Below are 55466 nucleotides of genomic sequence, written 5' to 3' on the forward strand. Positions count from 1 at the left end.
CCGGATATCACCTTCAACCCGGCAGATGTCGATCGTGTCGTTCATTCGGTTGAGGCAGCGAAGGAACGTCGACTTGCCGCAGCCCGACGGCCCGATGAAGGCCGTGACCGTTTTGTCCTCGATTTCGACGTTCACGTCCTTGATGGCATGCGTGTCGCCGTAGTGGACATTGACGTCCCGCGCCGAGATCTTGATCGTTTTTTCGCCCACTTCCTGCTCCGCTCGCGCCAGTTTATCCGGTTGCCGCAGGTAAAGACGCACATTGCCGAAAGGGCGTCCCCCGCAACCGGGCCATCGCATGCCGGGCGGTCAAAGGTCAAGCTTTGCCGCTTGTGCGGGGATCGGATCGATCACAGCGGCAGAATGACCGTAAACACCGCGCCCTTGCCCAGATCGCTCTCGACCCGCAGCCGGCCCCGATGCCGGTTGACGATATGTTTCACGATGGCCAGGCCCAGGCCCGTGCCGCCCAGTTGCCGCGACCGGTGGCTGTCGGCGCGATAGAACCGCTCGGTCAGGCGCGGCAGGTGCACCGGGTCGATGCCCGGGCCCTTGTCGATGACCTGAACCCGAACCGCAGCGCCGCGGACCGCCGGATCGCGCTCGGCAACCGCAACCCGCAGTTCGACGCTGCCGCCGCTGCCGCCATACTTGATCGCGTTCTCGACCAGATTCGTGAACACCTGCCGCAACTGGTCGGCGTCTCCGGGCAGGTGCACCGGCGCCTCGGGCGTCGTCAGAGCCAGCGTCACGCCCGCGCTCTCGGCCAGGGGGCGCAGAGTGGCCAAGGTGGACTCCAGCACTTCGGTCAGGTTCAGCCGTTCCGTCGGGCGCACCCTCTCTTCGCTTTCGACCCGGTTCAACGACAGCAAGTCCCCGACCAGCCGGTTCATGCGGCTGGCCTCGTCGGCCATGATCTGCAGGAACCTGTCCCGCGCGGCAGGGTCGTCGCGGGCCGGGCCGCGCAGGGTTTCAATGAACCCCATCAGGGCCGTCAGCGGCGTGCGCAGCTCATGGCTGACATTGGCCACGAAATCCCGGCGCATCTGCCGCGCCTGTTCCAGATGGGTCACGTCCAAGAAACTGGCCAGAACAGCACCGGCCGACACAGCGCCGACACCATCAATGTAACGGCAGTGGACCTGAAAGGTAGTGTCCTGCGCCCCGTCATTGGCCAGGTGCCGCGCGCTGGCCGACCCCTTGGCGCGCAGGCTCTTCTCGATCGCTTCGACGACCGGCGGCTGGCGCAGGATTGTGGCGAAGTGCCGGTTGTCGAGATTGCGCCCCAACAGGGTTCTGGCTTCGGCGTTCGCGGCGATAATCCGCTCGGTCTGGTCGATCACAAGCGCTGGCATCGGCACGGCCGAAACGAATTCGGCAAGGTTGGCGTCGGACATGAATGGCCCCTTGCGTCTAGTCTCCGGCACGCACGGGTTTCAGGCCGTCGCGGAATTTGCGCATGTTGTCCTGATAGTGCAGCGCGCTGAGCGCGATCTGCTGCGCTGCCGCCTCGTCCAGTTCGCGCACCACTTTGCCGGGCGCACCCATGACCAGTGAATTGTCCGGGATTTCCTTGCCTTCGGTGATCAGGGCGCCGGCCCCGATCAGGCAGTTCCGCCCGATCTTAGAGCCGTTCAGCACGATCGCCCCCATCCCGATCAGGCTGTTGTCGCCAATCGTGCAGCCGTGCAGCATGACCTTGTGGCCGATCGTACAATTCTTGCCGATGGTCAGCGGAAACCCGGCATCGATATGCATCACGCAGTTTTCCTGCACGTTGCTGCCCTGCCCCACGCGAATCTCCTCGTGATCGGCGCGGATCGTGCAGCCGAACCAGACCGAGGCGCCCTGTTCCAGCACCACCTTGCCGATCAGGTTGGCATCGGGGGCTACCCAGGTGTCCTCGTGGATTTGCGGGGCGTAATCGCCCAGGGCATAGATCGTCATTTCATGCTCTCGAATTCTTGTTGCAAGGCGCGGACGTGCTCTTGCAGCTTGGGTTGCTGGATCCGCCGCATCCGCTCGGCGCTGACGATGGTTTTCAGCTTGTCCTCGGTCGCATCCAGATCGTCGTTGATCAGCACATAGTCGTAGTAGCCCCAATGGCTGATCTCGTCCCAGCTTTTCATCATGCGCTTGGCGATCACCTCGGGCGCGTCCTGCCCGCGTGTTTCAAGCCTGCGGCGCAGTTCCTTGATCGAGGGCGGCAGGATGAAGATCGACAGCGCGTGCTTGCCCAGTTCCGAGTTGCGGATCTGCACCTCGCCCTGCCAGTCCACGTCGAACAGCACGTCCCGGCCGCTTTGGATCGCTTCGCGAACCGGGTCGGCGGGCGAGCCGTAGAAATTGCCGAAGACATGCGCGTGTTCCAGCATCTGCCCGCTGGCAACCTGCTGACGAAACTCGTCCTCGGACAGAAAGTAGTAGTCCGTCCCGTGAACCTCGCCCGGGCGGGGCTTGCGCGTCGTCGCTGAAACCGAGAACTGAAGATCGGGGTCCCAGTTCATCAGCCGATGGGCCAGCGTCGATTTACCCGCGCCCGAAGGCGACGACAGAATGATGAGAAGGCCCCGGCGATCCGCCATTTGTGATTGTCCTTGTTTATTCAACGTTTTGTACCTGTTCGCGCAACTGGTCTATCACCGCCTTTAACTCCAGGCCAACCGCCGTCAGCTCGGCGTTCTGCGATTTGGAGCATAAAGTGTTGGCCTCGCGGTTGAACTCCTGCGCCAGAAAATCCAGCTTGCGGCCCACCGGGCCGTCCTGCGCCAGCAGCGCCCGTGCCGCGGCGACATGGGCGGTCAGCCGATCGAGCTCTTCGGTGATGTCGGATTTCACGGCGATCAGCGCAAGTTCTTGGGCCACGCGGTCCGCGTCGGCACCCTGGGCGTTGTCCAGAACTCGGGCCAGATTCTGGCGCAGCGCATCGGCCATCGTGTGGGCGCGGGCCTGGGCCAGATCGACGGCTTTCGCGGTCAGCGCCTCGATCCGGTCCAGATGTTCGGCCAGGACCGCAGCAAGGGCCTCGCCTTCGGTACGGCGCATCTCGATGAAATCCGCCAGCAGTTTTCCGAACGCGGCCTTCAGCGCCTCGACTAGTGGCGCGGGGTCATCGTCTTCGGCGCTGGTATCCAGCATCCCTTTCAGCGCTAACAGGTCGCCGGCCCGCGTGGGAGCCAGAGAAACGCCCTGTTGCGCCGCCAGCTCCTCAGCCCGCGCGATCGCCGAAAGCGCCGCGCGCATCGCCGGTTCGTTCAGGCTCAGGTCGGTGGCCGATTCCTGCCGCGTGATGCGCAGGGTCAGCGTTACGTTGCCGCGGCTGATCATGCGCGACAGCTCGGCCCGCAGCGCCGCTTCGAGCCCGGTCAGCCACTCGGGCACCCGCAGCCGCATGTCCAGCCCCTTGCCGTTCACGCTGCGCAGTTCCCAGCTCCAGCCATGCGGCCCGCAGCCCCCCTTGCCCGAAGCAAAACCCGTCATGGATTTGATCATGCCTGCCCTTTCCGACTTTCGCCCTGCGCTGCTGCACCTAATGCCATCGCACCGGTCAGGGCAAGGGTTTGCTGATGGCTGACTTCATCCGGACAAGTTAACCATTCGTTAAAGATTTGCTCCAATTTTAAGTAAACCCGTGTCAATCTGTCAGTCACAAGGACAGGTCGGTTGCAGTTGGCCGCAGCGCCGCAGCAGACCAAAGGACGGCCATTCGACACGAGGTGATGAAATGAAAACCTTCTTCGGGAACGGTTCCGGGCCGAAACTTGGAAAGATCATCGCAATGGACCGCTTTGGCAGTGGGCGCAGTCTGTCGCCGATCCGTCAGGCAGAATCTTACTGGACCGCGCTGCTGGGCGACGACGGGGTTCCCCGGCGGTCGCAGATCGATCCGCGCGGTTTGGAAAACATTCTCGAATACACGTTCATCCTCGAACGCATCGCCCCCGGGCTGGCCCGGTTCCGGCTGGCCGGAAGCCATCTAAGCAAGATCGCCGGCATGGAAGTGCGCGGCATGCCGCTGACCGCGTTTTTAGAGCCCTCGTCGCGCGACCGGATCACCGAGGAGTTGGAGACGGTTTTTTCCGAACCCGCGATCGGAGAGTTCGCCTTGGTTTCGAAAGGCAAGCTGGGTCGGGTCCGGCTCGAGGCGCGGATGATCCTGCTGCCGCTGCGCAGCGACCTGGGCGATGTCAGCCGGATTCTTGGCGTTCTGGTCAGTGATGGCGCAATCGGCGCCACGCCCCGCCGTTTTACGATCGAAGCCAGCCACGTCCGGCCGCTGGTCGCGGTTCGGCGGCGGGCTGAAAAACCCCGGCTCGAGTCCGGGTTTGCCGAGGAACAGACCGAGTTCAAGGGCCCGTCTGGCCATCTGAAGCTTGTCTATTCCCGAGACGATTGATCCCTGCTGGGACGAACGAAAAACGGCGGGCCGAGGCCCGCCGTTCCCGTTTCGGATCAACCGAGATCAGCCTGCTGCGCGATTCTTGCGTTCGCGGCGCAGGTTGGTCAGCTCTTCGGCCACCAAGAACGCCAGCTCGAGCGACTGCGACGCGTTCAGGCGCGGGTCGCAGGCGGTGTGGTAGCGGTCCGACAGGTCCTCTTCGCTGACGGCGCGGACGCCGCCGGTGCATTCGGTCACGTCCAAACCGGTCATCTCGAAATGCACGCCGCCGGGGATCGTGCCCTCGGCCTGATGCACGCCGAAGAAATCCCGCACCTCGCGCAGGACCGATTCGAACGGCCGGGTCTTGTATCCGGTGGCCGACTTGATCGTGTTGCCGTGCATCGGGTCGCAGACCCAGGTCACCTTGGCGCCCTCTTCCTTGACGGCCTTGATCAGACGCGGCAGATGCTCGCCCGCCTTGCCCGCGCCGAAGCGCGCGATCAGGGTCAGACGGCCTTCTTCGTTGTCCGGGTTCAGCTTGGACATCAGAACCTTGAGGTCCTCGGCGGTTGTGGTCGGCCCACATTTCAGACCAATCGGGTTCAGCACGCCGCGGCAGAACTCGACATGCGCGCCGTCGGGCTGACGGGTGCGGTCACCGATCCAGATCATGTGGCCCGAGCCGGCCAGCCACTTGCCCGAGGTCGAGTCCAGTCGCGTCAGCGCTTCTTCGTACTCCAGCAGCAGCCCTTCATGGCTGGTGTAGAATTCGACGGTCGAGAATTCATGGGTGGTGTCGGCGGTGATGCCGGCGGCTTCCATGAAGTCGATCGTGTCCTGAATGCGGTCGGCGATCTCGGAGTATTTCTGCACGTCCTGTTCGTCGGTGAAGCCCAGCGTCCAGGAATGCACGCGGCTCATGTCGGCGAAGCCGCCGGTCGAGAATGCGCGCAGCAGGTTCAGCGTGGCCGCGGCCTGGGTATAGGCCTGCAACATCTTCTCAGGCTTGGGCTCACGCGCCTCGGGCGTGAAGGCCAGCTCGTTAACGATGTCGCCGCGATAGCTGGGCAGCTCGACCCCGTCGATGACTTCGGTCGGGGCGCTGCGGGGCTTGGCGAACTGGCCGGCCATGCGGCCCACCTTGATCACCGGAACTTTGGCGCCATAAGTCAGCACCATCGCCATCTGAAGCATCACCTTGAAGGTGTCGCGGATCGCGTCGGCGCTGAACTGGTCGAAACTTTCGGCGCAATCACCACCCTGCAGCAAAAAGGCCTCGCCGCGACCGGCGGCACCCAAATGTTGCTTGAGGCGCCGCGCCTCGCCTGCAAAGACCAGCGGGGGATACTGCGAAAGCTTGGCCTCGACCTTGGCCAAGGCGGCCTTGTCGGTATAGTCTGGCATCTGAACCCGCGGCTTGCTGCGCCAGTTCGATTTTTGCCACTCGGTCATAGCTTTGATCTCCGCTGATGTATTTCAGGTGGTCTCTATACAAAATCAACGGACCAGAGACCATAACCGATTTGCGCCTCTTGACGTCGGAAACAAGCTTTGAGCATGGTGGCGGTCAAATTCGCCGCAGGCCCCGTGCCTCGGCCCGCCGAATCAAGGACAGTTCGCCATGCAAGAACAACGCCAAGTTGTCACCGTGGACACGGACGCGGCGAAGCCGCGCAATTTCGTTTTTGTTCTGTTGGACAAGTTTTCCTTGCTCTCATTCGCTTCGGCGCTGGACAGTCTGCGCATCGCGAACCGCATGGCGGACCGGCAGATCTATGCCTGGAGCCTCGCCGGCGAAGGCGGCGAGACGGTGCAATGCTCGGCCGGAACCACGTTCCAGCTGGATCGCGATCTGGACGAGTTGCAGCGCGATGACGTTATCATCGTCTGCGGCGGGGTCGATGTGCAGGCCGCCACGACCAAGAAGGTGTTGAACTGGCTGCGCCGCGAGGCCCGTAAGGGGCTGCGGATCGGCGGGCTGTGCACCGCAGCCTATACCCTGGCCAAGGCCGGGTTGCTGGACGGCAAACGCGCCACGATCCACTGGGAAAACGCCGACAGTTTCGCCGAGGAATTCGAAGACGTCGAACTGACCAAATCGGTGTTTGTGCTGGACGGCAACCGGATGACGACGGCGGGCGGTACCTCGTCGATCGATTTGATGCTGAAACTGATCGCCGATGACTTCGGCGAAGAACTGGCCAATGCGGTGGCCGACCAGATGATCTATTCCTCGATCCGCACCGATCAGGACACCCAGCGCTTGTCGACACCCACCCGGATCGGCGTGCGGCACCCCAAGCTGAGCCAGGTCATCTTGATGATGGAAAAGAACATCGAGGAGCCGATCTCGCCCTCGATCCTGGCCAAGGAGGTCGGCATGTCCACCCGCCAGCTCGAGCGGCTGTTCCGGCGGTATCTGAGCCGTTCACCCAAGCGCTATTACATGGAGTTGCGGCTGCACAAGGCGCGCAACCTGCTGATGCAGACCGACATGAGCGTGATCAACGTGGCGCTGGCCTGCGGTTTTGCCAGCCCCAGCCATTTCTCGAAATGCTACCGCGCACATTACAACACCACGCCCTATCGCGAGCGTGGGACGCAGAGCGGACGGCTGTCGGTCTGAGCGCCTAGAACTTGTCCAGAATGAGCTCGTCGGGCGTGTTGATACTGAACTGCAGAACCGTCACGCCGTCGTTGCGTTGATGCAGAAGGGCTTATTGGTAGAGATAGCTGTTCTTGCCGTTCCAATAGATCCGCATTTCCTGCGAAAAACCATTCTCGAGCTCTATCCGCTTGGCCACATCTGCATTCGTCAGGCAATACGGAACAAGGTCACGCAGCTGACCTTGCAGGGTTTGCATCTGCTGCGGCGTGTATGCGTCAGCCCCCCAAATCGGCTGATAACGTTCGAGAATTCGCGGTTTTTTCATCTTGGTGTCGACGAAGGATTCATAATCGGCATAGGTCGCAAAAAAACCTTGTCGGCCGCGGCGGGAAGGGGCGACAGGCAAAAGACTTTGGCTTCGAGAAGGCGGACCATGTCAATCCGCTTTGAAGTGTATCGCTACACCCCTAGGATGATCTCGCTAGCCTGTAAACGGCACCCTGCCCGACCGAGATGAACCAGATCGCCCCGTCTGGGGCCTGCACGATGTCGCGGACCTGTTCGGTTTCGGGGCCTTTGATCTGCTCGACCTCGCGCAGCGGGTTTCCGGTCAGCCGGGCGATATAGTCGAATTTCAGCGAGCCCACGAAAATATCACCGCGCCATTCGGGAAACATGTCGCCCGAATAGACCAACAACCCCGAAGGCGCGATGGACGGATCCCAGTACAGGCGCGGCTGCTCCATGCCGGGTTTGCTGGTGCCCTCGCCGATCTTATTCCCTGAATAATGCGTGCCGTAGGAAATCACCGGCCAGCCGTAGTTGGCGCCGGGTTTGACAAGATTCACCTCGTCTCCACCCTTGGCGCCATGTTCGGAAACCCACAAGCGACCTCGCGCATCGATGTCGGCGCCTTGCGGGTTGCGATGGCCATACGACCAGATCTCGGGGCGTACACCGGCCTGCCCGACGAAGGGGTTGTCGGCCGGGACCGTGCCATCCCGATTGACGCGCACGACCGTCCCCATATGGGTCGCCAGGTCCTGCGCGCTCGGCCGGTCTCCACGGTCGCCCAGTGTCACGAACAAGGTGCCGTCTGGCGATTCGACCACGCGCGATCCGAAATGCCGCCCGCCCGAGCCGCCGGGAACGGCCTCGAAGATCACTCGCAGGTTGGTCAGGCGGCGGCCGTCTTCGGACAGGCGTGCCACGGCAAGCGCGGTTCCGGCCCCGCCAGGTTGCGGTTTGGAAAAGGTCAGAAAGATCTCGCGACTGCTCGCGAAATCACGGGCCACGGTCACGTCCAGCAACCCGCCCTGCCCCCGCGCTGCAACCTTCGGCACGCCCCGCACGCGCTGTGCCTGACCATTGCGGGCCAACAGCAGGTCTCCGTCGCGTTCCGTCACCAGAAAGCTGCCGTCGGGCAGTAGCCCGATGGCCCAGGGCGTGTCCAACCCACCCAGCATCCGGGTTGCAGTCAACGGGCCGAGCGATGTCCGCAAGGTGTCCGCCGCCGCGGCCACAGTCGATGCCATCAGCCAGAGAATCGCGAAAATCCGGATCATGATGAAGCCTCACATGCTGTCTGGGTGGGCGATGGCCCATACCAAGCCCATCAAATCAAATAGTGTTAACGCCACCAAAGGCACATCTTCGTTAGGACTTTTCTTTTTCCGACAGCTTGCCTAGGGTCGGGCCAGAACGACATCGTTCCAAACAGGGAGTAACCTTATGAAAAAGCTGCTTACTGCAACTGCAGCAACCGCATTGCTGGCCGGTGCCGCAATGGCCGACGACGTCAAGCTGGGCATTCTGCTGGGCTTCACCGGACCGATTGAATCGCTGGCCCCGGCCATGGGCGCGGGCGCCGAACTGGCTATCGCCGAAGTGTCCGAATCCGGCAAGCTGCTGGATGGATCCACCGTCACCCCGATGCGCGCCGATACCGGCTGTATCGACAATGGTCTGGCCACCTCGAACGGTGAACGCCTGATTGCGGATGGCGTTGCCGGCATCATCGGCGGCGACTGCTCGGGTGTTACCGGCGCCGTGCTGCAAAACGTCGCCATTCCGAACGGAATGGTCATGATCTCGCCCTCGGCCACCTCGCCGGGCCTGTCGACCATGGAGGACAACGGCCTGTTCTTCCGCACCGCCCCGTCGGATGCACGCGAAGGTCAGGTGATGGCCGACATCCTGAAAGAGCGCGGCATCAACTCCATCGCCCTGACCTATACCAACAACGACTATGGCAAGGGTCTGGCCGACGCGATCCAGTCGTCGTTCGAGGCGGTGGGTGGCGAAGTGACCATCGTCGCCGCGCATGAAGACGGCAAGGCCGACTACTCGGCTGAAGTGGGTGCGCTGGCCTCGGCCGGTGGCGACATCCTGGTGGTTGCCGGGTATCTCGACCAGGGTGGTCTTGGCATCATTCAGTCGGCGCTGGACAGCGGCGCGTTCGACACGTTTGGCCTGCCCGGTGGCATGATCGGTGACTCGCTGCCTGCCAATGTCGGCCCCGACCTGAACGGCTCGTTCGGTCAGATCGCCGGGTCCGGCGGTGAAGGCGCCGAGAAGTATTTCGCCATGGCCGAAGCCGCTGGTTTTGACGGCTCGTCGCCCTACTCGCCCGAAAGCTATGACGCCGCGGCGCTGTTCATGCTGGCAATGCAGGCCGCGGGCTCGACCAATCCGGCCGACTATGCCGGCAAGGTGATGGAGGTTGCCAATGCACCCGGCGAGAAGATCTATCCGGGTGAACTGGCCAAGGGGCTGGAACTGTTGGCCGCCGGTCAGGACATCGACTATGTCGGCGCTTCGGGCGTCGAGCTGATCGGACCGGGCGAAAGCGCCGGCTCGTATCGCGAGATCGAGGTTCAGGACGGCAAGAACGTGACCGTCAAGTTCCGTTGATCGTTCGGTTGACCACATGAGATCAGACAGCCCGGGCCTTGTGTCCGGGCTGTTTCAATGACAAAAAGCGCCACCCTTTCGGGAATGGGGCAACAGGAAGAGCCGCGAAAGCCGCGGACAGGGGAACACATGATCGTCGTCGAGGACGTGCACAAGCATTTCGGCGGTTTCCATGCGGTGGACGGGGCGTCGCTGGAAATCGAAAAAGGCTCGATTACCGGCCTGATCGGCCCGAACGGGGCTGGAAAAACAACTCTTTTCAACGTGATCGCGGGTGTTTTGCCACCGACCAGCGGCAAGGTCTGGATGGATGGCGAGGATATCACCGGTCTGCCCCCGCACGAACTGTTCCACAAAGGCCTGCTGCGCACCTTCCAGATCGCGCACGAGTTCTCTTCGATGACCTGCCGGGAAAACCTGATGATGGTGCCGGGCAACCAGTCGGGGGAATCGCTGTGGAACACCTGGTTCGGCCGCAAGCGGATCGCCGACGAAGAGCGCGCCCTGCGTGCCAAGGCGGACGAGGTGCTGGAATTCCTGACCATCGAACATCTGGCCGATCACAAGGCGGGTCAGGTCTCGGGCGGCCAGAAAAAGCTGCTGGAACTGGGCCGCACGATGATGGTGGACGCCAAGATCGTGTTCCTGGACGAAGTCGGCGCTGGCGTGAACCGCACCCTGCTGATGACCATCGCCGATACGATCCTGCGTCTGAACAAAGAGCGCGGTTATACCTTCGTGGTCATCGAGCATGACATGGATTTCATCGGCAAGATCTGCGATCCGGTGATCTGCATGGCCGAGGGCAAGGTTCTAGCGCAGGGTACGCTGGACGAGATCAAGGCCAACGAGCAAGTCATCGAGGCCTATCTGGGCACCGGCCTGAAGAACAAGGACAAGCTGGAGGCAGGGGCATGAGCGACAACCCCTACCAGGACGACAAGGGCAACAAAGACGCCTCGATCACCAATACCCGCGGCATGGGCACCATGACCCCGGCGCACCGCGTCAGCGGCAAGACTGAATATGTGGGCGGTGGCCCATTCTTGATCGGCGACAGCATGACCGGCGGCTATGGCAAGGGCCCCGACATCCTGCACGATTGCACCATCTCGGTGGACAAGGGCGAGATCGCCGTAATCGTCGGCCCCAACGGCGCCGGCAAATCCACCGCGATGAAGGCAGTGTTCGGGATGCTGGATGTGCGCTCGGGCTCTGTGCGTTTGGATGGCGAGGACATCACCAACCTCAGCCCGCAGGACCGGGTGGTCAAGGGCATGGGCTTCGTGCCGCAGACCTCGAACATCTTCACCTCGATGACGGTTCAGGAGAACCTCGAGATGGGGGCCTTCATCCGCACCGACGACTTCTCGGACACGATGGAGCAGGTTTTCGAGCTGTTCCCGATCCTGCGGGACAAGCGCAACCAACCCGCCGGTGAACTGTCGGGTGGGCAGCGGCAACAGGTGGCCGTGGGCCGGGCACTGATGACAAAGCCCAAGGTGCTGATGTTGGATGAACCCACCGCGGGCGTTTCGCCCATCGTGATGGACGAGTTGTTCGACCGCATCATCGAAGTTTCGCGCACCGGCCTGCCGATCCTGATGGTGGAACAGAACGCCCGCCAGGCACTCGAGATTGCCGACAAGGGCTATGTGCTGGTTCAGGGGCGTAACGCCTATACCGGAACCGGCAAAGAGCTGTTGGCCGACCCCGAGGTGCGCAAATCGTTTTTGGGTGGCTGATCGACCGGACTCGTCTGGGCTGATATCAATGGGCCGAGGCTGGTTGAGCCCGGCCCTTTTTTTGTGGAACTGCAATCTGAAGAAATGATGACCAAAACGGGTCAGCAAACTTGACCTTACTGCGCCTGCAACACAGTGTACTGCGCCATCCACCTGATTCCCTTATTTTTTCCTGACGCCGCGCCCGAGAATGCAAAACGAGCATCTGAATTGAAATGCGTTGCGATTGCTCGATTGACGCCACAGTCGGCAAATATCCATCCCACTGCATTCGCCCGGAAACAGACCGGGCGAGTCCGCTAAACCGAGTTTTCCCCAAGGATGCCAACCGTGAAAACGTTACGAGTTTTCGGCCCGCCCGCTTGTTTTCCGACCGCGCTTCTTGCGCATGATGAAAGCTTCACCTGCAAGTTCATAGCGGGTGGCGCGGAATAAACGTTCAGGCACACTCTGGACCCCGATGAAAGTTCCATTGAAATTGACGGGATATCCACAATGACCAGTTTCCAGACGACCTTCACAACACGACCTATCCGATCGCAAATGACGAGTGGGCCGTCTCGATGATCCTCAACAAGCCCGGCATGACGTTCGGTGTTTCCGAACATCGCCCTGCGATGAGGAAAGATCACGGGCAATGCGCCTTGCTCGGCTCCTGACTCCACCACAACCAGCCCGAAAGAATAACATGAAATCAATATTCGCCTTGGCGACCATCACATTTGCGGCAAGCATGGCTGCCGCGGAAGAACGCCACCTTGTCTGCATTTCCGATCGCGACGGGAGCGAAGTGCGCCTGAACCGCGATCCTATAGGCGACAAGGGAAGCATACAGACAAAGGTCATTGCCGGCGAAGCGATGGTCTTCAAAGGACTCGGAAGCATGACCTTCGTCCATATCGAAGACCAGGACGTCATGACTGTCGTGGTCCATTTCGAGGACATGAGCTATGACCTGAGCGTCAAGGGCCCTCATGCGGAACACGGTCACGGGTCCTGCACGGAAACAAACGCCTGAGTATCCCCTCAGCAGGCAGAGAGACCGCGCCGCCCCCTTCGGCGCGGTCTTTTTCTTTGCGAGGCGCCGAGATACCTGTGCTCGTGCGTTCGAAGTCTATCAAACCGAATGAAAACCTGTACAAAACTTCAAAAATGCCGTTCCGAATTATTGTGTCTTTCGTCGGCGTCGTGCCATAAAGCCGCACCCGGACAGTGAGAAGAAAATAATGGATCTACTGAACGCGTTTGTCGCGCTTGCGAACTTTGTGATCGTGCCCGCGGTTGCCTATGGCAGCCAGTTGGCGCTTGGGGCGCTGGGGGTCACCCTGATCTATGGCATCCTGCGGTTTTCCAACTTCGCCCATGGCGACACGATGGCCTTTGGCGCCATGATCGCCGTGCTGGTCACCTGGGGTTTCCAGGCTGCGGGCATCGGGTTCGGCCCCCTGCCGACTGCGCTGCTGGCCCTACCTTTTGCCATTCTGGGCTGCATCGCGCTGGTGCTGATCACCGACAGGCTGGTCTATCGCTTCTATCGCGATCAAAAGGCCAAACCCGTCATTTTGGTGATCGTATCCATGGGCGTCATGTTCATCATGAATGGCTTGGTGCGGTTCATCATCGGCCCCGATGACCAGCGGTTTTCCGATGGCGCGCGTTTCCTTATCTCCGCGCGGGATTTCAAGGCTCTGACCGGATTGAACGAGGGGCTTGCTATCAAAACCTCGCAAGGCCTTACCGTAATCGTGGCCGTTGTGGCTGTGGCACTGCTGTTCTGGTTCCTGAACAAGACCCGCACGGGCAAGTCGATGCGCGCCTATTCCGACAACGAGGATCTGGCCCTGCTGTCCGGCATCAACCCCGAACGCGTGGTGATGATCACCTGGATCATCGTCGCCGCGCTGGCAACCACGGCGGGCGTGTTGTACGGGCTGGACAAAAGCTTCAAGCCGTTCGTCTATTTCCAACTGCTGCTGCCGATCTTTGCCTCGGCCATCGTCGGCGGGCTGGGAAATCCGATCGGCGCCATCGCCGGTGGATTCATCATCGCCTTTTCCGAGGTGACCATCACCTATGCCTGGAAAAAGGTCCTGACCTATCTTCTGCCCGAAAACCTTGAGCCGTCGGATTTGGTGCAGCTCTTGTCAACGGATTACAAATTCGCGGTCAGCTTCGTCATTCTGCTGATCGTGCTGCTGTTCAAGCCCACGGGCCTGTTCAAGGGGAAAGCGGTATGAGCGAAACGGTCAAGAACACCCTGCTGTTTGCACTGGTCGGCGGGCTGATCCTGCTGACCGGCTTCATGCAAAGCTGGAATACGGCGATCCTGATCGTGAACATGGGCCTGATTTCTGCGATCATGGCGATTGGGGTGAACCTGCAATGGGGCTTTGCCGGCCTGTTCAACGTCGGCATCATGGGCTTTGTCGCTTTGGGCGGGCTGGCGGTGGTTCTGGTCTCGACCCCGCCGACGCCAGGAGCCTGGTCCGCCGGCGGGTACGGGATCGTGCTTGCGCTTCTGCTGGGGGCGGCCACCGTGGTTGCGGCGGTCATGGCGGCCAGAAAACTACCCAAGGGACGCACTCAAATGCTTGCGATCATTGCGATCCTCGTCGTCGGGTTCTTCGTGTATCGCGCCGTGTTCGACCCCAGCGTCGCAGCCGTCGAGGCGATCGACCCCGCAGTGGCCGGCAATATCGGCGGTTTGAACCTTCCGGTGCTTCTGGCCTGGCCCGCCGGTGGCCTTCTGGCCGCCGGAGCCGCATGGCTGATCGGCAAGACGGCCCTTGGGCTGCGGTCGGATTACCTGGCCATTGCCACGCTGGGCATCGCTGAAATCATCATTGCCATTATGAAGAACGAGGACTGGCTGGCGCGCGGCGTCAAGAACGTTTATGGCATCCCGCGCCCCACCCCGTTCGTGGGCTATGAGATCGACCTGCAAAGCGATCCGTCCTTTGTCGAACGTGCCGCGGGTCTAGGCCTGGACCCGGTCACCGCATCGACGCTGTGGGTCAAGACCGGCTATGCCTTCCTGTTCCTCGTCGTGCTGCTGGTCCTGCTGTGGATGGCTCAGATGGCGCTCAAAAGCCCGTGGGGCCGCATGATGCGGGCCATCCGCGACAACGAGGTGGCGGCCGAGGCCATGGGCAAGGATGTCACCCGCCGCCATCTGCAGATCTTCGTGCTGGGCTCGGCCATCTGCGGCATTGCCGGGGCGATGATGACCACGTTGGACGGGCAGTTGACCCCCAGCGCCTATCAGCCGCTGCGGTTCACGTTCCTCGTCTGGGTGATGGTGATCGTCGGTGGATCGGGCAACAATTTCGGCTCGGTCCTTGGGGCGTTTCTGATCTGGTTCCTGTGGGTGCAGGTCGAACCGATCGGTTTGTGGTTGATGGATCTGATCACCGCCGGTATGCCGGACGGCAGCGCGCTCAAGACGCATCTTCTGGACAGTGCGGCCCATATGCGCCTGTTCACGATGGGCCTGATCCTGCTTATTGTTCTCAGATTCAGTCCAAGGGGCCTGATCCCCGAGAAATAGGCGCCAGCGCCTGCAAATTGCACAAGCCGCGCCGGCCTTCTGGCGCGGCTTGTTGATTCCGGGCTTGGAAATGAATAGGAAAATCAGGCGCGTCCGATCGTTCAGCCGCCGCCCGCACCACCAGCGGATACCAACCCAGACCTCTAGAGTATTGGAACACCATGACTTCCACGACCGTCAAATCAACCGTGCTGTTGGCCGGGCTGGCCGTTCTGGCCGGATGCATTCCATCGCCCCGCGACCTCGAAACAACCCCAGTCAAGGTTCAGACACCCAAGGGCGTCGTCACCTGTCAGCTGTACAGGCAGGACCGGGTCGACTGGGATCGTGCGATTGACTTTCCGGCAACCAAGATGAGCGTCCCCGAGGCGGATGCCTATTGCCAGCAGGAAGGCCAGCGCCGTCTGGGGCGCTGACATCACCACCTGGATTCAACGGTTTCGGAACAGGCCGCCCAGAATGCCGCGCACGATGCGGCGGCCTGTGGTTCCCTTCAGCTCCTTGATAACGGCCTCACCCAAGGCACTGGCGAAACTGTCCTGTTTTCGATCCCTTCGCGCGGATGATCGCCCGACACGGCTGCCGCTGTACCGCCGGGCCGAGGCATACTCGCGGTCGGCCGGGCTCTGAGGTTCCACCTCTTCTTCGTCTTCGGCGGCCTCGGCCTCCTTCGCGGCCTGCGCGGCGCGCGCTTTCAGGATCTCGAACGCTGATTTTCGATCCAGCAACGTGTCGTATTTTCCGGCCATGGGCGAGTCCGCCATGACCGCCTGGCGCTCGGCCGGGGTGATCGGCCCCAGCTGCGAACCGGGCGGGCGGATCAGGGTCCGCTGCACCATGCCGGGCACGCCCTTCTTCTCGAGCATCGAGGTCAGCGCCTCGCCCACACCCACTTCGCGGATCGCGGTTTCCGTATCGAACTCCGGGTTCTCGCGATAGGTTTCCGCGGCCAGCCGCAGGTTCTTGCGATCGCGCGCGGTGAAGGCGCGCAGAGCATGCTGAACCCGGTTGCCCAACTGGCCCAGAATGTCCTCGGGGATGTCGGCGGGGTTCTGGGTGATGAAATACACCCCCACGCCCTTGGACCGGATCAGGCGCGCAACCTGCTCGACCTTGTCGATCAACACTTTGGGCGCGTCGTCGAACAGCAGATGCGCCTCGTCAAAGAAGAAGACCAGCTTGGGTTTCTCGGGGTCGCCGACCTCGGGCAGTTCTTCGAACAGTTCGCTCAGCAGCCACAGCAGAAAGGTCGCATACAGGCGTGGCGACCCCATCAGCTTGTCCGAGGCCAGGATGTTGACCATGCCCTGCCCGGTCGCATCGGTCCGCATCAAATCGGCCAGTTCCAGCGCCGGCTCGCCGAACAGGTTCGTGCCGCCCTGGTTCTCCAGCACCAACAACCGGCGCTGGATGGCGCCGATCGAGGCGGTCGACACGTTGCCGTACTGCAAAGACAGCTGCGCGCGGTTTTCCCCGATCCAGACCAGCAGAGCCTGCAGGTCTTTCAGGTCAAGCAGGGGCATCCCCTCTTCGTCGGCGACGCGAAAGGCGATGTTCAGGATGCCCTCCTGCGCCTCGCTCAGTTCCATCAGGCGCGACAGCAGAAGCGGCCCCATCTCGGAAACGGTGGTGCGCACCGGGTGGCCCTGTTCACCGAACAGGTCCCAGAAGGTCACTGGACAGCGGTCATAGGCGTAGTCCGAGAACCCAATCCGCGCCGCACGCTCCATGAAGGCCTGATGCAGCTTGTGATCGGGGCTTCCAGCCTTGGCTAGGCCAGACAGATCGCCCTTGACGTCGGACAAGAACACCGGGACCCCGGCCTTGGAAAAGCCTTCCGCCAGGATCTGAAGGGTCACGGTCTTGCCCGTCCCCGTCGCACCCGCGATCAAGCCGTGCCGGTTGGCATATTTCAGGCGCAGGCCTTGCGGCTGCGTATAGTCCTTGCCACCACCGCCGATGAAAATTTCGTCCGTCATACGTTTCCAAACCCCTGAAACCTACCGATCTGAGGCCACCATACTAACTTAACCTTTGACTGCCATAGTTGATTTGGCATCCCGGATGGGATGCAAACTTCCTCCCTGTCGACTGGCTGTGCCTTCGGGCACAGCCTTTTTTTGTCCGGTGGAGTTTTCTGTCTGATACCACATTAAAAATCTACGATAGCAGTTGACCGCTGCGGCTGCCTCTCGTAACGTTCCCGCATAACTAAGTCGGCCAGTCCGACGGGGAGATACATCGATCGAAGGGAGCCGGACGAGCGGCTCCCTTTTCCTTTGATGACCATACCTGTACCAATCGGCGGAAATCCGTTTGGCGTGCGCCGCTGGGCGAGTTTTCCGCCTGACACCGCCCGTGTTGGATGCTAGACGAAGGCAAACGCTGTTTGAGCACCATGAGGCAGACATGATCAAGAAACTTCTTCCACTGACCCTGTTGGCGGGTGTCGCCCTGACCGGTTCGGCGCTGGCACAGGAAGCATCGAGCGGGTCGGAAACCCCGGCCCCCACCGGCTCGGACCTGGATTTGGGCGAAGCTGGTCCGCGGGTGGGCGAACAGTACATCAAGGAAAAGTCCGGCGATTGGGAGGTGTCCTGCATCAAGACGCAGGAAGGCAATGACCCCTGTGCCATGGTCCAGATCCTGAACGGCCCTCAGGGCGAACCGATTGCCGAGATCACCATCGGCAAGCTGCCCGAAGGCGGTGCCGCAGTCGCCTGGGCGAATGTCATCGTTCCTCTGGAAACCCTTCTGCAGGCGCAATTGGCGATTTCGGTCGATGGCGCGCCGCGCAAACTGTATAATTATCACCACTGCGTTCCGGTCGGCTGCGTGGCGCAGCTGGGGCTGACGCAAGGCGACATCGACGCGATGAAGGCCGGGTCGAAGGCCGTTTTGTCACTGGTTCCGGCCCGCGCGCCGGATCAGATCATCAACATGGACATGTCGCTGTCGGGTTTCACCTCGGGATTCGACGGCCTGCCGATCAACCAGAACTGATCCGGACACGCTTGGATCGGCAAAGCCGCCTTTGGGGCGGCTTTCTCATATCCGTTTGAGGGCCAGCACCGCGTTCAGCCCGCCGAAGGCAAAGGCGTTGCTCAGAACGACGTCGACATTGGCCTCGCGCGCCTCGTTCGGCACCACGTCCAGGGCACATTCGGGGTCGGGCTCTTCATAGCCGATCGTAGGCGCGATGATGCCATCTCGCAGCGCCATGATGCAGGCCAGAAGCTCCACCGCCCCGGTGCCGCCGATCAGGTGCCCGTGCATGGATTTGGTCGACGAAATCATAAGCTCATCGGCATGCGGGCCGAACACATCTGCCACTGCGGCGCATTCGGTCTTGTCATTGGCGGCGGTTCCGGTGCCGTGGGCGTTGATGTAACCGACATCGCTGGCGTTCAGCCCGGCATCCTTCAAGGCACCCGCCATGGCGCGCGCGGCGCCCTGCTTGCTAGGCATCACGATGTCCGAGGCATCCGACGTCATGGCAAAACCCGCGACCTCGCACAGGATTTCGGCGCCACGGGCGCGGGCGTGTTCGTATTCCTCGAACACGAAAACTCCGGCACCTTCGCCCTGAACCATGCCGTTGCGGTTGGCGCTGAACGGGCGGCAGGCGTCCTTGGACATCACCCGCAGCCCTTCCCAGGCCTTGACGCCGCCAAAACACAACATGGATTCCGAGCCGCCGGTAATCATCACCGGCGCCGCGCCGCTGCGCACCATCTGGAAGGCCAGTGCCATCGCATGGTTCGACGACGCACAGGCTGTGGAAACGGTAAAGCTGGGGCCCTTCAGGTTATGTTCCATCGAAACATGGCTTGCGGCCGCGTTGTTCATCAGCTTGGGCACCACGAAGGGATGCACCCGGTTTTTGCCGTCCTCGTAGACCGAGCGATAGTTGTCATCCCAGGTCGAGACGCCGCCCCCGGCCGTTCCCAGCACAACGCCCGACCGCGCCGCCAGGTCGCCATGAAACGTGAGGCCCGCCTGATCGATCGCCTCCTTCGCGGCGGTCAAGGTGAACTGGGTAAAACGATCGTACAGCGACATCTGTTGCCGGTTGAAACGGCCCTCGGCCTCGAACCCGCGCACCTGCCCGCCGATCTTGATCGCCAGGCGTTCGACATCGCGAAATTCAAGCTCGGAAATCCCGCAGCGACCTTCGCGCATGGCCTCGAACGTGTCGGGCACCGAATGGCCCAACGCGTTGATCGTGCCCGCGCCGGTGATGACAACCCGTTTCATGGCCTCGTGTCAGACCTTTTCCGCCACGAGCTTTTCGATGCCAGCAATGATCGCCGCCACGTTCGAGATGTCGAAATCGCTGGCCTCGGGTTCATTGGCGTTGAACGGGATGGAGATGTCGAACTCTTCCTCGATCGCGAAGATGCTTTCAACCAGGCCCAGACTGTCGATCCCCAGATCCTCGAGCGTACTTTCGGGCGTCACGTCCGATGGCTCCAGCACGGCCTGCTCGGCAATGATTGCGATGACGCGGTCGCTGATGCTCATGTCATTCCCCTGATTGTCGCGTTGGCGTTGATTTAGTCGCTCGGCGGCTGTTTGAAAACCGCCTTTTTCAACGCCTCAACGTCACGCGCGATGCGCGGCAGGCGGCGCTGTGCCTTGTAGATATCGGTATGCGTGGACATTTTCACGCCCGGATAGCCCATGATCACACGCCCGGCCGGCACGTTCGACAGGATCTTGGTTCCGCCGCCCGCGATCACCCCGTCTCCGATGAAGATATTGTCGACGACGCCTGTCTGCCCGCCCAGAACCACGTTGTTGCCGATCTCGACCGAGCCGGACACGCCGGTCTGGCCGCACAGCAGGCAGTCGCGCCCGACCCGGGTGTTGTGGCCCACATGCACGAGGTTGTCGAGTTTCGACCCGCTTCCGATCACGGTGTTGCGGATTGTGCCGTTGTCGACGGTGCAGTTGGCGCCGACCTCGACATCGTCGCCGATCTCGACCGCGCCCAGCGAATGGATACGCAGCCAGCTTTGTGCCTTGGCGTCGCCGGCTTCTCCCATCGTCTTACGCACGTTTTCAACGCCCGAGACCTCGGGCGTGACGAAACTGAACCCGTCGCCGCCGATCCGGGCGCCGGGTTGGGCGATGAAGCGGTCTCCGATCACCGCGCGCGCGCCGATGCTGACCATCTCGCGCAGCAGGCAGTTTTCGCCCAGAACCGCATCCATACCCACATGGCATTGCGCACCGATCACGGACCCCGAGCCGATCCGCGCGCGCGGGCCGATGACGCAGAGCGGGCCGATCGAGACGTCCTCGCCGAGCTCGGCGGTCGGATCCACGACGGCCGAGGGATGCACGCCGGGCTCGACACCCTGCCCCCGGTCCAGCATCGTGGTGATGCCCGCCATCGCCATGCGCGGGCGGGTCACGAAGATTGCGCCCTCAAGGCCCATGGCCTTCCAGTCGGCATCTTCCCACACCACGGCACATCGCGCCGCACCCTTTGCCAGAGCCTCGGCATATTTCGGTGCCATCGCCATGGCCAGATCGGTCGGACCGGCGTCGGCCGGTTCGGCCGCCCGCAGGATCGTCAGGCTGGTGTTTCCTTCGGCCGGCGCCCCCAGGGCGTTGGCGATTTGCTGCAAGGTAAACTGCATCGCGGGCTTCCTCGTGACAGGATCTGCCCCGTGATTACCCCTGAACGTCGGGCAGGACCACCCCCGCTTTTTGCAGCGCGTCCCAGATCTTGGCATCCCGGCCATAGACGTCGCGACGATACTGCACATCGCCCTTCGGCGCGATATAAGCAGTGCGGTAGATCAGATGCACCGGAACGGGCTGGTCCAGATCCACCTTTGTTTCCTTGCCGGTATTCAGGATCCGGTGGAAAAACGCCTTGGGGTCCTCTTCCTGCCGCGCCAGCAGCGCATAGGCGAACTCGAACGGTTGAGCCAGACGGATGCATCCGTGGGAAAAGGCCCGGACCTCGCGCGCGAACAGGCTTTTTTGCGGCGTGTCATGCAGGTAGATGTTGTATTTGTTCGGGAACATGAACTTGACCAATCCAAGGGCGTTGCTCTGCCCCGGCGGCTGGCGCATGGCAAAGGGAAAGCTTCTGGCCGAGAACTGGTTGAAATCTACGGCCCCGCGGTCCACCTGTCGCCCCCGCCGGTCGGTGATTTCCAGATGGCGTACGGCATTGGGGTTGGCCCGCAGTTTCGGCAGATACTCCTTGGTGATGATCGACCGTGGCACGTGCCAGCTGGGATTAATCACCATGTGTTCCATCTGATCCGAAAACTCGGGACTGCGGCGATCATGGGTGTTTTTGCCGATTACGGCGCGGGTTTCAAAGGTGACGCGCCCTTCGTCAACGATCTTGGCCGAGAAATCCGCCTGGTTGACCAGAATATGCCGCTCACCGCGATCAGCCGGCAGCCAACGCTCGCGCTCGAGCGCGACGATGACCGATTTCAGGCGGTCGGCGGGGGACCTGTTGATCTCGGCCACCGTGCCCTGCCCGGCGACTCCGTCGGGTTCCAGCCCATGCGCGCGCTGAAAGGCCTGCACCGCCGAAACCATCGCGTCATCGTAGACGGGGCTGGCCGTCGGCTTCATGAAGCCCATCGAAACCAGCCTGTTACGCAGTTTCAAAACCCCGGCCCCGCTTGCGCCGCGTTCGTATTTCCCGTTGGGTACGGTCGGCCCCCAACCTCCATGGCGGATCAACTCCTGCAGAGCCAGCTTCTGCTTCATAAGAGCGCGATATTGGCTGGATCGCGGGGCAAGTTGCGATACGTAAGCTCCTTCGTCATCAGCCAGCATGGCCGACAGGTGCTCGGATGCCGGTCGCACGGCCACGGGACGCACCAAGCCGTCGTCGATCTCGGACGGGCGCAGAACGCCCGATTGCACGTCGCGTGCGTACCGGACAAATGCGAGGCTGAGCGCCGCTTCGACCGCACCAAGTTCGCGAGGCGTCCGCGCGTTTTCCATCAGCGCCAGCAGGCCTTCGACGTCATAGGTTCCGGTTGGCAGGCCGTGTAGAGGCGCCGAGGACAGGGCCTTGATAAGCGCCGTACGCCGCGCGACATACTCGGGCCCGTCACCGACCCAGATCGAAGAAAACCCATTAGACCGATAAAACGCGGCGATTTCGTCCTGGCGAAGCGTGCTTTCCGCAACTGCCATCCGAAATGCGGTCTGTACCGCGTCCTGTGCCGTGGCCGGGGTGTGCCCAACCGCAAGCACGAGACCGGCAACCATCAGCAACCGACGTGTTCTCCCATGGATGAAATTCATTCCGTACCTCAATTCAATCAACAACTTGCGCAACCATTTCCCGAGCCGTCCAAGTATTGGTCAGCGGGTGGCGGATTGTCCATTCACAAAGCCCGGATCGGGCGGATCGGCTTCGGCGTGATGCGCGCTTGCATCTTTGAGGCACCGAAACACGCAAGCGGGTGAATTTTGCATCACGTGCGCAAAAATTTGCCGAAAATTCCCCGTGGCGTACCTGCGACCCAAAGACTTCTTGGCCACCGAATCCCGGTGTGGCATACATTTCGGCATCTGGGATGGAATTAAATTAAGAAAGCGCGCGTAACATCGTGTGCAGGCAGGAACAGTACGGGACGAACACGAAATGACCAAGAGCAGTGCATCGGGAATCACCCGGCGTGCCCTTCTGGGCGCATTTGCGGCAACGGCCGTAACCGCAGCACCGACCTACGCGAATGCAGCAGGATTTCTCCGCGGTGGCGGTGACATCCGTCGCATCCGCATGTATTCCGGGCGCACCGGTGAACGCATCGACATGATCTATTGGGTCGATGGGAAATACATCAAAGACGCCGTGAAAGAGATCAATCATTTCATGCGCGATTGGCGCACAGATCAGTCTACCAACATCGACCTGCGCACCATCGACATCATGGCCGCCGCACACAACCTGTTGGACGTAAATGAGCCTTACATGCTTCTTTCGGGCTATCGGTCGCCGCAGACAAATGCGATGCTGCGCCGCCGCTCGCGTGGTGTCGCGCGCAATTCACTGCATATGAAAGGCCAAGCTGCGGATCTGCGACTGGCATCGCGCTCTGTGTCGCAGATGGCCAAAGCGGCCATGTCCTGCCGTGCCGGCGGTGTTGGTCAGTACTACCGCTCGAATTTCGTGCACATGGATTGTGGTGACGTCCGCACTTGGCGCGGCTGAAGCCACAGCCCGGTGTTCCACCTGCCACCCCGGAGCCCCCGCGCCCGGGGCTTTTTGTTTTGCCCCCCCGCCCATTCGCCATACGAGACGGCAGGGGCACCCCAGCCGCCGCCGGATCGACCGTCATCACTTATGTGAAGTGGCGCACATGAGATGGCTCTCGTGCAAATCCAAGTTCCACGAAATGCCTAATATTGTTGGATAATTTGGCCGCCAGTCGATGCGCAAGTGGAACAAAAGTGGTACCGAAGGTATCAAGGGAAGAAGTGAATACCTGTGGCCAGGTCGTGCAATTCTGAACGCATGGTGAGTAAGATATACACCCAAGGGTTGGGACGAGTTGAATTGCGACAGGTGCAACGTAAGATCGTTGATAAGATGGAAAGGGACAGGTACCTTATTGCCTTTCAGGTAAAACACCTAAATGGTATCATACCATTAATAAAAATATTTTTTTGGTTTATTTCACATGCCGTTCGCAGAGATTGAAAGAGCACTACAACGAACTCATACCGCGCTCGAACAAATGAAATCAGCTCAGAAAAGCGGCGAAGTGCGCGATGCATGGGAGGACTTTCTCGCAGGTTTCTCTCGAACGATGGGAAAAATTATCTCTTTCGGCATGAAGCATCAAGCAACTCGTGCGTGGGCGCATAAGGTTAAGAACGCTTCAAACGGTGACAATGAAGTTTTTTTTCTATCTACGCGAAGCTCGAAATGACGCGGAACACGGACTAGAACCTCAGATAAAAGTCGCTCCCAAAAGGACCTCCCTATTTGGAACTCTCGATTTTGGTGAGAGTTCAGACTTTAGCGTGCACATTGTAGACTGCGATTTTGATGGCTTGAAAGTGAATGACTTGAAAATTGTCGCAAAGGGCGGGCAACTTCGTAGCATTGAGGGAAATGACCCAGTATGGGGGGCTGTAACACCAGCGAAAATTATTCTTCAGCCTATCAAAAACGAACAGAAGAGGCTCACGGTAGATATCCCTCGGGAATTGGGAGACAAGCGCTTTGTATCTCGTTCACCTATAGAGCTTGCCTCTTTCGCACTGGCTGAAGTCCGGCATTTGGCAGAGGAACTGAAGAAAAACCTTGCTGAGTAAGATGCCAAGGTCCAAATCTACAAACTGTAGACCTTTTGATGGGACCGAAAACTGCAAGCTCATGCCCATTTCAGGCGCGGATGAATTGAAGGAGGGCTGCCTTTCGCAAGTGTTACAGAAGCGGCTGTTTTTGCCCAATAGCCCTTAAAAATATGGCGATGGTGGCGCACCTGAGAGGATTCGAACCTCTGGCCTCTGCCTTCGGAGGGCAGCGCTCTATCCAGCTGAGCTACAGGTGCGTTGGCCGTTAGCTAACCTTGTTCCGATCCGGGTGCAACCGGATTTTGCACGGACCGGAATGCAATTTCCGGCCGGATCAGGCGAAAAGATCATGCGCCAGTTCCAGCGCCTCGACCAGAGTGTCGACCTCGTCCTTTGTGTTATATAGGCCAAAGCTGGCGCGGCAGGTTGCGGTGACGCCCAGGTGATCCATCAACGGTCCGGCGCAATGGTGGCCGGCGCGGACGGCGACGCCTTTCTTGTCCAGAATTGTCGACACGTCATGCGCATGACCTGCGCCATCCAGCGTAAAGCTGAAGATCGCCGCCTTGTCCGGCACAGTTCCCTGCACCTGCAGCCAGTTGAGCCCACCCAGCCGCTGCATGGCATAGTCACGCAGGCCCGCCTCATGCGCGGCTATGTTTTCCATGCCCAGATCCATCATGTAGTCCAGCGCGACACCCAAACCGATGGTCTGCACGATACCCGGCGTTCCGGCTTCGAACTTCATCGGCGGATCATTGTAGATCACTGCCTCCTTCGAGACCTCCTTGATCATGTCGCCGCCGCCGATGAAGGGGCGCATTTCCGCCATCCGCTCGGACTTGATGAAAATGGCACCGGATCCAGAAGGCCCATACAGTTTGTGCCCGGTGATGGCGTAGAAATCGCAGCCAATGTCCTGCACGTTCACGGGCATGTGCACCGCGCCCTGGCTGCCGTCGACCAGCACGGGCACGCCTTTGGCATGGGCGCCTTCGGTGATCGCCTTGACGTCGACCACCGTGCCCAGAACGTTCGAGCAATGCGTAACTGCCACCAGTTTGGTCCTGGGCCCGATGGCGTCGATCACGGCCTGCGGATCCAGAGCGCCGTTGGCATCCACATCCACCCATTTCAGAACGACACCTTGGCGTTCGCGCAGGAAGTGCCAGGGTACGATGTTGGCATGATGCTCCATGACGCTCAGAACGATCTCGTCGCCGGCCTGCATCCGCGGCATGGCCCAGCCATAGGCAACCAGATTGATGCCCTCGGTCGTCCCCGAGTTCAGCACGATCTCGTTCTCGTCGGCCACCCCAAGAAACCGCGCGACGGTGCCACGCACGGCTTCGTATTTCTCGGTGGCTAGGTTCGACAGATAGTGCAATCCGCGATGCACGTTCGAATACTCGTGCGCATAGGCGTTGGTGACCGCATCGATCACCACCTGGGGTTTCTGCGCCGACGCCCCATTGTCGAGATAGGTCAGGGGTTTCCCGTTCACCTGCCGCGAAAGAATCGGGAAATCAGCGCGGATTTTCTGGACATCATACATGGACAAGATTCCCTAGACCGGCCCGCTGGGGGTCATCATCAGAACGAACGGAATAGCCAGCAGCCCCGAGATCAGAATCACCACGAAGGATTTGCCCAACGAATGAAACTGATGCGCCTGATTCACGAAATGCAGGCTGATGTACAGGCTGTACAGGCTCATGGCGAGGACCAGCATCAGAAACATCGCGGGCATCACCAGAACCACCACGAAGATGATCAGCTGACCCAAAATCTGTAGAAATTGCAGCCAGATCATCAGAACCATGATCCCATCCAGACTGGCGGTTCCGCCCAACATCCGCCCGACAAACAGAAAGGCGAAAATGCTCAGCGCCAATGCCCCGGCCGAAGTCGCCAACGACTGCACGACCGGTTCAAAAGTCATGCTCAGCGACGGATCCAGCGCCGGGAAGACCAGCGTCGATGCTGACTGCGCCAAGGCGTTCAGAACCACGACCAGCGCCAGTGCGATCCACAGCACTTCGCGTGGAGGAATGGACGCCAGCAGCCGACGCGCGGCCTCAGCCGGATTGGCGAGGGTCAGAATGGCGAGGTTGCCCAGAAAGGCGCTGTTCATGTTGCAGTCCTCGATGCCTGTGCCAGACCCGAAAACCAGAACCACACGAAAACCGCAACCCAAAGCAGGCCGGCCCCCGTCAGTACCGGACCGGGGCCGATGAAGCCGGCAATCAAGCCATTCAGCAGAACCAGTGGCGACGACGCCAGAAGCGCCCAGAACAACGCAACCCGCGCCCTGTAGGATGTGATCGGCGCGCCCAGCAGCCGGGCGATTCCGCCGGATGCCCACGCAAGAGCGTAGAACATTAGCGGCAACATAAATACCGAGCCCAGCAAGGCCCCGCCCATCAGCATGTTCAGATCCAGCCCCTCAAGATGGGCCCGACGCGCCAACCCCGGCAACTGGGCGACAAAGCCGATCACGCAGAAGGCCATGACGAAGACCAACGCACGGTCTTCGCGCGGACCCATCTCCAGAAGACGGCGCACCACGCGGCCGGGGCCGCGATAGGTGGCAACGATATCGGTGGTCACCGGCATCAGCTGTGCCGCGCCAACCAGCCTTCCAGCCGCGAGACGATGTCCTCGGCCAGCGCTTCGTCTTCGATCTCTTCCACGGCTTCGGCCAAAAAGGCCAGCGTCAACATATTCGTTGCGTCCTTGGCCGGAACCCCGCGCGAGCGCAGGTAGAACAGTGCGGTCTCGTCGATCGCGCCCGAGGTCGACCCGTGCGAACAGGCCACGTCGTCGGCATAGATCTCAAGCTCGGGCTTGGCGAGAAACTGACTGTCATCATCCAGCAGCAAAGACTGGCTGATCTGGTAGCCGTCGGTCTTCTGGGCGCCTTCCTTGACGAGGATCTTGCCTTGGAACACGCCGGTCGCGCCGTTGCGCAGAACCTTTTTGAACACCTGGCGGCTTTCGCAGTGCACCGCGTCATGGGTGATGAACACCGTGTCGTCATGGTGGAAGTCGCCATCGCCCACACAGGCGCCGGCCACATGAGCCACCGCATCGTCGCCAGTCAGCTCAACCACCTGTTCATTGCGCGTCAGCACGCCATTCACGGTCAGGGTGAAAGATTTATAGACGGACTCCTTGCCCAGCCGGGTGAACATATGCGTAGCGGCGCGGCGCTGATGATCCCTGCCCTGCGCCCGCACATGGTGTAGCGTGCCGCCGTCGGCAATGTCGATCTCGATGCACTTGTTGAACCGCGAGGCAGCAGGACCATTCTCAAGGATTGTCACCTCGGCACCGCTTTCCACGCGGATCACGTGGTGCAGGATCGCATCCGAGCTTTCGGATTCGTGGCGATAGATCAGGCTGATCGGCTTGGACGGCTTGCCGGTCACGTGGATCGCCACGCCGTCCTGCGCAAAGGCGGTGTTCAGAGCCGCCAGCGGGCGCTGAACCGGGGTCTGGCCCCGCTCTTCGAGCACGCCATACAGCTGCTTGGCCCAATGGATGTCCTTGCAGCATATATCCTCAAGCCGGTCGATGCTCACGCCTTCCAGCGTCAGGTCATCGCTGTCCTCGGGGCTGAACACACCATCGACGAAGACGATCTTCAGGCGGTCGAACCCGTCAAAGACCATCGGCTCGTCGGTGTGGAACACCTCGGCCGCCGGGGCCTCGGGCGAGTTCAGCGTATCGGGACGCGTATATTTCCAATACTCGTCGCGCCGCCCGGGCAGACCCATGGCACGCAGTCGGGCCAAGGCCGCCTCGCGTGCCTCGCGGGTGCAGCCGGCTTCGGGCATGCGCAGCGTGGCCAGCCGCGCCTCGGTCGCGGTTTGTTTCACGTCGGGCAAAGCCATCAGTTCACCTCGGCAAGAATGTCGGCGTAACCGTTGTTTTCAACTTCCAGCGCCAGCTCGGGCCCGCCGGTCTTGACGATCCGGCCGTCGGCCATGATGTGCACCACGTCGGGTTTGATGTGGTCCAGCAGGCGCTGATAGTGCGTGATCACCAGGAACCCGCGGCCTTCGTCGCGCAGCGCGTTCACGCCCTCGGCCACCAGCTTCATCGCATCCACGTCAAGGCCCGAGTCGGTCTCGTCCAAGATGCACATCTTGGGCTCCAGCATCGCCATCTGCAGGATTTCGTTGCGCTTCTTCTCACCACCCGAGAAACCAACGTTCACGGGGCGCTTCAGCATTTCGGCGTCGATTTTCAGCGACTTGGCCTTTTCGCGCACCAACTTGAGGAATTCCGCAGCAGAGAGCTCTTCCTCGCCGCGCGCCTTGCGCTGGGCGTTCACGGCGGTGCGCAGGAAGGTCATGTTGCCCACGCCCGGGATCTCGACCGGGTACTGGAACGCCAGGAACAGACCCGCCGCGGCGCGCTCTTCCGGCTCCATCTCCAGCAGGTCTGCGCCATCCAGCGTGGCCGCACCCTCGGTCACCTCGTACCCGTCACGGCCCGACAGCACATAGCTGAGCGTCGACTTGCCTGAGCCATTCGGCCCCATAATTGCATGTACCTTACCGGCCTCGACCGTCAGATCCACGCCCTTGAGGATCTGTTTTTCCTCTTCCTCAAGCTTGACGTGCAGGTTCTTGATTTCCAGCATTTTTTGTCCTTTTGCGTATCGTAGGGACGCGCCGGCCCCAATCTGTTCCTATCCCGGCACTCTGCGCAGCAACCGCGCCGCGATCCATCCCAGGACCGCCCCGCCGCCGATCGCCCAGACCGGGTTGATGAAATCGGTGTAGTTGACGTTGACATAGGTCGCGCCCAGCAAGCCGCCCAGAACCGGCAGCGCATAAAACGCTGCGGTCAGGACATCACCCCTGCGGTTGCGCGGCGAGCGGGCCATCAGCCGACCGAGCCTTCCAGCGAGATCGCGACAAGCTGCTGGGCCTCCATGGCAAACTCCATCGGCAGCGCCTGCAGCACATCCTTGCAGAACCCGTTGACCACCAGCGCCACGGCCTCTTCCTCGTCCATGCCGCGCTGACGGCAATAGAACAGCTGATCCTCATCGACCTTCGAGGTGGTGGCCTCGTGCTCGACCCGGCTGCTGTTGTTCTTGACCTCGATATACGGAACGGTGTGCGCCCCGCATTTATCGCCGATCAGCAGGCTGTCGCACTGCGTATAGTTCCGGCTGTTCTTGGCCTTGGGGTGCATCGACACCAGCCCGCGATAGGTGTTCTGGGCCTTGCCCGCGCTGATGCCCTTGGACACGATGCGCGACTTGGTGTTCTTGCCCAGATGGATCATCTTGGTGCCGGTATCGGCCTGCTGGTAGTTGTTGGTGATGGCGATCGAGTAGAACTCGCCCTGGCTGTCATCACCCCGCAGGATGCAGGACGGGTATTTCCAGGTCACGGCACTGCCGGTCTCGACCTGGGTCCACATCACCTTGGACCGGTCGCCCCGACAATCGGCGCGCTTGGTCACGAAGTTGTAGATGCCACCTTTGCCGTTCTCATCGCCCGGGAACCAGTTCTGGACCGTCGAATATTTCACCTCGGCGTCTTCTTCTACGATGATCTCGACCACCGCGGCGTGCAGCTGCGCGGTATCACGCTGCGGCGCGGTGCAGCCTTCCAGATAGGACACGTACGAGCCCTTGTCGGCGATGATTAGCGTCCGCTCGAACTGGCCGGTGTTTTCGGCGTTGATGCGGAAATAGGTGCTCAGCTCCATCGGGCAGCGCACGCCGGGCGGCACATAGACGAACGACCCATCCGAGAACACGGCCGAGTTCAGCGTGGCGTAGAAATTGTCCGACACCGGAACCACCGAGCCCAGGTATTTTTTTACCAGTTCGGGGTGTTCTTTGATCGCCTCAGAGATCGAGCAGAAAATGACGCCGGCCTTCTTAAGCTCGGCCTGGAACGTCGTGCCAACCGAAACCGAGTCGAACACCGCATCCACGGCGACCTTGCGGCCCTCGGCCGGGGCATCTTCGGCTCCTTCGACGCCTGCCAGAATCATCTGCTCTTTCAAAGGGATACCTAGCTTTTCGTAAGTGGCCAACAGTTTGGGATCGACCTCGTCCAGCGACTTGGGCTTGGTCTCCATCGATTTGGGCCGCGCATAGTAATACTGGTCCTGGAAGTCTATTTCAGGATAGTGGACCATGGCCCATTTGGGCTCTTCCATCTGGGTCCAGCGCTCGAAGGCCTTCAGACGCCATTCGGTCATCCACTCGGGCTCTTCGTTCTTTTCCGAGATCAGTTTGACGATATCGGGGTTCACGCCCTTGGGCGCATACTCCATCTCGATATCCGTATCCCACCCATATTTATAGGTTCCGACCTCGCGCACCGCGTCAACGGTTTCCTGATCGACACCTTCTTTTACTTGGGTCTGGTCCAAAGCGGCCATGTTCCACCCTCCGTCAGATCACGCGGCCCGCGCGCGATGCTTTTTCTCTTTTTCCAGCCACGTTTCGGCGAAACGCAGCACGTCTTCTTCACTCGTCTCGGGGCCCAGCGAAACGCGTACCGCGCTGGCCGCCGTGGCCTCGTCATATCCCATCGCAGTCAGTACCGCGCTTGCCCTTACCTTACCGCTGGAGCAGGCCGACCCGGCGCTGATCGCAAAGCCCGACAGATCCATCTGCATCACCTGCGTTTCGCCCTTCCAGCCGGGCGTCGCAAAGCACAGGGTGTTGGGCAACCGATCCTGATCTTTCCCGACAAAAATAGTAGATTTAGAACCAGCCTCAAGAGCCTTTTCTAGAATATTTCTAAGTTCTGCAACCTTTTCCCAAACTCCGTTTGCCAGATCCCGCGCCGCCGCTTCAGCCGCAGCGCCGAACCCCGCGATTCCAAGGACATTTTCCGTCCCCGACCGGCGCCCCATTTCCTGGCCACCGCCCTTGATCCGGGCCTCCAAATCGGTGCCGCGTTTCATGACCACGGCACCAACGCCCTTTGGCCCGCCCAGTTTGTGCGCCGAGACCAACGCCATCTGCACATCCAGCCAGTTGAAGGCGATGGGCAGTTTCCCAAACGCCTGCGTTGCATCGGTGACGGCCAGACCCTTGGGCAAGGCCTGAATGATACCGGTTTCGGAATTCGCGAGTTGCAAGGTGGAACGGGCCGGGTCGGCCACGTTGACGGCGCCTTTACTCGACACCGGCAAATCTTCTACGATCCAGGCCCTTACGGCATCATGTTCGATCGCCGCGCCGTGCAGGTCGCGGCCTTCCAAGGCCAGCGCCGCCCCCTCGGTCGACCCAGATGTGAACACGATATCGGCCCCATCAGCCCCAATGGCCGCCGCCACCTGCGCACGCGCCTTTTCGATGATCGCCTTGGCCGCACGCCCCTCGGCATGGACCGAGGACGGGTTCCCGCAGACCTCCATCGCCGCGATCATCGCGTCGCGCGACTCGGGGCGCAGCGGGGTCGTGGCATTGTGATCTAGGTAAACACGTTTCATGGAGTCACCTTTTCCGGCAGGCGTTCAGGTTGCATCGCCTGTCTCATCCGATCAATCATCCACGACAGAAAACAGGCTAGGCACGGCCGGACAAGGCGCCAGTTCGTTCTCGATGACATCCGACAGCCGGGTCTGGTGCAGAAAAACGTAGACATGGGCGCTCAGGCTTTCCCAAAGGCGGTTGGTCAACGACTGCGCCCGGCTGCCGGAAGACGCCCCAGACGCCCCAGCGCCCTTGTGCATGGCGTCCACGGTCTCATCGACGGCCGACAGAATCTCGACTACGCGAATTTCAGATGCTGGCCGCGCCAGACGATAGCCGCCGCCCGGCCCGCGCACCGATGCGACCAGATCGGCGCGGCGCAGTTTGACGAACAACTGTTCCAGATAAGGAAGCGAGATGTCCTGACGCTCGGAAATCTCACCCAGCGTCACCAGGGTGTCGGCGGGCTGAAGCGCGATGTCGGCCAGCGCAACCATCGCATAACGACCTTTGGTAGACAGCTTCATTTCCTCGATCCTTCCGGCGTGAACCGCGTGAAAACATTGACGTCGCCGCAGTCAATGCGTATCTCCGTCGGACAGCGTGTTCACGCTGCGATACTCAATTAGAACCGTTCTAAGGTGCCTGACGATAACCGTCAAGTATATCGCGGCGCCCGCGAGAAAAAGACAGGACAACCGCACACATGCCCGAGGTGATTTTTCCCGGACCTGAAGGCCGCCTGGAAGGCCGCTACCACCCGCAGAAGGAAAAAGACGCACCGATCGCCATCGTGCTGCACCCGCATCCCCAGTTCGGCGGGACCATGAACAACAAGGTCGTCTACAACCTGCATTACGCGTTTTACAACATGGGCTTCACGGTCCTGCGCTTCAATTTCCGGGGCGTCGGCCGCAGCCAGGGCGAATATGATCAGGGCGTGGGCGAGCTCAGCGATGCCGCGGCGGCGCTGGACTATCTGCAGTCGATGAACAACAACTCGAAACACTGCTGGGTCGCAGGCTTTTCCTTTGGGGCCTGGATCGGCATGCAACTGCTGATGCGCCGGCCCGAGATCACCGGCTTCATCAGCGTCTCACCGCCGGCCAACATGTATGATTTTTCTTTCCTCGCGCCCTGTCCCTCGTCGGGCCTGATTATCAACGGCACCGCTGATCGTGTGGCGCCGCCTGCGGATACCACCGCGCTGGTCAACAAGCTACACGAGCAGAAAGGCATCACCATCACCCATACCGAGGTGGAAGGCGCCGACCATTTCTTCCAGGGCGAACACATGGATACGTTGATCACCAACGTCACCGACTATGTGAAACGTCGCCTGACCGAGAACACGCGCTGATGTCGGATACCATCACCACCTTGGCCGCCAAACTGGCCGAGGACACCATGAAGGTCATGGACGAGACAGGCCACGACCGTTTCTATGTCGAGGTTGGCGAAGTGCTGGGCGCGGCCTCGCAATCGCTGGAAGAGGCCTTCCTGACCGAGATCCGCGTGCGCCTGGCCGAGCGCAAGGCCCGTCAGTTCGTCATCCGCAAGCTGTCGGAACATCGCGCCAAATTGAAGGCCATCGAAAAGAAATAAGCCGCAAAAAAAGGAGCCCTCGGGCTCCTTTTTCATGGTCGCATCGCGATCAAATCTCAGTTTTGCTTGACCTCTCAGCCAAATAGGCTGCGTCGGTTTCGACGGACCCCCCGTCAGCAAGCCACCCAGTTGCCGCAATGAGTGCCGAAGCACAAAGGACGAACTTGACAAAAGTCGTCATCTGAAAAACTCGTAACAAAAACACCAATAACTATCACTACGATACATCAACTCACCGTTTGTCATAGTCTGGATTACCTGACCTCTGCGTCAACCCACGTCCCGGCCCTTGCCAGATCCGTTCCGGTTGTGGTCAACCTTCGCAAACTTCGAAACAAGGTGCCGCCTAATGCCCAAAGCCTATCTGATCCTTCTGCTGGCCGTCGTCGCTGAAACCATCGGAACCACGGCCCTACAGGCCAGCCAGCAATTCACGCGGTTTTGGCCTTCGGTTCTGGTCGTGGTCGGCTATGGTGTCGCCTTCTACCTGATGGCTTTGACCTTGAAGGTGATGCCCGTTGGCATCGTTTATGCCATCTGGTCCGGGCTGGGCATCACGTTAATCGCCCTGATCGGATTCCTCGTTTTCGGACAGCGGCTGGATTGGCCTGCGGTGCTGGGGCTGGCGATGATTCTGGGCGGAATCCTCGTCATTCATCTGTTTTCGCACACGGCGGTGCATTGATCTCGCGTTAGGGCTGGTAACTTGTGGCGTCCCGCGTTATGCGCGCGGCAACTTCCCGTTCAAAGGCTGACTTCATGGACCTGCGCAACATCGCAATCATCGCCCACGTGGACCACGGCAAAACGACCCTGGTGGACGAACTTCTCAAACAATCCGGCGCGTTCCGCGAGAACCAGGCCGTGGCCGAACGCGCCATGGACAGCAATGATCTTGAACGCGAACGCGGCATCACCATTCTAGCCAAGGCCACCAGCGTCGAATGGAAGGGCACGCGCATCAACATCGTCGACACCCCCGGCCACGCCGATTTCGGCGGCGAGGTCGAACGCATTCTCAGCATGGTCGATGGCGTCGTGCTGCTGGTCGATGCCGCCGAAGGCCCGATGCCCCAAACCAAGTTCGTGACCTCGAAGGCGCTGGCGCTGGGCCTGCGCCCGATCGTGGTGCTGAACAAGGTCGACAAGCCCGATGCCGAGCCCGACCGCGCGCTGGACGAATGCTTTGACCTGTTCGCCAACCTCGGCGCCGACGATGACCAGCTGGATTTCCCGGCCATGTACGCCTCGGGGCGGTCGGGCTGGGCCGACATGGAACTGGACGGACCGCGCAAGGATCTGTCGGCGCTGTTCGACCTGATCGTCGATCACGTTCCCGCCCCCAAGCAGATCGCGCGCAAGGATGAACCCTTCCGCATGCTGGCAACGACCTTGGGCAGCGACCCGTTCATCGGCCGCATCCTGACCGGCCGCGTCGAAAGCGGCACGCTCAAGGCGGGCGATGCGCTCAAAGCGCTCAGCCGCGACGGCACCTTGATCGAGAATTTTCGCGCCACCAAGATCCTGGCCTTCCGCGGTCTCAGCCAGCAACCGATCGACGTGGCCGAAGCGGGCGACATCGTGACCATCGCGGGCATGAGCAAGGCCACCGTCGCGGATTCGCTGGTGGCCCCGCAGGTGACCGAGGCCCTGCCCGCCCAGCCGATCGATCCGCCAACCATCACCGTCACCTTCGGCATCAACGACTCGCCGCTGGCGGGGCGTGACGGCAAGAAGGTCCAGTCGCGCGTCATCCGCGACCGCCTGATGAAAGAGGCCGAATCCAACGTGGCCATCCGCGTTACCGACACTCCGGGCGGCGAAGCCTTCGAGGTCGCGGGCCGTGGCGAATTGCAGATGGGCGTTCTTATCGAGAACATGCGCCGTGAAGGGTTTGAACTCAGCATATCGCGCCCGCAGGTTCTGTTCCGCGAGGAAAATGGCCAGCGGCTGGAGCCGATCGAGGAAGTCACCATCGACGTGGATGACGAATACTCGGGCGCCGTGATCGAAAAGATCACCGGCGCGCGCAAGGGCGAACTGGTCGAGATGCGCCCCGCCGGTGCCGGCAAGACCCGCATCATCGCGCATGTCCCGTCGCGTGGGCTGATCGGCTATCACGGCGAGTTTCTGACCGACACCCGCGGCACCGGTGTTTTGAACCGCGTGTTCCACGGCTGGGCGCCGCACAAGGGCCCGATCCCCGGCCGCCGGGCCGGCGTTCTGATCTCGATGGAGAATGGCCAAGCCGTCGCCTATGCGCTGTGGAACCTCGAGGAGCGCGGCCGCATGTTCATCGGCCCGCAGGCTGATGTGTATCAAGGCATGATCATCGGTGAGCATTCGCGGGACAACGACCTCGAAGTGAACCCGCTCAAGGGCAAAAAGCTGACCAACGTGCGCGCCAGCGGATCGGACGACGCGGTTCGGCTGACCCCGCATGTCCAGTTCTCGCTGGAGGAGGCCATCGCTTATATCGATGACGATGAACTGGTCGAAGTGACCCCGAACGCGATCCGCCTTCGCAAACGATTCCTCGACCCCCACGAACGGAAGCGGATGGCCAAATCCGCCTGATCCGAACGGCAAACCGACCTTACTCGGAAGCAATGACGTCAGCTTGACGTCATTGTTTCCGCTCTGATTTCGTTGGGAAAAACGAAAAAGACACGCTTTCCCCAGCGGCCATTTGTTTCAACTGTACTTTTTCGGGAACACGGTCTGAATACTCTCCCGTCAGCCTGGCCAGAACCTTGCGATTGTGGCGCATCGGGGGTGTAATCATGGCGTGAATGTGGCGCCGATTCTGTATGCTCTGCCAAGCCGTGGCATCGCAGTTGGCGTGTTTTTTTGAGTAACCAGTGCCGAGGAGCTTGGTCATGGTAGTATTTTCCCGCGTTTTCATTGTTTTTTCACTTTTTTTCACGTCCGGGATTTCGGCCGGAACTGAGGCAAGCGCGGCGTGTACCGTGAAAACAGCTCGTCAATCAGGGGCGTCCGCTCAAGTACTGTGTGAATGCGATCAAGTCACAAGAAGTATGCTGAGATACATCCAGCGCCGCGCGGACTTTGAACAAATTCTGACGAGGCTAGGAGCCGAATGTCCGCAACTTGCCGTGCTCTTAACCGATATACCGACAGCCTCGATCGGCTTTCAACAACAGAAAAGTGGCGACGGACCGTCCGAACCTGAAACTGGCAGCTCTGGCGCGCAGGGGGCAAGCACGACCAATGGCAATGGTGGCATCACCGGCGGTGAAGATGGGGGCAATACCGGCGGCGGCGATGGGGGCAATACCGACGGCGACGGTGGGAGCAATACCGGCGGCGACGGTGGGAGCAATACCGGCGGTGACGATGGGGGCAATACCGGCGGTGAAGATGGGGGCAATACCGACGGTGACGGTGGGGACAATACCGACGGTGACGGTGGGGACAATACCGACGGTGACGGTGGGGACAATACCGACGGTGACGGTGGAGGTTGCACCTGTTCAGGGCCCCCGGACGCCGACGACGACAAGCCTGATCGCGACGGAAAAGGCAAGAAAAGCGGAAAAGGTACAAAGGGCGACAAGGGTGGAAATGGAAAAAATAGTGGAAACAAGTCCGGCGATGGTCGCAAGGGAAGCACGGGCAACAATGGTGGTGGCAATGGGCCCGAGGGAAGCAGCCCAGGCCAAGGCCACAATGCTAATAACGACGAGAGCTGACGGGGCTTGAACTCGGATGCAGGGCTTCAATTTGAGGCCCTGCATTCAACCATTTCGTCAATCGATTCGCGCCAGACGCAAATTCAGCTGCGCCGAAAAACCCCGACCCAACGATGGGGTTGATTGGGATCTTGCATGCGCAGGAATAGGTACCTGGTCGATGCCCACGGCTTGATCTGGTTGGTTTGATTGTCCAGAATCATATCGCCGCGCGGCGACCGATAGACCAAAACCGCATGGCCCCGGCGTCTCGTGTCCAGTACGGTCGCGATAAGAAGCCGCTTGGGATCAACGCCAGCTTCGATCAGGTTTCTCTTTTTCAGCAGAACGAAGTCTTCGCAGTCCCCACCCAACTTTGTCGGCAGCGCCCATTTTTCCTGCAGCCGGTATTGTGACTGGTCAGAAACCTCCCTGGTCGAGGCGTTCACGTGGCGATTGATCTGCTTCACGACCAATAACTCTCGGTGACCATCAATCGTTCGGCTGGATCCTTCCGAGCATGCCCAACTGTATCGTTGGCAGAGTTGAGACGCGCCCGATGGCGGCTGAGCAGGGGTCGCCCCGGTAATGAAAGCGCTGTCAGCCAAGGCTGTGGAACTGAACGCCGCCATGGCAACAGCCGCCAAAATACCCAATGCGCGACACCGACCAGCCGCCACTACAGGTCCGGATCGCAATTTCAGTGCAGAAGATTGGGTCGCCTTCTTCATCTCAACCTCCGGATCCTGACAGCACACTGGTCACCGGATGAAAATCTAGGTGTCTGCAATCAACTAAGTGTCATGCAAATACCCAAACACGGCAACCTTCCGCCAAATTCGGGTCGAAAAACGGCGAAAATCCGTCTGTCAATCAGGCAATTTGGGATCAAGATGATGGCAGAAATGGGCATCAAGAGGCCGGCAGGCCGTTTATCGCTAGGCGCGAAACGCCGGCATTTGCGGGTGGCGCAAAATCCTACTCAGCCCCACAAACCAAGTCAGTTAGCGTCGCAAGACACAAGGTTTGCGTTGTCTGGACGTTTGAAAAGGGCGGCCCGTGCCTCGGGCCACCGGGTCATTCGGTCGTTTCGACCACGATCAACTCGCGTTCACTTGCCCCGCGCGCATGATCCAGCGCCTGCTGGTATTCCGGCGAGTTGTAGCAGGCCACCGCGTCTTCGACAGACGGGAACTTGGCCACGACATTGCGCGGCCGTTCCTTGCCCTCAAGCTGAACGTACCGCCCTGCCCGGGCGATGAAATGCCCGCCATGCTTGGCAATCGCAGGGCCTGCCAGTTCGGCATATTTTCCATATGCTTCGGCATCGGTTACCGTGACATGAGCAATCCAGAGTGCTGGCATTCTAACCTCCCAATACCAGTTCCGCCGCCTTGATGGCCGCGGCTGCATTCGACGGATCGCGTCCGCCGCCCTGAGCCATGTCGGGGCGTCCACCGCCGCCCTTGCCGCCCAGTTCCTGCACGGCCGCCCGAACCAGATCGACCGCCGAGATCTTCTGCGTCAGGTCGTTGGTCACGCCGGCCGCAACCGCGGCTTTTCCACCGCTGTCGGCAATCAACAGAACCGCGCCCGAGCCGAGTCGACTTTTATGTTCGTCGATCAAGGCCGGCAGGTCCTTGCCCGAGACCCCGCTCAGGGCCTGGGCCAGGAACTTGATGCCGTTGACGTCCTTGGCCACGGCACCGTTCGCCTGCCCCGCGCCTCCGGCCATGGCCAGTTCGCGGCGCAGCTGTGCAACCTCGTTCTGCAGGGCCTTGCGTTCGTCCAGCAGGGCCTTGACCCGACTCACCACATCCTCGGGCTGCGCCTTGAGTTCGGACGCGACCTGCACAAGACGGCGATCCTGGGTCGAGAGGTATTCGAGGGCGGCATCCCCCGTCAAAGCCTCGATCCGGCGCACGCCGGCGCTGCTGGCGCTGTCGCCCAGGATGACAAAGGTGCCGATGTCACCCGTGTGGCGCACATGGGTGCCGCCGCACAGTTCGATCGACCAGGTCTCGCCGTCATGACCTTTGCCCGTGGGCGCCTTGCCCATCGAAACCACGCGCACCTCGTCGCCGTATTTCTCGCCGAACAGCGCCTGCGCGCCCAGCTTACGGGCATCGTCCGGCGTCATGATCCGGGTTTCCACGGGCGAGTTCTGACGGATGAAGGCGTTGACCTCACGCTCGACCGTTTCGATTTCCTCTGGCGTCATCGCCTTCGTGTGGCTGAAATCGAAACGCAGACGGTCTGCGGCGTTCAGAGAACCGCGCTGCGCCACATGCGCCCCCAGCGTTTCGCGCAGGGCCTCGTGCAGCAGGTGCGTGGCCGAGTGGTTGGCCCGGATCGCGCTGCGACGGGCATGGTCGACCTCAAGTTCCACCGCCTCGCCCTTGGCAAATGGGCCACTCTCGATTGTAACCTTGTGCGCGATCACCTTGCCGTCGGCGAACTTCTTGGTGTCTTCGACCAGAGCAACCTCGTCGCGGTCCTCCAGGCGCCGAATGACGCCGGTATCGCCGACCTGACCACCGGCTTCGCCATAGAACGGCGTCTGGTTCGTGACGATCCAACCGCTTTCACCCGGCTCCAGCTTCTCCACCAGCGCCCCGTCGCGGATAACGGCCAAGACCTGGCCCTCGGCTTTCTCGGTCTCGTAGCCCAGGAAATCGGTCGCACCGGCGGCGTCCAGAACGTCGAACCACACGGCCTGATCGGCGGCTTCCCCCGATCCCGCCCAGGCGGCCCGAGCCTTGGCCTTCTGTTCGGCCATCGCAGCATCGAACCCTTCGGTGTCCACGGTCCGGCCCTTCTCACGCAGGGCGTCCTGCGTCAAATCCAGCGGGAATCCGTAGGTGTCATACAGTTTGAACGCAGCCTCGCCGGGCAAGGGCGCATCGTCGGGCAGGCCCGCCACTTCGTCATCCAGCAGTTTGAGGCCGCGGTCCAGCGTCTGCTTGAACCGGGTTTCCTCCAACAGCAGCGTTTCCTCGATCAGCGCCTGCGCCCGGCCCAGCTCTGAATATTGCGCGCCCATCAGTTGCACCAGCGTGGGCACCAACCGGTGCATGACCGGATCCTTGGCGCCTAGCAGATGCGCGTGACGCATGGCCCGGCGCATGATCCGGCGCAGCACATAGCCACGCCCGTCATTCGACGGCATCACACCATCCGCAATCAGGAACGAGGTCGACCGCAGGTGGTCGGCGATCACCCGGTGATGCACGTTCTGATCGCCGTAGGGGTCGACATTGGTCACATCCGCCGACGCCTCGATCAGAGTTTTGAACAGATCCGTATCATAGTTGTCGTGGCTGCCCTGCAGCAGCGCACCGATCCGTTCCAAACCCATGCCGGTATCGATCGACTGCATGTCCAGTTCACGCATCGAGCCGTCCTCGAACTGCTCGTTCTGCATGAAGACGATGTTCCAGATCTCGATGAATCGATCGCCGTCCTCCTCGGCCGACCCCGGAGGACCGCCCCAGATGTGATCGCCGTGATCATAGAAGATCTCTGTGCAGGGGCCGCAGGGGCCGGTGGGGCCCATCTGCCAGAAATTGTCGCTGGTGGCGATGCGGATGATCCTGTCCTCGGGAACGCCGACCTTTTTCCAGATTTCGAACGCTTCGTCGTCGGTATGATAGACCGTCGTCAGCAGCCGGTTCTTGTCGATCCCGAACTCCTTGGTGATCAACTCCCAGGCGAAGGGAATCGCCGCTTCCTTGAAGTAATCCCCAAACGAGAAGTTGCCCAGCATCTCGAAGAAAGTATGGTGGCGGGCCGTGTAACCGACATTGTCCAGATCGTTGTGCTTGCCGCCGGCACGCACGCATTTCTGCGCGGTGGTAGCGCGTTTGTAGTCGCGGGTCTCGAGGCCGGTGAACAGGTTCTTGAACTGCACCATGCCCGAGTTGACGAACATCAGGGTCGGGTCGTTGCGCGGCACCAGCGGGCTCGACGCAACCACCTCGTGCCCTTGTTTGGCAAAGTAGTTCAGAAAGGTTGAGCGGATATCGTTCAGCGTGGGCATTGGGCTCTCTCAGCGCGCAGTCATGATCTGTCGCGACGGTTTAGCCCCCCGCCCGCCGATAGTCCACAGGATTGCTGCACCGCAAACGAAACAGGGCGGCCCAAAGGACCACCCTGCCTGTCTTTGACCCGGTCGATCACGCTTCGAGGATGTCGTCCTCGTCCGCCCCGGGCGGCATGTCGAACTCCAGCCCGTGCGCGGCACGGATCTTGTCTTCGATCTCCAGCGCGATCCGACTGTTCTCGCGCAAATACTGCTTGGCGTTTTCCCGCCCCTGCCCGATCCGTTCGTCGCCATAGCTGAACCACGAACCCGATTTCTCGACCACGCCGGCCTTGACGCCCAGGTCCAGCAATTCGCCCATCTTGCTGATGCCTTCGCCATACATGATGTCGAATTCCACCTGCTTGAACGGCGGCGCCACCTTGTTCTTGACCACTTTCACGCGGGTCTGATTGCCGACCACCTCGTCGCGGTCCTTGATCGCGCCGATGCGGCGGATATCCAGGCGGACTGAGCTGTAGAATTTCAGGGCGTTGCCGCCGGTCGTCGTTTCCGGGCTGCCGAACATGACGCCGATCTTCATGCGGATCTGGTTGATGAAGATCACCATGCAGTTGCTGCGGGCGATCGAGCCGGTCAGCTTGCGCATTGCCTGGCTCATCAACCGGGCCTGCACGCCCACATTGCTATCGCCCATGTCGCCTTCCAACTCGGATTTCGGCGTCAGCGCGGCCACCGAGTCCACAACGACCATGTTAACCGCCCCGGACCGCACCAGCGTATCGGTGATTTCCAGCGCCTGTTCACCCGTATCGGGCTGCGAGATCAGAAGCTCGTCCAGATCCACCCCCAGCTTGCGGGCGTATTGCGGGTCCAGCGCATGTTCCGCATCGACGAATGCACACACACCACCGCGTTTCTGCTGTTCTGCGATGCAGTGCAGGGTAAGGGTCGTCTTGCCCGAGCTTTCCGGGCCGTAAATTTCGACGATCCGACCCATCGGCAAGCCGCCGATGCCCAGGGCGATGTCCAACCCCAGAGAGCCGGTCGAACTGGCCTCGATCTCCTGTCGGGCGCCGTCGCCCAGTTTCATGATCGACCCCTTGCCGAACTGCCGCTCGATCTGGGCCAGCGCGCTGTCGAGCGCCTTTTGCTTGTCCGCGTTTTTCTTGTCGCTCATCGTCAGAAGATCCGCCATTGTCCTGTCGCCTTCCCTTTTGTCACACCCGAAACCGGGCGGCAATCGCTGCTTTGTTCGCCTCTTGTTCCTTATGAGATCAAAAAGTGAACATTTCAACCAAAACTTTCAGGATTTACTTTCAACAAAAGATGTTAACGAGACGTTTACTTGAGGCTTGGGTCGCGGCATGATCGCGCAAATCGCTGAAAAATAGCGCTTTTTTCAGCAATTCGCGCTGCGAATCCGGCCGCATCATTGACCTTGCGGACAAGCCCGGCCAAACATTGTCCCATAAACAGGTTTAGCGTCGGGCAGTAGTTTCATGCTGATATTCTTCAAAGAACGACTGGCTTTGCTGTCCGTCCCCAAGACCGGCAGCACCGCGTATTTCAAATCGCTGCGTGATCGGGCCGATATCGTGGTGTCCGGCCCTCCCGATCTTAAACACGCGCCGGTGCGCCGGTTCGACCGGTTCTTTCAGAACATTTTCTTGAAGATGTACGATACCGAAATCGAGGTCATGGCCGTTGTCCGCGAGCCTCTGGATTGGCTGGGCAGTTGGTACAGGTACCGATCGCGGCCTGAATTGCAGGGTCACGAAAAGGCGACACATGACCTCAGCTTCGACGCCTTCGTTCAAGGCTACTTGCGCACACCGCGCCCAGCCTTTGCCGACGTGGGCAGCCAATCCGAATTTTTCAGAACGCGCAGCAATGGCCGCGGTGCGACCCATATTTTTCGCTATGACAACCAGCAAGCAATCCTCGAATTCCTGCAGGACCGTTTGAAAACCGAAATCAACCTGACCCAGGAAAACGTGTCGCCAAAACGCCAGATGGACATCGCGCCGGAGACCGAGCGACGGTTTCGCAAGATCCACGCGGCCGAGTTCGACCTGTACGGTCGGGCCAGATGACTCAGCTCAGATGCTGCTGCACCGATTCGGCCAGTTGCGTCAGCGAAAACGGCTTGGGCAGGAAACTTGCGTTGGGCATTTCCGGACCGGACTCGCCAAAGGCGCCCTCGGTGTATCCCGACATGAACACCACCCGCACGTCCGGCCTGTCGATGCGCGCCTTGGAGACCCAGGTCGGGCCGTCCATACCCGGCATGACCACATCGGTCACAAAGACATCGACATGCAGATCCGGGTCTTCAAGGAGTTTCAGCGCTTCCTCGGCGGAACCGGCTTCGAGCACAGTATAGCCCTTCAGACGCAAGGCGCGGGTCGCAAAGGCCCTGACCGGCGCCTCGTCTTCGACCAGCAGAACCACGCCCTCGCCGGTATGGTTGGCGCCCTGTTCCTCGGCCTTGTGTTCCGGCGGCTTTTCGGTTTCGGCCGTACTGCACACCGGCAGCAGTACGTTGAATTCAGAGCCGCGGCCTTCGACGCTGTCCACGAAGATGAACCCGCCGGTCTGCTTGACGATCCCGTAAACCGTTGACAACCCCAGCCCGGTGCCTTCGCCGGTGCGCTTCGTGGTGAAGAACGGCTCGAACACCTTGTCCAGCTTGTCCCCCGGTATACCGATTCCGCTGTCGATGACCTTGACCGAAACATATTCGCCGGGCGCGACGGTTGCCCGGTCACGTCTGAATTCTTCGGTCAACACGACGACTTCGGTCTCGATGCGGATATCGCCCCCCTCTGGCATAGCGTCACGCGCGTTGACTACGAGGTTCATCAACACCTGTTCCAACTGACGCTTGTCCGCCCGCACGGGCTTCAACACCGGGTCGTGGCTGAGGACCAGCCGGATCTTCTCGCCCACCAGTCGGTTCAGAAGGTGGATCAGGTCGGAAATGGTGTCGCGCAGGTCCAGGACTTCGGGCCGCAACGTCTGTTTGCGGGAAAACGCCAGCAACTGCCCCACAAGGGCGGCCGCGCGGTTGGCGTTCTGGTTGATTTGCACCAGGTCCGCATAGTCAGGATCACTCGCCTCGTGCCGCAGCAGCAGCAGATCGCAGTGACCTGAAATCGCGGTCAGCAGGTTGTTGAAGTCATGCGCGACGCCGCCGGCCAACTGCCCGACGGCCTGCATCTTCTGGCCCTGAACGAACTGTGCTTCCAACGTCTTCAATTCCGTCGCATCATGCAGTACGGCCAGCAGACCGACCTCACCATCATTAACGACCCGGGACAGGGTGACCTGAACATAGATGTCCTTGTCCTTCCGACTCAGCCGCAGAAACTCGGAACATGGGGGGGCCTCGCGCTGAGCCACATCCGTTAACAATGCGGATACCGGGCGGTTCAATCCCTGCATGATCTCACCGATGTTGGTCTGGCCGACAGGAAAGTCACCCAACAGTTTAGCAGCAAGGTGATTGGCCTCGATGACATCTCCGGTCAGCGACAACCGCAACAGCGGCACAGGCAAGTCGTCCACCGCCGGCGCCCATTGGGTCGGTTTGGTGTCGTCGATCTCGATCAACGCAAGGTCTCGGCCCGAGTTCGTCCTCTTCAGTTCGGTGACACAGATGCGGCGCACTGCATCGTTTCCTTCGATGCGAACCATGCCAGCGACCTTCGAAGTCCTGGCTGAAAGGATCTGTTGCAGCGCATCGGGGGCCCGGCTCAGCAGTTCTTGCGCATGCGGATTTGCCGCAAGCACACTGTCCTTGTGCCCCAAAGTGACCACCGGAACCGACACATGCGACCACAGCTGGCGTCCCGATGCCTTGATTCGCCACAAGAACAGGCCGTTGCCGAGATCGACGGTCAGGACCGGAATGCTGGCGCCCTTGCTCACGATGTCTTCGGCCGCCCGGCCATGGGCCACGGCCCGAGAATGCATGCGCAGCAAAATGGGCGACGGGTTGGCGAAGACGGACCGCAGACACCGATCCAGCCGGACGCCAGGACCGGCGTTGAACCGGCTTCGGGCCGCTGAATTGGCGATGACAATGGTCCCGTCGGAATCGGAGATAAAGCCAGGCGCGGGTTCCTTTTCCAGAAAGGCAGCCAGTATCGCCCTGACCTTGCTGTTCGCGCGTTCCTCAAGCAAGCCACGAAGCGACACGAAGAAAAATACCGCCAGAAAGGACCCGCCGACCGCCAGAATGCCGGGCGTCCATTCATCAGGGATTGTCGACAGCATCGGCAGCATGCATACGCCCACGGCCGCCCCCAGCAAAGACAGCATCCGCGACCAACTGGGCAATGATCTGTCGTTCAGCCTGGGTACCGCCCCAACCGTCTGAGTCATAAAATAGCCTGTTTCAATTCGCCCCGTGTGCAGTCGGGCACACGGATGGTAAATATAAAGTTAACGCAAGCCTCGGCGCTAACTTCTACCTTGAGTTGTTTTCAGCCCTTGGCTATCTCGTCAAGTGAGCAGTGAAGAACCCATCGGTTCCGTGTGCAACCTGCCACAATTTTCGGAACCCGCACGTCCAGTCTGGGTGTTCCGCCAGAAACCGGTCGACGCGCCGGTCATTCTCGACATCCAGCAGCGAACAGGTGGCATAGGCCAGCACACCCTGTCCGGTGACCAACGGCGCCACCTGGTTAAGAATACTGTCCTGAATGCTGGACAGCTCGGTCAGCCGGTCCGGTGTCAAGGCCCATTTGCCGGCGGGCGCGCGGCGCCAGGACCCGCTGCCCGAACAAGGCGCGTCCACCAGCACCAGGTCGAAAGGCCCGTGTCGTGCGACCTCATGTGATGCCAGTGGTGTCACGCTTACCCCGGCCCTGCCCGCCCGCACCGGCAAATCCCGCATCCGGGCCGGGTTTGCGTCATGGGCAAAGACCTTTACATCCGTGTGGGCAGCCATCGCCAGGGCCTTGCCGCCGCCGCCTGCACAGAAATCCAGAACCCGCATGCCGGGCTTTGGGTCCAACTCGGCAACCACCGCCTGGCTGGCCGCGTCCTGAAGTTCGACTAGCCCGCGCGCATAGGCCTGGCCGTTCGATACACGACGCGCACCCGAGACGACTTCGAGCGCGGTTGCGCAGGCTGGATGCGGGACCACCTCGACACCATCGGACAGCAGCGTCGAGACGGCGGTTTCCACATCTGCCCGGGCAAGATTCACCCTCAGATGGACCGGCGCCCGCCGCTGCAAGGCGACGGCGGTGGGGCGCGCCAGATCACCGAGGGACCGCTCGAAGATCGGCCACAGCCATTCGGGGATATCATGTTCCTCGGCCACGGTGGCAAAGGCGCGTCCGACCTCGTTGTCCTGCACCGGCGCCGGTGCGTGCCGATCCCCAGAGAAAAAATCGTCCGGCTCTTCGCCCGCGGCGCGCAGCGCACCCAGCATCAACCCACGCCCGGTCATCGCTCCGCCGCGCGCCGCGTAGGACCGCATGCACCGGACTGCATCGAACACGTGGTCGCGGATGGCCGCGCGATCCTTGGACCCGGCGAAGCGGCTGCGCCGCGCCCAGCCGGTCAAAGCCTTTTCGACGGGCGCACCCGATAGGATGTCGTCAAGGATTTCGATGGCGGCCTGAACCCGCGCGGCTGGTGTCATCTGCTGATCCGTTCGGGCAACCCGTTGGCGCCTTTACATGATGCGGTAGTTGGGGCTTTCGCGGGTGATCTGCACGTCATGCACATGGCTTTCCTTCAGGCCCGCGCCGGTGATCTTGACGAACTGACAGTTGCGCCGCATCTCTTCGATCGTGGCACATCCGGTATAGCCCATGGCCGCACGCAGGCCGCCAACCAACTGGTGCACGACGGCGCTGGCCGAGCCTTTGTAGGGCACCTGCCCCTCGATCCCTTCGGGCACCAGCTTGTCATTCGCGGCGTCCTTTTGGAAATAGCGATCAGCCGAGCCGCGCGCCATCGCGCCCAGGCTGCCCATGCCGCGATAGGACTTGAACGAACGGCCCTGATACAGGATCACCTCGCCCGGGCTTTCGTCGGTGCCCGCGATCATCGAGCCCACCATGGCGCATGACGCCCCCGCCGCGATGGCCTTGGCGAAATCGCCCGAGAACTTGATACCACCATCGGCGATGACCGGAACGTCTCCGGCGGCCGCTGCGCAATCCATGATCGCGGTCAGTTGCGGCACGCCGACACCGGCGACCATGCGCGTGGTGCAGATCGAGCCTGGCCCGATCCCGACCTTTACCGCATCGGCACCGGCGTCGATCAGCGCCTTGGTCGCGTCTGCGGTGGCGACGTTGCCTGCGATGATCTGCACTTCGTTCGACAGGGCCTTGATCCGCTTCACCGCGTCCAGCACCCCTTGGGAATGGCCGTGCGCAGTATCGACCACGATGATGTCGACACCCGCATCCACCAACCGCTCGGACCGTTCGAAACCGGCATCTCCAACCGACGTGGCCGCCGCGACGCGCAGCCGGCCCAGATCGTCTTTGCAGGCCGTTGGATTCAGCACCGCTTGCTCGGTATCCTTCAGCGTCAGCAGTCCGGTCAGCTTGCCGTTGGCGTCCACAACCAGCAGCTTTTCGATCCGGCGGGCCTTCATCAGGCTGATGGCTTCTTCCCGGTCGGCCGGTTCTTGCAGCATGGCCAGGTTGTCCGAGGTCATCATCGCGCGGATTGGCTGGTCGTCCGAGGTGGCAAAGCGCATGTCGCGATTGGTTACGATGCCGACGACGCGGCCTTCGTCATCCACCACCGGGAACCCGGTGAAGTTGTAGCGCTCGACCAAGGCCTTGGCATCGGCCAGCGTCTGATTGGCGCGCAGGGTGACGGGATTGTAGACAATGCCGGATTCGAAACGCTTGACCCGGCGCACCTCGCGGGCCTGTTCTTCGACCGTCAAGTTTTTGTGGATCACCCCGATGCCGCCGGCCTGTGCCATCGCGATGGCCATGCGCGCCTCGGTCACAGTGTCCATGGCCGAGCTGAGCAGCGGTATGTTCATGGTGATCGCGCGCGTCACGCGCGTGGACGTGTCTGCCGTTGCCGGCAGCACCGACGAGGCCGCCGGAACCAAAAGAACGTCATCAAAGGTGAGTGCCTCACGAATCTGCATCTGCTAACCCCATGCAAAACCCCGTTTGGCGGTGACCCTATTGCATGGTTTCGACCAAAGGAAAAGCCCCTGCCCCAACTTGTTCGCCCACAAACCGCCGCGATGGCGCGGAAAACGACGCAAGCCGCGCAAAACCTGCCGCGGATTGGCCTTTCCCTTTGCCGCGAAACCCATATCTTGCCGCCATACGCGCGAATATCGAAAAGGCAGGCCATCCATGACCACCGATCCCCTTGTCGTCTTTACCCCTTCGGGCAAACGCGGACATTTTCCCGTTGGCACTCCGATCCTGACGGCGGCCCGGCAGCTAGGGGTCGATCTGGATTCGGTCTGCGGCGGGCGCGGGATCTGCTCGAAATGCCAGATCACACCCAGCTATGGCGAGTTTCCCAAACACGGCGTCACGGTCCGCGAAGACGCGCTGAGCGAATGGAACGCGGTCGAGCAGCGCTATGACGACAAGCGCGGGCTGAAACCGGGCCGGCGGTTGGGATGTCAGGCCACCGTTCAGGGCGACGTGGTGATCGACGTCCCGCCCGAAAGCCAGGTTCACCGCCAGGTGGTGCGCAAGGCCGCCGCCGCGCGCGCCATCACCATGGACCCGGCCACGCGCCTTTATTTCGTGGTGGTCGAAGAACCCGACATGCACTCGCCCACCGGCGATCTGGAACGGCTGGAGCGTGCCCTGCGCGAGCAGTGGCAGATCGACGCCGTCACCGCCGACCTGTCGCTTCTGTCCAAACTGCAGCCGACCCTGCGCAAGGGCAAGTGGGAGGTTACGGTTGCCTTGCACAAGGGGCACAAGGACAGCGTGGCGCGCATCGTCGAAATCTGGCCCGGCCTGCACGAAAACGGGCTGTACGGGCTGGCCATCGACCTCGGCTCGACCACCATCGCCGCGCATCTGACCGATCTGGAAACCGGCGAGGTCAAGGCCTCCTCCGGCCTGATGAACCCGCAAATCCGGTTCGGCGAGGACCTCATGAGCCGCGTCTCTTATGCCATGATGAACCCTGGCGGTGATCAGGAAATGACCCGGGCCGTGCGCGAGGCGATCAACGATCTGGTCACCTCGATCGCCGACGAGGCCGGGATCGACCCGGCCCTGATCGTGGAAACGGTATTCGTCTGCAACCCGGTCATGCACCACCTGCTGCTGGGTCTGGACCCAGTCGAGCTGGGCCAGGCGCCCTTCGCGCTGGCCACATCCGAAAGCGTCTCGCTGCCCGCGCGCGAGATGGATCTGATCACGATGAACCCGCGCGCGCAGGTCTACATCCTGCCCTGCATCGCGGGCCATGTGGGGGCCGACTGCGCCGCCGTAGCGCTGAGCGAAGAGCCGGGCAAGTCGCAGGACCTGGTGTTGATCGTGGACGTCGGCACCAATGCCGAGATCCTGCTAGGCAACACGACCCGCGTGCTGGCATGTTCCTCGCCCACCGGACCGGCGTTCGAGGGCGCGCAGATCAGTTCGGGCCAGCGCGCCGCGCCCGGCGCGATCGAGCGCATTCAGATCGACCCGGTGACCAAGGAACCCCGGTTCCGCGTGATCGGCTCGGACAAGTGGTCGGACGAAGACGGGTTCGAGACGGACATCGCCACCACCGGCATCACCGGCATCTGCGGGTCGGGCATCATCGAGGCGGTGGCCGAAATGCGCTTGGCCGGCCTGCTGGACGAGAGCGGCCTGATCGGCTCGGCCGAACAGACCGGCTCCAGCCGCTGCATCCCCGAGGGCCGCACTCATTCCTATCTGATTCATGATGCCAGCGCCGAAGGTGGCCCACGCATCACCGTGACCCAAGGCGACATCCGCGCGATCCAGCTGGCGAAATCCGCGCTCTATGCCGGGGCGCGGCTGCTGATGGACGAGATGGGCGTGGACAAGGTGGATCGCGTGGTGCTGGCCGGGGCGTTCGGCGCCCATATCTCGACCAAACATGCGATGGTTCTAGGCATGATCCCCGACGCGCCGCTGGACAAGGTCTCGAGCGCGGGCAACGCCGCCGGTACCGGCGCGCGCATCGCGCTGTGCAACATCGCCGCCCGGGCCGAGATCGAGCGCGTGGTGCGCGAGATCACCAAGGTCGAAACCGCGATCGAGCCGAAATTCCAAGAGCATTTCGTCGCCGCCAACGCGATCCCGCACAAGACCGACCCCTTTCCGGAACTGTCAAGGGTCGTCAGCCTGCCCGCCCCATCCTTCAACACCGGGGGCGATGCGGAAAAAACTGGCCGCCGTCGCCGCAGAAAGGCATAGTCGAGCGAAACGCGGAGGGCGTCCTTGCAACTGGCGAATGAAGACCAAGCTGAATACTGGGGAAACTCGGCGTCAGGCACCAAGTGGTTGACCTTCGAGGACAAACTGGACCATATGCTGGCCCCGGTTCTGGACCTGGTTCTGGAGCGCGCAGACCTGACGTCCGGCCTGCGGGTGCTGGACATCGGCTGTGGCACAGGTGCCAGCACGGTCGCGGCTGCGCGCGCAGTCGGGCCCCAGGGGCACGTTCTGGGTGCCGATATCTCGGGCCCGTTTCTTGACCGAGCCGCACTGCGTGCCGACGCGGCCGGCCTGCCCAACACCGCGTTTCAACTGGCCGATGCCCAAGTCGCACCGTTCGAGCCGGAATCCCGCGACGTGGCTATTTCGCGTTTTGGGGTGATGTTCTTCGACGATCCTGTCGCCGCTTTTGCCAATATCGCAAGGGCACTGGTTCCGGGTGGACGGATGATCTTTGCCGCCTGGGGGCCGCTGTCCGACAACCCATGGTTTCGGGTGCCGCATGTGGCCGCCACGGCGCATTTGGGCCACCCACCCAAATACGGACGCCACGCGCCCGGCCCGCTGGCCTTTCAGGACATCGACCGCGTCACCCGCCTGATGACCCAGGCCGGACTGCGCGATGTTTCCGGCGAACCTGTGACCCTGCGCCTGCCCGGCCTGAACAGCGTCGAGGAAACGGCCAGCCTGTGTACCCGCGTGGGGCCTGCCACGCGAGTCATCGCGCATTTCGACGGGTCCGAGGACGACGCCCGCATCATCCAGCGCGCAGTTAAAAGCGAATTTGAACGCTTCGTCGTCGATGGTAATCCCGGGCTGCCCGCGGTCATCAACCTGTTTCAGGCCCGCCGCGCCGCCTAAGGCGGCCCCTGGCCGTTGCACCCATTGCGGCCAATGCCGCATCCTGGGCGACCTTTTCCGACCAAGGTCCGTGGCAAAGGGCGATCGGCCGGGCAATAGTGGGGGCAGCATGAAACTACCAAAGCCCGATCTCAGTTCAGGAAATTGGTCCCTGTCCCGCGCCTATCTTGCGGCCAGCGTCGTGGTTATGGGGACCGGCGCTATCGTAATCGGCGGCTGGGTCACGGGCCGGATCGAAGATGCGGTCGTACAGAACTCTGCCAATTCCGCAGCCCTCTACATGGAAAGCATCCTGTCGCCGCTCAGCCAGGAACTAGCCCACGGCGACAACCTTTCGGACCCGGCAGCGCGGGCCGTGTCCGAGCTGTTCGATCAGCAATCGATGCAAGAGCGGATCGTCTCGTACAAGATCTGGAAAAATGACGGGCTGATCGCCCATGCGTCAGACCCCGACATCATCGGACGCACGTTTCCCCCCACCGACGATCTGAAACGCGCCTGGTCGGGGCAGATCTCGGGTTCGTTCGAGGAACTGGACCGCGCCGAGAACCAGGCCGAAGCCGCGATGGGCATTCCGTTGCTGGAAGTCTACAGCCCCATCCGCGAGATCTGGTCCGGCGACATCATCGCCGTCGGCGAGTTCTATCAGCGCGCGGATCAGTTGCAGACCGACCTGATGCAGGCCAGACGCACCAGTTGGCTGGTGGTGGCCACGACCTTCGGGCTGAGCACGCTGATCCTATACCTGATCGTGGCGGTCGGCGACCGGACGATCCGCACCCAGTCCGACCTGTTGAAGACCCGTCTGGCCGACAGCCTGAAAATGTCGCAACAAAACGCCGACCTGCGCGCGCAGGTGATCGAGGCATCGGAGAGGTCCACCGCCCAAACCGACCGCTTTCTGCGCAAACTGGGCGCCGAACTGCATGACGGCCCGGCCCAGTATCTGGCGCTTGCGGCGTTGCGATTGGATTCAGCCTTCCCCCAGGACGGGTCCGGCAACAAGGTCGCCCACGAGGTTCACCAATCGATACAACGCGCGCTGACCGAGATCCGCGCCCTGTCCCGCGGGCTGGCGGCCCCCGACATCGAGGCGCTGGACCTTGAGGACGTGATCGTGCGCGCCGCCAGCGACCGGTCGGTTCCCGACGCGCCCGCCCCCGAGTTGTCGATCAGCGGCGACGTGATGCCCGCGTTGTCCTACGCCGAAAAGCTGTGCGTTTTCCGGTTCGTGCAGGAGGCCCTGTCGAATGCCGCCCGTCACGCACAAGGGGCGAAATGCACCGTTACCTGCGCTTCAAGCCCCGACGAGCTGTCGGTGGCGGTCGCGGATGATGGTCCGGGGTTCGATCCGTCAGATGCCATCAAGCTGGGTACCGAGGGCGGTCAGGGCCTGATGGGGCTGCGCGACCGGGTGGAAAGCATCGGAGGGCGTTTCGAGCTCAAAACCGCCCCCGGTGCGGGAACAACGATCAAAATGACTCTGTTTCACAGGCAAGCGAGGCCGAGATGACCACGACAATCGTATTGGCGGACGATCACCCGATTTTTCGGGACGGATTGCGCCGGACATTGGAAGATTCGGGTGAATTCAAGGTGCTGGCGGCCGGCGAGAGCGCCAATGAGGCCGTGCAACTGACCCGAGACCACAAGCCCGACCTCGTCATCCTGGACCTGTCCATGCCGGGCGGCGGAATCGCCGCCACGCGGCAGATCGCGGCCATGGAGGATCCACCGCGCATTGCCATTCTGACCGTCTCCGAGGACAGCAACGACGTCGCCGACGCGCTGGAGGCCGGGGCGACGGGTTACATCCTAAAGGGCGTCACGGCCAGCGCCTTGACCGGATCGCTGCGCAGCATCGCCGCCGGCGAAGGGGTCGTGTCCCCCGGGCTGGCCGCGCGGGTCCTGTTCTCGATCGGAAAGAGCAAGACCAAGGTCGCCGAACCTGACGGGCTGAGCGACCTGACGCATCGCGAAGAGGAAATCTTGCGTCGCGTGGCCAAAGGGCTGAGCAATCGCGAAATCGCCGAAGATCTGACGCTTCAAGAAAAGACCGTAAAGCATTATATGACAAGCATTCTGTCCAAGCTGCATGCCCGAAATCGGGTCGAGGCGGCACTGATCGCCCACGACGCCTGGAAAACCTGACGCCCAACTGAAAACGGCCCCCGGAAATTCCGGAGGCCGTACTTGGTTTGATCGACGGCTTGCTCAGTTCGTGATCGCGTTCAACCGCTGCATATCGGCCGAGGTTGCCGGGCGTTCGACCACTGTCCGGTTGTATGGATCCTTCAACTCGTACCGGCCGGCCTCGATTTCCTCTTTCCAGCCATTGGTATAGCGCACCTCGATATTGCTGCCCTGGCGTTCCACCTTGGCTGGCCGGCCACCGGCACTGTTGCCACCAGACGGCACGCTGTTGATGGTCACGCTGTCGGCCAGTGAACGCAGTCGTGTCAAGTCAGAGCCGGTCGCCGGTCGCTCCTCAACCGTACGGTTCTGCGCGTTCTTGCGTTCATAGCGCCCGTTCTCGATTTCTTCCTTGGTGCCGTCTGAATAGCGAATCTCGACGCCGCTGGCGCTGGTTTCAATCTTGGTCACGCGCACCGGGCCATTGCCCGATCCCGACGCGGCAGCGGATCCGCCGCGCTTGCTTTTGCCGCTGCGGGACTTGTCGTCGTCGTCATCATCGTCGTCGTCCCGGTCATCGTCGCGGTCATCATCCCGATCGTCGTCTCGGTCATCGTCGCGGTCATCATCCCGATCGTCGTCCCGGTCATCGTCGCGGTCGTCGTCACCATCCTTGCCTTTGCCGCTTTTTGCAAAAGCATAGGAGGGATCCACATGGAAACCGGAGTCAAAGTCAAAACTCAGCGAATAGGGGCTGGCGGCGAAGGCTGACGCCAGGGCTGCGGTGCTCAACAACCTTGCGATTTTCGTTTTCACTCTCATCTCGATATCCTTTCCTGTCAAAACGCCCTTCCTGACGCTATTGGGAAAAGGCTAACAGGCTGGGGACACGGCAACATCGGCCCATGGTCGGGCGAATTTTCGGCCCTTGGGACCCTGCCCCACAGGTCTTTCATCCGATCAGGATGCACACGTACCGGCTTGACGCCGAGACAACGCGATTTCGATGTCAATCAATCGCGCGATTGGGGGATGGCCTTGAGATAGCTGGCAATGGCCAGACGATCTGCGTCGCTCAGCTTCGCGGTATTCAGCACCACCTCGGCCATCTCGCCCCCGGCGCTGTCATAGTCCGGCGTGAACCCGGACCTCAGATACTCGGCAATATCCGCTTCGGACCAGTCCAGCTGATCGGGGTCCAGCCCCGGGATGCGCCCCTTTCCGCTGGGATTCGGGGCGCCCTGCAGCCATTTCGACAGGATCAACCCGCCCAGGGCATTGCGCGGGGTATGACATTCTCCGCAATGGCCCAGAGCCTCGACAAGGTAGCGGCCGCGCTGCTGCTGGCCGGACAGATCTCCGTCCATGATCCAGCCAGACCGCAGAAACAGCAGCTTCCACCCTCCCAAGGCCAGCCGCAGATTGAACGGAAAACCTACCTCGTGGGGTGCATTGGGCGTGGCGTCGGCTGGAAGGCTCATCAGGAAGGCATGCAACGAGACGACATCCTGCGGCGCCATCCTGACGTAGGACGCATAGGGGAAGGCTGGGTAATAATGCTGTCGGTCCGGGCTGCTGCCATGCCATAGCGCGCTTGCCAGATCGACGGGCGTCCAATCGCCGATCCCGTGAACCGGATCACTGGATATGTTGGGCGCGACGAAGGTACCGAACGGCGTCGAAAACCTGCGCCCACCGGACAAAACCAGGCGGGTATCGCCCTCGGCCCCGGGTGCCGAATGGCAGGCCGCGCAGCCG

General features: G+C 61.3%; 54 protein-coding genes and 1 tRNA gene (1 of these 55 running past the window's edge). 22 read left to right on the top strand and 33 right to left on the bottom strand.

Going from position 1 to position 55466, the window contains the following annotated elements; all coding sequences use genetic code 11:
• From AC2FNS_RS00005 to AC2FNS_RS00025, 5 genes are all read right to left on the bottom strand, one after another.
• Positions 1–210 (bottom strand): ATP-binding cassette domain-containing protein (locus AC2FNS_RS00005; protein WP_496803737.1); only part of this gene is annotated, 210 nt, incomplete at its 3' end.
• A 140-nt stretch (positions 211–350) separates the two neighbouring features.
• A complete protein-coding gene (locus AC2FNS_RS00010) occupies positions 351–1397 on the bottom strand; it encodes a sensor histidine kinase (RefSeq protein ID WP_496711085.1) in 1047 nt (348 codons plus the stop codon).
• A gap of 16 nt (positions 1398–1413) precedes the next feature.
• Positions 1414–1947, bottom strand: a complete 534-nt coding sequence (locus AC2FNS_RS00015) for a gamma carbonic anhydrase family protein (RefSeq protein ID WP_496711084.1) — start codon at positions 1945–1947, stop codon at positions 1414–1416.
• A complete protein-coding gene (gene gmk / locus AC2FNS_RS00020; protein ID WP_496711083.1) occupies positions 1944–2585 on the bottom strand; it encodes a guanylate kinase in 642 nt (213 codons plus the stop codon). The genes AC2FNS_RS00015 and gmk overlap by 4 nt, the downstream gene beginning before the upstream one ends.
• Positions 2586–2601: 16 nt before the next feature.
• A complete protein-coding gene (locus AC2FNS_RS00025; protein WP_496711082.1) occupies positions 2602–3492 on the bottom strand; it encodes a YicC/YloC family endoribonuclease in 891 nt (296 codons plus the stop codon).
• Between the two features lie 232 nt (positions 3493–3724).
• On the opposite strand from AC2FNS_RS00025, the gene AC2FNS_RS00030 reads away from it, so the two are divergent.
• Positions 3725–4396: a PAS domain-containing protein gene (locus AC2FNS_RS00030; RefSeq protein WP_496711081.1), complete on the top strand. Its 672-nt coding sequence runs from the start codon at positions 3725–3727 to the stop codon at positions 4394–4396.
• A gap of 66 nt (positions 4397–4462) precedes the next feature.
• Here AC2FNS_RS00030 and AC2FNS_RS00035 read toward each other — a convergent pair whose 3' ends face one another.
• Positions 4463–5833, bottom strand: coding sequence for a class II 3-deoxy-7-phosphoheptulonate synthase (locus AC2FNS_RS00035; RefSeq protein ID WP_496684071.1), 1371 nt, complete (start codon positions 5831–5833; stop codon positions 4463–4465).
• Positions 5834–6002: 169 nt separating this feature from the next.
• On the opposite strand from AC2FNS_RS00035, the gene AC2FNS_RS00040 reads away from it, so the two are divergent.
• Positions 6003–7007: a GlxA family transcriptional regulator gene (locus AC2FNS_RS00040; RefSeq protein WP_496684074.1), complete on the top strand. Its 1005-nt coding sequence runs from the start codon at positions 6003–6005 to the stop codon at positions 7005–7007.
• Positions 7008–7098: 91 nt separating this feature from the next.
• Here AC2FNS_RS00040 and AC2FNS_RS00045 read toward each other — a convergent pair whose 3' ends face one another.
• Together AC2FNS_RS00045 and AC2FNS_RS00050 are read right to left on the bottom strand one after the other, a co-directional pair.
• The gene (locus AC2FNS_RS00045) at positions 7099–7395 is read right to left on the bottom strand and encodes a hypothetical protein (RefSeq protein ID WP_496711080.1); all 297 of its coding nucleotides are present in this window, start codon (positions 7393–7395) and stop codon (positions 7099–7101) included.
• Positions 7396–7456: 61 nt separating this feature from the next.
• Positions 7457–8554, bottom strand: a complete 1098-nt coding sequence (locus tag AC2FNS_RS00050; RefSeq protein WP_496797800.1) for a PQQ-dependent sugar dehydrogenase — start codon at positions 8552–8554, stop codon at positions 7457–7459.
• A gap of 166 nt (positions 8555–8720) precedes the next feature.
• Between AC2FNS_RS00050 and AC2FNS_RS00055 the strand changes: the two genes are divergently transcribed.
• The 7 genes from AC2FNS_RS00055 to AC2FNS_RS00085 all read left to right on the top strand — a co-directional run bounded on the left by AC2FNS_RS00055 (position 8721) and on the right by AC2FNS_RS00085 (position 15610).
• A complete protein-coding gene (locus AC2FNS_RS00055) occupies positions 8721–9902 on the top strand; it encodes an ABC transporter substrate-binding protein (RefSeq protein WP_496711078.1) in 1182 nt (393 codons plus the stop codon).
• A 129-nt stretch (positions 9903–10031) separates the two neighbouring features.
• Positions 10032–10820 (top strand): ABC transporter ATP-binding protein, encoded by a 789-nt coding sequence (locus tag AC2FNS_RS00060; protein ID WP_496689314.1) that lies wholly within the window; start codon positions 10032–10034, stop codon positions 10818–10820.
• A complete protein-coding gene (locus AC2FNS_RS00065) occupies positions 10817–11647 on the top strand; it encodes an ABC transporter ATP-binding protein (RefSeq protein WP_496684081.1) in 831 nt (276 codons plus the stop codon). Before AC2FNS_RS00060 ends, AC2FNS_RS00065 begins: the two co-directional genes overlap by 4 nt.
• A 706-nt stretch (positions 11648–12353) precedes the next feature.
• A complete protein-coding gene (locus AC2FNS_RS00070) occupies positions 12354–12665 on the top strand; it encodes a hypothetical protein (protein ID WP_496775273.1) in 312 nt (103 codons plus the stop codon).
• Positions 12666–12873: 208 nt separating this feature from the next.
• On the top strand, positions 12874–13884 hold the full coding sequence (locus AC2FNS_RS00075; RefSeq protein WP_496711075.1) for a branched-chain amino acid ABC transporter permease: 1011 nt from the start codon (positions 12874–12876) through the stop codon (positions 13882–13884).
• On the top strand, positions 13881–15194 hold the full coding sequence (locus AC2FNS_RS00080; RefSeq protein WP_496803738.1) for a branched-chain amino acid ABC transporter permease: 1314 nt from the start codon (positions 13881–13883) through the stop codon (positions 15192–15194). The genes AC2FNS_RS00075 and AC2FNS_RS00080 overlap by 4 nt, the downstream gene beginning before the upstream one ends.
• 161 nt (positions 15195–15355) lie before the next feature.
• Entirely contained in the window at positions 15356–15610 is a 255-nt protein-coding gene (locus AC2FNS_RS00085; protein ID WP_149774341.1) for a hypothetical protein, read from the top strand.
• Between the two features lie 15 nt (positions 15611–15625).
• On the opposite strand, the gene AC2FNS_RS00090 is transcribed toward AC2FNS_RS00085, so the two are convergent.
• The gene (locus tag AC2FNS_RS00090) at positions 15626–17173 is read right to left on the bottom strand and encodes a helicase HerA-like domain-containing protein (protein WP_496711073.1); all 1548 of its coding nucleotides are present in this window, start codon (positions 17171–17173) and stop codon (positions 15626–15628) included.
• A gap of 430 nt (positions 17174–17603) precedes the next feature.
• On the opposite strand from AC2FNS_RS00090, the gene AC2FNS_RS00095 reads away from it, so the two are divergent.
• Positions 17604–18197, top strand: coding sequence for an invasion associated locus B family protein (locus tag AC2FNS_RS00095; protein WP_496711072.1), 594 nt, complete (start codon positions 17604–17606; stop codon positions 18195–18197).
• A 45-nt stretch (positions 18198–18242) separates the two neighbouring features.
• Here AC2FNS_RS00095 and AC2FNS_RS00100 read toward each other — a convergent pair whose 3' ends face one another.
• Genes AC2FNS_RS00100 through AC2FNS_RS00115 form a run of 4 tightly spaced genes read right to left on the bottom strand, consistent with a single transcriptional unit; the run spans position 18243 to position 22487 of the window.
• A complete protein-coding gene (locus AC2FNS_RS00100; RefSeq protein ID WP_496678345.1) occupies positions 18243–19451 on the bottom strand; it encodes a beta-ketoacyl-[acyl-carrier-protein] synthase family protein in 1209 nt (402 codons plus the stop codon).
• Positions 19452–19460: 9 nt separating this feature from the next.
• Positions 19461–19718, bottom strand: a complete 258-nt coding sequence (locus tag AC2FNS_RS00105) for an acyl carrier protein (RefSeq protein WP_149774345.1) — start codon at positions 19716–19718, stop codon at positions 19461–19463.
• 32 nt (positions 19719–19750) lie between these two features.
• Positions 19751–20842: a UDP-3-O-(3-hydroxymyristoyl)glucosamine N-acyltransferase gene (gene lpxD / locus AC2FNS_RS00110; RefSeq protein WP_496803739.1), complete on the bottom strand. Its 1092-nt coding sequence runs from the start codon at positions 20840–20842 to the stop codon at positions 19751–19753.
• Between the two features lie 34 nt (positions 20843–20876).
• A complete protein-coding gene (locus tag AC2FNS_RS00115; protein ID WP_496727653.1) occupies positions 20877–22487 on the bottom strand; it encodes a L,D-transpeptidase family protein in 1611 nt (536 codons plus the stop codon).
• A 343-nt stretch (positions 22488–22830) separates the two neighbouring features.
• On the opposite strand from AC2FNS_RS00115, the gene mepK reads away from it, so the two are divergent.
• Together mepK and AC2FNS_RS00125 are read left to right on the top strand one after the other, a co-directional pair.
• Entirely contained in the window at positions 22831–23400 is a 570-nt protein-coding gene (gene mepK, locus AC2FNS_RS00120; protein WP_496678339.1) for a peptidoglycan L,D-endopeptidase MepK, read from the top strand.
• A gap of 683 nt (positions 23401–24083) precedes the next feature.
• Positions 24084–24509 (top strand): hypothetical protein, encoded by a 426-nt coding sequence (locus tag AC2FNS_RS00125; RefSeq protein ID WP_496797466.1) that lies wholly within the window; start codon positions 24084–24086, stop codon positions 24507–24509.
• Positions 24510–24671: 162 nt separating this feature from the next.
• On the opposite strand, the gene AC2FNS_RS00130 is transcribed toward AC2FNS_RS00125, so the two are convergent.
• The 10 genes from AC2FNS_RS00130 to iscR all read right to left on the bottom strand — a co-directional run bounded on the left by AC2FNS_RS00130 (position 24672) and on the right by iscR (position 32480).
• Positions 24672–24748 (bottom strand) — tRNA-Arg (locus AC2FNS_RS00130).
• Between the two features lie 77 nt (positions 24749–24825).
• Complete coding sequence (locus AC2FNS_RS00135; RefSeq protein ID WP_496678338.1) at positions 24826–26046, bottom strand: cysteine desulfurase; 1221 nt, start codon at positions 26044–26046, stop codon at positions 24826–24828.
• A 12-nt stretch (positions 26047–26058) separates the two neighbouring features.
• Positions 26059–26625 carry a Yip1 family protein gene (locus AC2FNS_RS00140; RefSeq protein ID WP_496678336.1) on the bottom strand — a complete coding sequence of 189 codons (567 nt, stop codon included), beginning with the start codon at positions 26623–26625 and terminating at the stop codon, positions 26059–26061.
• Positions 26622–27107 (bottom strand): YIP1 family protein, encoded by a 486-nt coding sequence (locus AC2FNS_RS00145; protein ID WP_496678335.1) that lies wholly within the window; start codon positions 27105–27107, stop codon positions 26622–26624. The genes AC2FNS_RS00140 and AC2FNS_RS00145 overlap by 4 nt, the downstream gene beginning before the upstream one ends.
• Positions 27107–28387 carry a Fe-S cluster assembly protein SufD gene (gene sufD, locus AC2FNS_RS00150; RefSeq protein ID WP_496678333.1) on the bottom strand — a complete coding sequence of 427 codons (1281 nt, stop codon included), beginning with the start codon at positions 28385–28387 and terminating at the stop codon, positions 27107–27109. Before sufD ends, AC2FNS_RS00145 begins: the two co-directional genes overlap by 1 nt.
• Positions 28387–29142 (bottom strand): Fe-S cluster assembly ATPase SufC, encoded by a 756-nt coding sequence (gene sufC / locus AC2FNS_RS00155; protein ID WP_496797468.1) that lies wholly within the window; start codon positions 29140–29142, stop codon positions 28387–28389. Before sufC ends, sufD begins: the two co-directional genes overlap by 1 nt.
• Before the next feature lie 48 nt (positions 29143–29190).
• Positions 29191–29388, bottom strand: a complete 198-nt coding sequence (locus AC2FNS_RS00160) for a hypothetical protein (RefSeq protein WP_496713544.1) — start codon at positions 29386–29388, stop codon at positions 29191–29193.
• On the bottom strand, positions 29388–30908 hold the full coding sequence (gene sufB / locus AC2FNS_RS00165) for a Fe-S cluster assembly protein SufB (RefSeq protein WP_496678328.1): 1521 nt from the start codon (positions 30906–30908) through the stop codon (positions 29388–29390). Before sufB ends, AC2FNS_RS00160 begins: the two co-directional genes overlap by 1 nt.
• A gap of 18 nt (positions 30909–30926) precedes the next feature.
• On the bottom strand, positions 30927–31970 hold the full coding sequence (locus AC2FNS_RS00170; RefSeq protein WP_496713540.1) for a cysteine desulfurase family protein: 1044 nt from the start codon (positions 31968–31970) through the stop codon (positions 30927–30929).
• A 51-nt stretch (positions 31971–32021) separates the two neighbouring features.
• Positions 32022–32480: a Fe-S cluster assembly transcriptional regulator IscR gene (iscR, locus tag AC2FNS_RS00175; protein WP_496689335.1), complete on the bottom strand. Its 459-nt coding sequence runs from the start codon at positions 32478–32480 to the stop codon at positions 32022–32024.
• Positions 32481–32659: 179 nt separating this feature from the next.
• On the opposite strand from iscR, the gene AC2FNS_RS00180 reads away from it, so the two are divergent.
• The 4 genes from AC2FNS_RS00180 (at position 32660) to typA (ending at position 36135) form a co-directional block, all read left to right on the top strand.
• Complete coding sequence (locus AC2FNS_RS00180; protein ID WP_490360388.1) at positions 32660–33313, top strand: alpha/beta hydrolase; 654 nt, start codon at positions 32660–32662, stop codon at positions 33311–33313.
• On the top strand, positions 33313–33558 hold the full coding sequence (locus AC2FNS_RS00185; protein ID WP_490360389.1) for a hypothetical protein: 246 nt from the start codon (positions 33313–33315) through the stop codon (positions 33556–33558). Before AC2FNS_RS00180 ends, AC2FNS_RS00185 begins: the two co-directional genes overlap by 1 nt.
• 349 nt (positions 33559–33907) lie before the next feature.
• Positions 33908–34243: a DMT family transporter gene (locus tag AC2FNS_RS00190; RefSeq protein ID WP_496678323.1), complete on the top strand. Its 336-nt coding sequence runs from the start codon at positions 33908–33910 to the stop codon at positions 34241–34243.
• A gap of 74 nt (positions 34244–34317) precedes the next feature.
• Positions 34318–36135 carry a translational GTPase TypA gene (typA, locus tag AC2FNS_RS00195; RefSeq protein ID WP_496712063.1) on the top strand — a complete coding sequence of 606 codons (1818 nt, stop codon included), beginning with the start codon at positions 34318–34320 and terminating at the stop codon, positions 36133–36135.
• A 49-nt stretch (positions 36136–36184) separates the two neighbouring features.
• Here typA and AC2FNS_RS00200 read toward each other — a convergent pair whose 3' ends face one another.
• Positions 36185–36439, bottom strand: a complete 255-nt coding sequence (locus AC2FNS_RS00200; protein WP_496797469.1) for a hypothetical protein — start codon at positions 36437–36439, stop codon at positions 36185–36187.
• Here AC2FNS_RS00200 and AC2FNS_RS00205 point away from each other — a divergent pair.
• Positions 36438–37271 (top strand): hypothetical protein, encoded by an 834-nt coding sequence (locus tag AC2FNS_RS00205; RefSeq protein WP_496797470.1) that lies wholly within the window; start codon positions 36438–36440, stop codon positions 37269–37271. The two genes, AC2FNS_RS00200 and AC2FNS_RS00205, sit on opposite strands and share 2 nt — an antisense overlap.
• An 83-nt stretch (positions 37272–37354) precedes the next feature.
• On the opposite strand, the gene AC2FNS_RS00210 is transcribed toward AC2FNS_RS00205, so the two are convergent.
• The 4 genes from AC2FNS_RS00210 to recA all read right to left on the bottom strand — a co-directional run bounded on the left by AC2FNS_RS00210 (position 37355) and on the right by recA (position 42490).
• Positions 37355–37981, bottom strand: a complete 627-nt coding sequence (locus tag AC2FNS_RS00210; RefSeq protein ID WP_496712058.1) for a transglutaminase-like cysteine peptidase — start codon at positions 37979–37981, stop codon at positions 37355–37357.
• A 346-nt stretch (positions 37982–38327) separates the two neighbouring features.
• On the bottom strand, positions 38328–38615 hold the full coding sequence (locus tag AC2FNS_RS00215; protein WP_490360396.1) for a DUF1330 domain-containing protein: 288 nt from the start codon (positions 38613–38615) through the stop codon (positions 38328–38330).
• A 1-nt stretch (position 38616) separates the two neighbouring features.
• Entirely contained in the window at positions 38617–41289 is a 2673-nt protein-coding gene (gene alaS, locus AC2FNS_RS00220) for an alanine--tRNA ligase (RefSeq protein WP_496797471.1), read from the bottom strand.
• 136 nt (positions 41290–41425) lie between these two features.
• Positions 41426–42490 (bottom strand): recombinase RecA, encoded by a 1065-nt coding sequence (gene recA, locus AC2FNS_RS00225; RefSeq protein WP_496678314.1) that lies wholly within the window; start codon positions 42488–42490, stop codon positions 41426–41428.
• A 304-nt stretch (positions 42491–42794) separates the two neighbouring features.
• On the opposite strand from recA, the gene AC2FNS_RS00230 reads away from it, so the two are divergent.
• A complete protein-coding gene (locus AC2FNS_RS00230) occupies positions 42795–43388 on the top strand; it encodes a gamma-glutamyl kinase (protein ID WP_496712054.1) in 594 nt (197 codons plus the stop codon).
• Between the two features lies 1 nt (position 43389).
• Here AC2FNS_RS00230 and AC2FNS_RS00235 read toward each other — a convergent pair whose 3' ends face one another.
• From AC2FNS_RS00235 to guaB, 3 genes are all read right to left on the bottom strand, one after another.
• On the bottom strand, positions 43390–45681 hold the full coding sequence (locus AC2FNS_RS00235; protein WP_496803740.1) for a hybrid sensor histidine kinase/response regulator: 2292 nt from the start codon (positions 45679–45681) through the stop codon (positions 43390–43392).
• 112 nt (positions 45682–45793) lie between these two features.
• Positions 45794–46951, bottom strand: coding sequence for an RsmB/NOP family class I SAM-dependent RNA methyltransferase (locus AC2FNS_RS00240; RefSeq protein ID WP_496712052.1), 1158 nt, complete (start codon positions 46949–46951; stop codon positions 45794–45796).
• A 33-nt stretch (positions 46952–46984) separates the two neighbouring features.
• Complete coding sequence (guaB, locus tag AC2FNS_RS00245; protein ID WP_496678306.1) at positions 46985–48433, bottom strand: IMP dehydrogenase; 1449 nt, start codon at positions 48431–48433, stop codon at positions 46985–46987.
• 217 nt (positions 48434–48650) lie between these two features.
• Here guaB and AC2FNS_RS00250 point away from each other — a divergent pair, with 217 nt between their 5' ends.
• From AC2FNS_RS00250 to AC2FNS_RS00265, 4 genes are all read left to right on the top strand, one after another.
• On the top strand, positions 48651–50693 hold the full coding sequence (locus AC2FNS_RS00250) for an ASKHA domain-containing protein (protein WP_496797472.1): 2043 nt from the start codon (positions 48651–48653) through the stop codon (positions 50691–50693).
• 24 nt (positions 50694–50717) lie between these two features.
• Complete coding sequence (locus AC2FNS_RS00255; protein ID WP_496797473.1) at positions 50718–51575, top strand: class I SAM-dependent methyltransferase; 858 nt, start codon at positions 50718–50720, stop codon at positions 51573–51575.
• Between the two features lie 109 nt (positions 51576–51684).
• Positions 51685–53088: a sensor histidine kinase gene (locus AC2FNS_RS00260; RefSeq protein ID WP_496803741.1), complete on the top strand. Its 1404-nt coding sequence runs from the start codon at positions 51685–51687 to the stop codon at positions 53086–53088.
• Positions 53085–53726 carry a response regulator gene (locus tag AC2FNS_RS00265; protein WP_496712045.1) on the top strand — a complete coding sequence of 214 codons (642 nt, stop codon included), beginning with the start codon at positions 53085–53087 and terminating at the stop codon, positions 53724–53726. Before AC2FNS_RS00260 ends, AC2FNS_RS00265 begins: the two co-directional genes overlap by 4 nt.
• Positions 53727–53789: 63 nt before the next feature.
• Here AC2FNS_RS00265 and AC2FNS_RS00270 read toward each other — a convergent pair whose 3' ends face one another.
• Both AC2FNS_RS00270 and AC2FNS_RS00275 read right to left on the bottom strand, forming a co-directional pair.
• The gene (locus tag AC2FNS_RS00270) at positions 53790–54551 is read right to left on the bottom strand and encodes a hypothetical protein (RefSeq protein WP_496797475.1); all 762 of its coding nucleotides are present in this window, start codon (positions 54549–54551) and stop codon (positions 53790–53792) included.
• Positions 54552–54721: 170 nt separating this feature from the next.
• Positions 54722–55466 carry the 3' portion of a c-type cytochrome gene (locus AC2FNS_RS00275; protein WP_496712042.1) on the bottom strand. 149 nt of this gene lie beyond the right edge of the window, so the window shows 745 of its 894 coding nt (coding positions 150–894); its start codon lies off the right edge, out of view — the gene reads right to left on this strand; the stop codon is at positions 54722–54724.

Source organism: Ruegeria sp. BHSA191 (assembly GCF_059613325.1).

Bases quoted from the DNA above. Each gene is read 5' to 3' on its own strand.
- AC2FNS_RS00010 (WP_496711085.1), bottom strand. From the start codon at position 1,397: ATGTCCGACGCCAACCTTGCCGAATTCGTTTCGGCCGTGCCGATGCCA.
- AC2FNS_RS00015 (WP_496711084.1), bottom strand. From the start codon at position 1,947: ATGACGATCTATGCCCTGGGCGATTACGCCCCGCAAATCCACGAGGAC.
- gmk (WP_496711083.1), bottom strand. From the start codon at position 2,585: ATGGCGGATCGCCGGGGCCTTCTCATCATTCTGTCGTCGCCTTCGGGC.
- AC2FNS_RS00025 (WP_496711082.1), bottom strand. From the start codon at position 3,492: ATGATCAAATCCATGACGGGTTTTGCTTCGGGCAAGGGGGGCTGCGGG.
- AC2FNS_RS00030 (WP_496711081.1), top strand. From the start codon at position 3,725: ATGAAAACCTTCTTCGGGAACGGTTCCGGGCCGAAACTTGGAAAGATC.
- AC2FNS_RS00035 (WP_496684071.1), bottom strand. From the start codon at position 5,833: ATGACCGAGTGGCAAAAATCGAACTGGCGCAGCAAGCCGCGGGTTCAG.
- AC2FNS_RS00040 (WP_496684074.1), top strand. From the start codon at position 6,003: ATGCAAGAACAACGCCAAGTTGTCACCGTGGACACGGACGCGGCGAAG.
- AC2FNS_RS00050 (WP_496797800.1), bottom strand. From the start codon at position 8,554: ATGATCCGGATTTTCGCGATTCTCTGGCTGATGGCATCGACTGTGGCC.
- AC2FNS_RS00055 (WP_496711078.1), top strand. From the start codon at position 8,721: ATGAAAAAGCTGCTTACTGCAACTGCAGCAACCGCATTGCTGGCCGGT.
- AC2FNS_RS00060 (WP_496689314.1), top strand. From the start codon at position 10,032: ATGATCGTCGTCGAGGACGTGCACAAGCATTTCGGCGGTTTCCATGCG.
- AC2FNS_RS00065 (WP_496684081.1), top strand. From the start codon at position 10,817: ATGAGCGACAACCCCTACCAGGACGACAAGGGCAACAAAGACGCCTCG.
- AC2FNS_RS00075 (WP_496711075.1), top strand. From the start codon at position 12,874: ATGGATCTACTGAACGCGTTTGTCGCGCTTGCGAACTTTGTGATCGTG.
- AC2FNS_RS00080 (WP_496803738.1), top strand. From the start codon at position 13,881: ATGAGCGAAACGGTCAAGAACACCCTGCTGTTTGCACTGGTCGGCGGG.
- AC2FNS_RS00085 (WP_149774341.1), top strand. From the start codon at position 15,356: ATGACTTCCACGACCGTCAAATCAACCGTGCTGTTGGCCGGGCTGGCC.
- AC2FNS_RS00090 (WP_496711073.1), bottom strand. From the start codon at position 17,173: ATGACGGACGAAATTTTCATCGGCGGTGGTGGCAAGGACTATACGCAG.
- AC2FNS_RS00095 (WP_496711072.1), top strand. From the start codon at position 17,604: ATGATCAAGAAACTTCTTCCACTGACCCTGTTGGCGGGTGTCGCCCTG.
- AC2FNS_RS00100 (WP_496678345.1), bottom strand. From the start codon at position 19,451: ATGAAACGGGTTGTCATCACCGGCGCGGGCACGATCAACGCGTTGGGC.
- AC2FNS_RS00105 (WP_149774345.1), bottom strand. From the start codon at position 19,718: ATGAGCATCAGCGACCGCGTCATCGCAATCATTGCCGAGCAGGCCGTG.
- lpxD (WP_496803739.1), bottom strand. From the start codon at position 20,842: ATGCAGTTTACCTTGCAGCAAATCGCCAACGCCCTGGGGGCGCCGGCC.
- AC2FNS_RS00115 (WP_496727653.1), bottom strand. From the start codon at position 22,487: ATGAATTTCATCCATGGGAGAACACGTCGGTTGCTGATGGTTGCCGGT.
- mepK (WP_496678339.1), top strand. From the start codon at position 22,831: ATGACCAAGAGCAGTGCATCGGGAATCACCCGGCGTGCCCTTCTGGGC.
- AC2FNS_RS00125 (WP_496797466.1), top strand. From the start codon at position 24,084: ATGAAGTTTTTTTTCTATCTACGCGAAGCTCGAAATGACGCGGAACAC.
- AC2FNS_RS00135 (WP_496678338.1), bottom strand. From the start codon at position 26,046: ATGTATGATGTCCAGAAAATCCGCGCTGATTTCCCGATTCTTTCGCGG.
- AC2FNS_RS00140 (WP_496678336.1), bottom strand. From the start codon at position 26,625: ATGAACAGCGCCTTTCTGGGCAACCTCGCCATTCTGACCCTCGCCAAT.
- AC2FNS_RS00145 (WP_496678335.1), bottom strand. From the start codon at position 27,107: ATGCCGGTGACCACCGATATCGTTGCCACCTATCGCGGCCCCGGCCGC.
- sufD (WP_496678333.1), bottom strand. From the start codon at position 28,387: ATGGCTTTGCCCGACGTGAAACAAACCGCGACCGAGGCGCGGCTGGCC.
- sufC (WP_496797468.1), bottom strand. From the start codon at position 29,142: ATGCTGGAAATCAAGAACCTGCACGTCAAGCTTGAGGAAGAGGAAAAA.
- AC2FNS_RS00160 (WP_496713544.1), bottom strand. From the start codon at position 29,388: ATGGCCCGCTCGCCGCGCAACCGCAGGGGTGATGTCCTGACCGCAGCG.
- sufB (WP_496678328.1), bottom strand. From the start codon at position 30,908: ATGGCCGCTTTGGACCAGACCCAAGTAAAAGAAGGTGTCGATCAGGAA.
- AC2FNS_RS00170 (WP_496713540.1), bottom strand. From the start codon at position 31,970: ATGAAACGTGTTTACCTAGATCACAATGCCACGACCCCGCTGCGCCCC.
- iscR (WP_496689335.1), bottom strand. From the start codon at position 32,480: ATGAAGCTGTCTACCAAAGGTCGTTATGCGATGGTTGCGCTGGCCGAC.
- AC2FNS_RS00180 (WP_490360388.1), top strand. From the start codon at position 32,660: ATGCCCGAGGTGATTTTTCCCGGACCTGAAGGCCGCCTGGAAGGCCGC.
- AC2FNS_RS00185 (WP_490360389.1), top strand. From the start codon at position 33,313: ATGTCGGATACCATCACCACCTTGGCCGCCAAACTGGCCGAGGACACC.
- AC2FNS_RS00190 (WP_496678323.1), top strand. From the start codon at position 33,908: ATGCCCAAAGCCTATCTGATCCTTCTGCTGGCCGTCGTCGCTGAAACC.
- typA (WP_496712063.1), top strand. From the start codon at position 34,318: ATGGACCTGCGCAACATCGCAATCATCGCCCACGTGGACCACGGCAAA.
- AC2FNS_RS00205 (WP_496797470.1), top strand. From the start codon at position 36,438: ATGGTAGTATTTTCCCGCGTTTTCATTGTTTTTTCACTTTTTTTCACG.
- AC2FNS_RS00200 (WP_496797469.1), bottom strand. From the start codon at position 36,439: ATGACCAAGCTCCTCGGCACTGGTTACTCAAAAAAACACGCCAACTGC.
- AC2FNS_RS00210 (WP_496712058.1), bottom strand. From the start codon at position 37,981: ATGAAGAAGGCGACCCAATCTTCTGCACTGAAATTGCGATCCGGACCT.
- AC2FNS_RS00215 (WP_490360396.1), bottom strand. From the start codon at position 38,615: ATGCCAGCACTCTGGATTGCTCATGTCACGGTAACCGATGCCGAAGCA.
- alaS (WP_496797471.1), bottom strand. From the start codon at position 41,289: ATGCCCACGCTGAACGATATCCGCTCAACCTTTCTGAACTACTTTGCC.
- recA (WP_496678314.1), bottom strand. From the start codon at position 42,490: ATGGCGGATCTTCTGACGATGAGCGACAAGAAAAACGCGGACAAGCAA.
- AC2FNS_RS00230 (WP_496712054.1), top strand. From the start codon at position 42,795: ATGCTGATATTCTTCAAAGAACGACTGGCTTTGCTGTCCGTCCCCAAG.
- AC2FNS_RS00235 (WP_496803740.1), bottom strand. From the start codon at position 45,681: ATGACTCAGACGGTTGGGGCGGTACCCAGGCTGAACGACAGATCATTG.
- AC2FNS_RS00240 (WP_496712052.1), bottom strand. From the start codon at position 46,951: ATGACACCAGCCGCGCGGGTTCAGGCCGCCATCGAAATCCTTGACGAC.
- guaB (WP_496678306.1), bottom strand. From the start codon at position 48,433: ATGCAGATTCGTGAGGCACTCACCTTTGATGACGTTCTTTTGGTTCCG.
- AC2FNS_RS00250 (WP_496797472.1), top strand. From the start codon at position 48,651: ATGACCACCGATCCCCTTGTCGTCTTTACCCCTTCGGGCAAACGCGGA.
- AC2FNS_RS00260 (WP_496803741.1), top strand. From the start codon at position 51,685: ATGAAACTACCAAAGCCCGATCTCAGTTCAGGAAATTGGTCCCTGTCC.
- AC2FNS_RS00265 (WP_496712045.1), top strand. From the start codon at position 53,085: ATGACCACGACAATCGTATTGGCGGACGATCACCCGATTTTTCGGGAC.